This is a genomic window from Nocardia alni (genome assembly GCF_019038435.1).
GTDB lineage: Bacteria > Actinomycetota > Actinomycetes > Mycobacteriales > Mycobacteriaceae > Nocardia > Nocardia alni.
In genome coordinates, this window is the sequence record NZ_JAGPOX010000086.1 from 1 (window position 1) to 41,120 (window position 41,120).

Below are 41,120 nucleotides of genomic sequence, written 5' to 3' on the forward strand. Positions count from 1 at the left end.
GCGCAGCGGGGTCCCGCGTGCGTTTGATTGATTCATGGCGAAGGTATCGACTCGGCCCCGCAGCGCCGAGATCGTCGAAGAATGGGGTGGGGCGTGGCGGGTGTACGTGGTCGAGGCCATCGGCACCTTCTTTCTGGCGCTCACCGTCGTCGGAGCCGTGCTGACCGGCAGTATGTTCACGCCGCTGGCGGCGGGGATCATATTGATGACGATGATCTACGCCGGCGGCCACATATCGGGCGGACACTACAACCCAGCCGTCACGATGGCGGTCCTGGTTCGTGGACGGATCACTGTCGGCCGCGCCGTCGGGTACTGGATCGCTCAGGCGGTGGCCGGGGTGATCGCGGGCGCGCGGTTCAGGCCAGCGCCTCCTCGCGCAGGTGCACATAATCGAATTCGACCGGCTGGTCGTTGATTCCGGTCTTCGGCGGGGCGATCCAGGAGGCGAATTCGCCGGGGGCGTACTGGGGGATCATGAGGGCGGCTACCGCGGCTCGGTCTTCTGGGGTCGGGAGCCATTGTCCCGCATGGGAATTCCACTCGTCGGCAGTGATGATCTCGCCGGTGGGGGAGACGTGGTGTCCGGCGTAGGCGCCGACCCTGCGGTTGAAACCCTCGTGCGGCAGCGTGAGTCGCTCGGACAGGCCCGCCTCCTCGAGGGCCTGGTTCCAGCGGCGGACGCCGTTCTCGCAGTCGGCGACGTACTCGTCGCGCAGGTCCAGGTTGAGGGCGGTCAGGGCGGGGGCCTGCTCCTGGACGTGGTGGCCGTCGCGGATGGCGCGGACGGTGTAGGTGGCCTCGGTGAGGGTGTGGTCGTCCTTGCGGCGGGTCTCCTGCCAGCGGCCCTTGAGGCCACCGGTGTAGTAGGCGGCGGCGTTGGTGGAGCGTTCGGAGCCGAACAGGTCCAGCGATACCGAGAACTGGAAGTTCAAGTACCGCTGTATGATCGAGAGCGGTATGCCGCCGTGCGGGAGGATGTCCCCGGTGCCGTGCTCGGCCATCAGCTGGGCGGTGCGCTCCACCGTGCGCTGCACCCCGGTGGTGCCCACGAACATGTGGTGCGCCTCCTCCTTGAGCATGAACTCGCAGGTCCGCGCGAGCGGGTCGAACGCGGATTCCTTGAGCGTGCCGAGCTGGTACTTGCCGTCGCGGTCGGTGAAGTAGGTGAACATGAAGAACTGCAACCAGTCGGTCGTCTCCTCGTTGAACGCGCCCAGGATGCGCGGGGAGTTCAGATCACCGGAATTGCGCTTCAACAGCTGCTCGGCCTCCTCGCGGCCCTCCCGCCCGAAGTACGCCTGCAGCAGATACACCATCGCCCAGAGGTGCCGCCCCTCTTCCACGTTGACCTGGAAGAGGTTTCGCAGATCGTAGAGGCTCGGCGCGGAATTGCCGAGGATGCGCTGCTGTTCCACCGACGCCGGTTCGGTATCGCCCTGCACGGTGATCAGCCGCAGCAGTTCGGCGCGGTACTCGCCCGGCACCTCCTGCCAGGCGGGCTCACCCTTGTGCTTGCCGAAGGCGATGGTGCGCTCGGGATTCCGCTCGGCCAGGAAGATGCCCCACCGGTATTCTTCCATCGGCACGTGCGCGAAATGCGCCCAGCCGTCGCGGCCGACGGCGATCGCGGTGCGCAGGTAGACATCCTTGGTGGGCAGCGCGGGGCCGAGAGTCTTCCACCAGTCGAGGAATTTCGGCTGCCAGCTCTCCAGCGCGCGCTGCAGCCGGCGATTGTCGGCGAGGTCGACATTGTTCGGGATGCGCTCGCTGTAGTCGATCGGGCTCACCGGCCCGGTGGGCGTCGGCGCGGTTCCGGTCCGTTCCGGCTCAGTCACGGTGGTCTCCTGTCATGGGAAAATTCAAGCGGGTGAATATCTTTCGAGCGTTGCCCGCGAGCACACCGGTCAGCGTGTCCGGCGGCAGCCCCAGGCCGATGAGGGCCTGCACATTGCGTCGTACACCGGGGACGCCGGGCCAATCGGTGCCGAAGATCATCTTGCGGGCCAGCCGACCGAGATCGAATCGGGCGTAGTACTCGGGAAGTCGCTTCGGCGGCAGCCCGGCCAGATCCAGCCACACGGTCGGCTTCGCCTGTGCCAGAAAGGCCGCCGCGTCGTACCACCAGCCGCGCCCGCCGTGCGCGATGACGACGTTCAGCTCGGTGAAGTAGTCGATCACATCGAGCAGCAGCTCGGGGTTCCCGTAACTACTCTGCGCCCCAGGGAAACTCGACACCCCGGAGTGCACGATCATCGGCACGCCGAGTTCAGCGCACCGCTCGTACAGCGGATACAGTTCCTTGGCGCCCGGATCGAATCCGCCGTGCACAGGATGTATCTTCAGCGCGACCGCGCCGAGACCGAGTTGCCGATCCAGCTCCTCGAGCGGCGGAAAGTGCAGGTGCGGGTTGATATTCGCGACCAGGCTGCACCGCGCGGGGTCGAACCGGGCGACCGGCAGCACATCGTCGATGGACTGAATCCCGGTGGCGCGCGGGCTGTATTCGCAGAACAGCAGGGCGTGATCGACACCCTCGGCGGCAAGGTGGGCGCAGAACGCCGCCGGATCCGGGTGATCGCCGGAATACACCGCGCGCCAGTCGTTGTCGCGGGAGAACTCGTCGGCCCACGCCAGCCATGCCGGTTTCAGCGTGCTGCGCACCGGCAAATGCACGTGTGTGTCGATGACCGTGTACCCGTCGATCACGAGACCGTCCTTGCCTGGGCGCCGGGCGGGAGTGGCGGCGTCCGGGATTTATTCTACACAAATATGAAGTACTGACAATAAGTTGTAGAATAATTGTGCGGTGCGTCGTCGAATCGGTCCCTTGCCGGTCCGGATCTGCTCGAACGGGCCGTATGTTCTGATATGTGTGCGCGGCACAGGGGCTGTACGGGCCGCGCGCCGGCGTTCGACCGGGCTGTTCATCACAGCGGACGACGAGGAGGGCCGACATCGTGACGAACGGGCGCGTGCGCGACGACACACCCGACGCCGGTCGGGGCGCTGCCGTGCTGCCTGCCGGATCCCGCCGCCGCGAGGTGGGTTCGGAGAGCGCGCGCAGTCTGCTGCTGACGGTACTGGGCGAATTCGTCTATCCGCGCGGGGTCCCGGTGTGGACCGCGACGCTGGTCGCGGGCCTGTCGGCGCTGGATATCGAGGAGAAATCCGCCCGCCAGTCCATCGCGCGCTCGGCGGACGACGGTGTCCTGGAGTCCGAGCGGGAGGGGCGGCGGGTGCGCTGGCGGATCACCGGTCCCGGTACGCGGCTGCTGGCCGAGGGTACGGACCGTATCTACAGCTTCCTGGCCGACTCCGTGCCGTGGGACGGCCGCTGGCTGGTGCTGTCGGTGGCGATCCCGGAAACCCAGCGCCAGCTGCGGCACAAGCTGCGTACCAAGCTGACCTGGCTGGGCATGGGCTCGCCGGCCTCGGGCATCTGGATCCTGCCCGACGGCACCAGGGAGACCGAGGTGGCCGCGGTCATCGAGGAGTTGGGCCTGACCGGCCGCGCCTTCGGATGGACCGGAACCCTGGCGCGGATCGGCGATCCGGACGCGATGATTTCCGGCGCCTGGGATCTGGTCGAGGTTGAGCAGCGCTACGCCGAATTCCTCTCCGCCTTCGGCGATCTCGTGCCCCACACCCCCGAGGAGGCGTTCCGGGCGCAGGTGCGGCTGGTGCAGACCTGGCGGCGGTTCCCGTTCCTGGACCCTGCCCTGCCGCGCGAACTGCTCGACCACGACTGGCCGGGGCCGGAGGCCGCGCGGCTGTTCCATCGCCGTCACGACGAATGGCACGCCCGCGCCCAGGGCTTCTGGACCGATCTGGAGGGCAGCACCTCTTGAGACCGGCCGCCGATCAGCTCGAGGCCGCTCGGCGCGTGGTGCGGAAGGCGTCCAGGAGCTGGTTGACCAGCTCCGGGCGGGTGGCGAAGGCGAAGTGGTCGGCGCCGGGGAGTTCGGCCAGCAGGGCGTGCGGGATGGTCGTGCGCATGTGCAGCGCTGCGCCGGAGGGAGCCTTTCGGCCCAGGGTGCTGGTCATTACCAGGGTGGGCGCCTGAATATCGCGTAGCAGGGTCCAGTCGTCGTCCAGGGCGACGCTCTCGAAGAAGGCCAGCAGGGTGTCGACACCGGCGCTGCGGATCATCTCGCGGAAGCGGTCGCCGAGTTCGATCGCGCGCGCGGGGGAGACGTCGGTGAACACGGTGGCGGGGTCCAGCAGCAGATCCATGACCGGGTCGATGCCGCCGCGAGTGGCGGCATCGATGAAACGGGACATCTCGGCGCCGCTGAAGCCGTTCGGCCAGTCCGGCCTCCGCCGGAATTGCGGAGTTCCGTTGAGTAAGGCCAGCTTTCCGATCAGGTCGGGGTGTGTGGCGGCGAGCCGCAGTGCGATGTGGCCGGCCGAGGCGAACCCGACGAGCATCGGGCGCCGCAGCTCCAGCCGTGTGATCAAGGCGGCGAGGTCGGCGATGTAGAGCGTGCTGAGGTTGCCCGAGCGCAGCATGTCGGCGGGAATCTTGTCCGAGGCGCCGTAGCCGCGCAGGTCGAGGAAGATACTGCGGGCCCGGGTGTCGAAGAAATCGCGCTGGGCCGACCATGCCCGGGAATCGGTCGGGAGCCCGTGCACCCAGACGATGGTGTCCTCGCCGGACCCGGTGTCGTAGTAGGCGATTCGGCCGCCGTCGACGTCGAGATACCGCGGCGGGCTCAGGGGCGGGATAGACACTGTGCAATGTCCTTGCCGGTGGTGGGGTAAGTGCCGTATGACGGATCAACCAAGACCATCATGCCCGCGCGTCTTTTCCGGGCGAATCGGGCCCGGGTGGTGATCGAGCACTCAGCGCATAGGGGGCTGATCAGCGGTTATGACCCGCTGATGGGACCAGTCTCGGTCAGCGCTCGGCGACCATCGGTGTATCGATGCCGATCGGGCCCGTCTTCTGGCTGCCGCCGGGCGTGCCGAGGGGTTCGGTGCGGCCGGGAAGGACGTCGGTGAAGAACAGGCGGTTGTCGGCGACGAAGGCGGTGTCCTCCTCATCGACGCGACGGTCCTGGCTGATGGCCTCGACCGGGCAGACCGGTTCGCAGGCGCCGCAGTCGATGCATTCCCTCGGATTGATGTAGAGCTTGCGCGAGCCCTCGTAGATGCAGTCCACCGGGCATTCCTCGATGCACGATTTGTCGGTGACATCGATGCACGCGCTGGCGATCACATAGGGCATCGGGAACTCCTGATCGGTAGTAGGGCAGTGGGCTCACGCCGCCGCGGTGGCGGGCTGTTCGTCGGTGGAGTGGCCGGGGAACAGCGGGGTCGCCGGATCCAGGTGCACCGCGGCGTTGTTGATCGCGGTGGCGACCTCGCCGAAGCCCACCGAGATGAGCCGGACCTTGCCGTCGTAGTCCACGACGTCCCCGGCCGCGAACACCCCCGGCGTGGTGGTGCGCATCGCCGAATCCACGACGATGTGCCGGTTGTCGTGCAGTTCGAGACCCCAGTCGCGCAGCGGGCCGAGATTGGCCAGGAAGCCGAGCGCGGCGACCACCCGCTGACACGGGATGCGCTGAGGTGCTCGGCCTTTCGCGGTGATCTCGGCGTGAGTGACCGCTTGGCCCCCGTCCAGTGCGGTGACCTGGGCGTCGGTGATCACCTCGACACGCGAGGAGTGCAGGGCCGCGACGGTCGCCGCGTGGGCGCGGAAGGCGGTGCGACGGTGCACGAGAGTGACGCTCGCGGCAACGGGCTCGAGGGTGAGCGCCCAGTCCACCGCCGAATCGCCGCCGCCGACCACGACCACATCGGTTCCGGTGTAGGACAAGGGATCCGGGACGAAATACGCCAGCCCGCGGCCCAGATAGTCCTCGCCGGCGGGCAGTGCGCGCGGGGTGAAGGTGCCGATGCCGGCGGTGATGACGATGGCGCCGCAGTCGATTTCGGTACCGAGATTTGTCGTGACGAGCAGGCGGTCCGTGTCGTCGCGATGCAGCGACTCGGCGAACTGGCCCAGCAGATAGACCGGATCGGCGGTCGCGGCCTGCGCGGTGAGGGCGGTGACCAGCTCACGCCCCCGCACCTGCGGGAAGCCCGCGATATCGAAGATCAGTTTCTCCGGGTACATCGCGGTGACCTGCCCGCCGAGTTCGGGCAGCGAGTCGACGACCGCCGTGCGCAGCCCGCGCACGCCGGCGTAATAGGCGCCGTACAGTCCGACCGGCCCGGCGCCGATGATGAGCAGATCGACTGTCACGGTCCCGCCTTGCTCGGCTGGACGGCGACCGTTGGTGCTGTGCCCGTCGGTGTCTTCGCTGTGGCTGTTCATACTTTCGCCTCCGCCCCATCCATGAGCTGCTTGCGGACCCGGAACCGCTGCACCTTCCCGGTCGCGGTCTTGGGCAGCTCCGCCGCGAACAGCACCGCCCGAGGACATTTGAAATGTGCCAAACCGTCTCGGCACCAATCGATCAGGGCCTCCGGGGTGATGTCCTCGCGGCCGGGCGCCCGCACCACCAGCGCGACGGGTTTGTCCAGCCCCTCCGCGTCGGGCACCCCCACCACCGCGACCTCGGCGACCGCCTCGTGCCCCAGCAACCGATCCTCGACCTCGGCGGGGGATACCCAGATCCCGCCGGCCTTCAGCAGATCGTTGGTGCGGCCCATGCAGTGGTAGTAGCCGTCGTCGTCCATCACGTAGGTGTCGCCGGTGCGCAGCCAGTGGCCGTTGAACACCTCCCGGCTGGCCTCGGTGTGCCGCCAGTAGCCCAGGGCGATCGACTCGCCCCGGACGTACAGCTCACCGGGGACGCCGGGCCCGACCGGGAGGCCCTGTGGGTCACGGATTTCCAGCCGGTAGCCCGGCACGGCCCGGCCGGTGGTGCCCGGACGGATATCGCCGGGATGGTTCGACAGGAAGATGTGCAGTGCCTCGGTCGAGCCGATGCCGTCCAGGATCTCCAGACCGTACCGATCGAAGAACTTGCGCTGCAACGGTTCCGGCAGCGACTCGCCCGCCGAGACGCCCAGGCGTACCGAGGCGAACGTATCGGCGGGAAGCCCGGCGGTGAGCAGGGCGGAGTAGAAGGTCGGAACGCCGAAGAACAGCGTGGGTTTCGTGGTGGCGATGCGCGCGGCGATGGTGGCCGGGGTGGCCCGCGCGGGCTGCAGGACCGCGGTGGCCCCGGCGGCCAGGGGAAACAGCAGGCTGTTGCCGATGCCGTACGCGAAGAACATCTTGGCCACGGACAGGCAGATATCGCTGTCCCGAATGCCCAGCGTCCCTGTGGCATAGGTCTGATAGACATGCCCGATGTTCGCGTGGCGATGCATCGCCGCCTTCGGGTGACCGGTGGTGCCGGAGGTGTAGAGCCACAGCGCCCACGAGTCGGCCGAGGTGGCCACGGGTTCGACTGCGGGGCTGTGCAGGCTGGCCCACAGCGAAACCTCCGCCGCACCAACGTATGCCGGTTCGCTGGTGGGAGTCGATGTGCCCGGACCGGGATCGACGCCCGGTCCACCCGGCGGGATCAGCTCGCCGACCATCGAAATAGCCTCCGCCGCCGTCGTATCCGACCCGTCTGCGACGACGAGGTGCGTGACCTCCGGCGCATCGTGCACCGCCGGAACCACATTCGTCAGGAACTCCGGGGTCGCCACGACCGCCCGTGCTCCCGAATCGCGCAGGATCTTCGCCAGCTCGGCGCTGTTGAACATGGTCGACACCGGCACCGCGACGAATCCGGCGTGGAACGCCGCCAGAATCGACACCGCCATCTCGACGTCGTCGGCCATCACCAGTACGATCCGGTCGTCGCGATGCAGCCCGAGTCGCCGCAACCCGGCCGCGATTCGGGAAACCTCCTGGGAGAGTTCCGGATACGTCACACTGCCCCGGGAACCGATCAGGGCCGTCCGGGCGCCCGCGCCGGACCGCAGGTGCCGGTGCACCAGGAAGTCCGCGGCATTGGAGATCTCCATCGAACCTACACTCGCTTCGTCTCGAACTCGGCCCGCTGACCGGTACCGTACCTGCGCAGGGCGCCCTCGGGTCCGGCGGCGTTGGGGCGGATGAAGATCCAATTCTGCCAGGCGGTCAGCCGTCCGAATATCTTCGTCTCCAGCGTTTCCGGGCCGACGAAGCGGTGGTTGGCCTCCATACCGGTGAGCGCGTCGGGCGACAGGGCCGCGCGCTCCTCGAACACGATGCGCAACTCGTCGGCGAAGTCGATATCGTCCAGCGCCGAGGTGACCAGGCCCAGACGGTCCGCGTCGGCCGCGAGCAGTGGCGTGCCGATACTCTCGGCCACCGCCTCGAGCTGGCCGGCATGACCGTAGAAGCGAGATTGCAAGCGCGTCAGGCCGTTTCCCATGGGGTACCGGCCGAAGTTGGCGGCGGTGAGCTCCAGGGCGGCGGGCTCGGCGTCCGGATCGACATCCTCGAAGACGCCGTCGAGCATGTACTGCCGGTCGCATGCCAACGCCAGCTCCGCCAGCAGGCCCACGAACGCGCTGCCGGGCTCGATCACCGCGAACAGGGATCGGCTGGTGACGTCGAGGCGTTTGAGGGTGCGCTTATAGTACTGACGCACCTCGTTGACGAACCAGTGGTCGGCAAGTTCGGTGAGCTGACGGTCGTAGCCGCGCACGAGTTCCGGATCGCCCTCGGTGCGGAAAACCCAGACGCCCAGATCCTGCTCGTTCGTCCGCAGCCGCAGGATGAGGTCGTCCAGCTCGCGGGTTACCGCCAGCGGCCAGTAGTCCGCGCCTTGCGCGAGCACGGCATCGGCGCTCGCGGACGAGGCGGGGTTGATCGTGCGTGATAGGGCGTCGGTCGCGGGCGATGTGATGTCGGTTGTCTGCGATGCGATCTCGGTGCGCGAGGCTGTGCCGGTAGGCGCCGTGATGCTCGGCGCGGGCGAATCCGGCCCTGTGACAACGATATCCACGCGTCGTGCCGCACGGTGCACAGCGGCGCGCACATGCCGATAGGTGATCACATCGCCGTCGACCGTCCGCTCGAGTGGGGTCAGCGCGACGCCGCCCACGGCATCGGGCCGGGGCGATGCCGCCGCGGCCTGCTCGGCCAGCTCACGCACCCGCTGATCGAAACCGGCGCGCATCACCGCCTCGTCGACCAGCCCCCACGCCACGGCAGTCGCGCCGCGCACCCCCTCGGACTTGGTGGCGAAGACGTCGGCGCGATCCTTGCGGACCTTGCGCTTGTCGACCACGCGCGTCAGCCCGCCGGTGCCCGGCAGCACGCCCAGCAGTGGCACCTCCGGCAGCGACACCGCCGACGAACCGTCGTCCACCAGGACGATGGTCTCGCACGCCGCGGCCAGCTCGTATCCACCGCCGGCGGCCGTGCCGTTGACCGCGGCGATATAGGTCTGACCGGAATGCTCGGTCGCGTCCTCCATGCCGTTGCGGGTCTCGTTGGTGAACTTGCAGAAGTTCACCTTCCAGGCGTGCGGGGACTGCGCCAGCATGCGAATGTTGGCCCCGGCGCAGAACATCCGCTCCAGCCCACCGGTGACGACGACGGCCTTGACCTCGGGATGTTCGAACCGCAGGCGCTGCACCGCGTCGTACAGCTCGATATCCACGCCCAGGTCGTAGGAGTTCATCTTCAACTCGTAGCCGGAAACCAGCCCGCCCTGCGGGTCCACGGCGAGCGTGAGCGTCGCGACCGGTCCGTCGAAGGTCAGGCTCCAGTGCCGATAGACCGACGGATGCGTATCGAACTCGACGATGGGAGCGGCGGATGTCGAACCGATATCCGGGGCCTCGGTTGCCGTCATGGTGCACCTCTCGGAAGTCGTATGGCCGCGCGGCGTGGCGACGCTCACGCGACAGCCTCACTCTACTAGAACATGGCGATCCGTGGAAGAATTGTAGATAATTAGTGACGATGCGGCTCGGGCCTGGAGGTGCCGGCCCGAGCCCGCCCGGCTCGTGACCGCGCTGGATATGCCTGGCCGAGTGTGCCGCCGGTTCATCGGAGGCGAGGCCCGGCAACCCACTGTTCAGCGCTTGCCGTGGTGGGTGCGGGGAACTTATCCGGGAACATGGACCGGCTGCCCGGCGATGATGGTGGCCGCGATGAGGTCGGGTGATGTCGAAGCGGTAGGGAGTTCCTGCGGTGGGACGCGCAGCAGCGTGAGATCGGCGGCGTGACCCGGTGCGATCGGGCGGGGGACGGCCGGGCGGTCGGGATGGCCCAGGAACAGAGTCACGGCCTCGTGCGCGGAGATCCGTTCCTGTGTGCCGAACAGTGTGCGCTCGGTGGACGCACGCACCACTCGCCACGGATCCGCGTCGCCGAACGGGGCGTCGGTGCCGGCCGCGACGGGTACTCCGGCGGCCAGAAGTGATCCCAGTCGCCACAGGTCGGGATGGTCTTCGGCCGGGACGGCCCGGGCGTACTGCTCGGCGCGCTCGATCGGGAAATGCGGTTGGGTGACGACCGTGATGCCCTGCGTCCGTAGCCATTCCAGTGATTCGGACGGGATGATCGCACCGTGCTCGATCCGGTCGCCGTCGCGAATCCCGGCGTCCTGGAGGGCCGCGATGGTCACGATCAGCTGAATGCGGGTAACGCAATGTACGGCAACGGGTTTGCCCGCCTCGTGCACGACACGGAACCGGTCGGTGAGTTCGGGCAGCGTCGGGAGGGTCGGATCGTCGAGCAGAAACTTCGTCGGGCCCAGCGTGAATCGCGGCGACTCGGGACGGACGATGCCGGGTGGGGTCATGCAATGCACCCGCTGGAGGATCCGGCCCTGTGCCACGTCTTCGGCGAGCGCGTCGACCTCGTCCTGACGCAGATCCGGTGTGGCATCGGTGAATCCGGTCACTCCCAATGCCGCCGCCCAGGCGCTGAGCTCGGCCGGGTCGGGTTTGGCGGCGTTGAGGCGCTCACCGAGCCAGGCATCCATGCGCCAGAGGCGGCCGACGGCGCGGCCGGTGTGGTCGCGTTCGACGCCGGGCAGCGGGCAGTCGTCCAGTTCCAGCAGCCGGCAGGCCCGGGAATTGAGTGTCCACAGCGCACCCGATCGGTGCTGGACACGGACCGCGGGGGTTTCGAGCATGCGGTCCAGCGACCACCGATCCAGTTCCCCCGCAACGCTTTCATGATAGCCGACGCCACGCAGCCAGCCGTCGGGCGGCAGATCTCGTGCGGCCGTGCGCAGTCGGTCCGCGAACGCGTCGGCGTCGGGCGTCTCCGCCGGTCCGACAGGGATCGACCGCGCCCGCGCGGCGAGTGCGCGCAGGTGGATATGGTGATCGTGCAGGCCCGGTAGCAACCAGCCGCCGCGCGCATCGATATCGTCCTCACCGGAGATCGGGCGTAGACCTGTCCCGCATTCGGTGATATTTCCGTCGTCCCAGCGCACGTCGGTGGCGGTGCTCCGGAAGACTCTCGCATTGCGGATGAGCGTCATGATCTGCCCGCTCCAGGGACGTCGTCCGGAACCGACGGTGGCCGAACGGGTTCACTCTCCGCGTGGTGCGCGCACTCGACCGTCCATCTCTCCCCGGTTGAAATCACCTGGTGTGGGCCGTGATCCAGGGGAGGAGCGGCGGCGAAGGCCGCGGCCGCGGCGCGCATGGACAGATCGATCAGTATTCCGCCACCCGATCGGACGGCCGCGGTGACGGCCAGCGCCCCGCACAGTCCCGTCAGCGGATCGGCTACCGCGTCCGCACAGAACACCGGCTCGCCCGCATGCCAGCCGACCAGACCGCCCGCCACCGCCGCGTCGTCACCGAACGCCACCCGCATCGGGTCGCCGCGGCCGTAACCGGTGAGGCTCAACCAGATTCGCCCGGGCGGGTGCGGTCGCTCGTCGGGCCCGAGGCCGAGCTGGGCGAGCGCGCGGGGCCGCGACGCCTCGATGACGATATCGGCCGAGTCGATCAGCTCGGCGAGCTGTGCGCGCCCCGCCGCCGACCGAAAGTCGAACTCGCGGAACTCGTGTCCGGCATGCAACCACTCGAAGAACCGTCGATCCGCCCGCGCCCCATCGGGCCGGTGAGTACTCTCCACCTTGATCACCGCAGCGCCCGCCCGCCCCAGCAGATGCGCGCACAGTGGTCCGGCCCACATCGAGGACAGGTCCACGACGACACAATCCGACAGGGCGCGTCCCGTCAGCGCATCGGCGATCCGAAACGCCTGCCAGGGCACGTGGTCACCTGTCCCCGCAGAGGGCGTCTCGGCTGAATCGTACGGCGTGTCGGCCGAGCCCGGCCACGTCACGAGCGGATCGTGTGGAGGTTGGACGGCACCGTTTGGTGGTGCTGACGTGATCGGGGCTTGGGCTGTATCCGACTGTGCCACAACAGGAACAACCTGCACGGCAGCCGGATCGACCAACGCCGTGAGTGGATCGGGCGACGCCGGGGTCGGATGGAGTGGCGAGACAGTCGGTTCGTGGCGCGTTGTCGGCAGGTTGCGCCGGATCGCTGACGGATCGAGCGGCGCCATGAGCGGACCGGGCCGCGCGCCACATGGATCGAGCAGCGTGGCAGGCCGCGCGGGCAATGCGGCGGCCGGAACTCCCAGCAACTGGGCCCGATCCGCCAGTTCGGCGCTCGTGCCACGCCCGGCCGTACGTTCCAGCGCCTGCCACGGGTCTCCCGAGACCTCCTGCCCGACAATCGCGCTCACCATGTCCAGATCGTCCGGACGGCTCAGAGTCACCGCACACCAGCCATCCGCGGTACGTAACAGTCGACTCGCGCCACCGGCCGACCGCCGTCCACCCCGCTGATACCCGTTCAACGCGGCTCGTCCGGCCAGGATCGCTCCCGGCTCGACGTCCACCCGGACACCGACCTCGCCGGTGAGAATGGCCAGCGCAGAACATGTTTCGACCGCCAGCCCGAACGCCGGGGCAGGAGATAAGCAGGGCGGCCCACTCACCGGCCCGGTCAACTCCATCGCACCCGACGCAGCCCAGCCCAATGCCGCGCACCGCCCCTGCCCAAGAGACCGGAAGCCCGTCACCCCAAGGCTTCGTAGCCAGCCCTCCACCGACGCCGAGCGGCGGTTCTCATCGAATCCCCCGAGTGACAACGGATCAGGACGCATGGCACACCGGTCTGCTACTGCAACGGTGCACCACATCGAAACCCGCCATCCCGGCGTACTGATTACGTGAATCCAACGCGCTCAATCCAGAGCGGCCGTGTGTTTCACCGGAACGTGCGGCAGGAAAGGGTGATCGACACTGGACGGATAGGGTCGCAGTCGTGCTGTAGTGACGATGTGTACCGGTGCGTGCCGGGAGTCGTCGTGTTCGTCCGGCGAATATGGCCGAGTTGCGCGGTCGAGACTGGAGGGATGTGGTCGTAACCGTGCCGTAGTGACGATGTGTAGCGGTGTGCACCAGAAGTCGCCGTGTTCGCCCGGCAAGGGCGGCTGGGACTCGAGGGGATGTGATCGTAACTGTGCCGGAGTGATGAGGTGCAGCGGTGTGTGCCGGCAGTTGTCGTGTTGGTCCGGCAAGGGCGGCCGGGACGAGCGGTCGGCGGCGGGGGAATGCGGTCGCAACCGCACCCACATGACGACGTGTAGCGGCGGGTGTCATACGTTGCCGTGTTCGTCCTGGCCGGCCGGATGCACGTTCGGCGCGACGGTTGCGGGACCAGGTGGTGCGTCCGGATCAGGAACGATCCGGTCGACCAGCCCCCAGTCCAACGCGCCCCGAGCCGGTAGCGCGAGGCCGGTGAGCATCAGCCAGGCGGCTCGCCAGCGGCCGACGCGGCGGGGCACGCTCACCGTGCCGCCCGCACCGGGGATCAGGCCCATGTGGATTTCCGGGAATCGGAAGTAGGTGTCCGGTGCGGCGGTGACGGTTGCGGCGAAGGCCGCCAGTTCCACTCCCGCGCCGATGCACGCCCCGTGGGTGTGGATCCGCAGGCGGGTGGCGATGCGGTCGAAAACGGCCCAGGGCGCACGGTCCAGGCGAACCAGGTAGGCGGCGACCAGATCCGCGGCGGTGCCGAACTCGTCGAGGTCGCCGCCGCTGCAGAACGCCGGGCCGGCACCGCTCATATCGATCGATCCGATGCTCGGATCGGCCTCGGCGAGCAGCGCCGCGTCGAGTAATTGTTCGCGAAGCCTGGCGCCCAGTGCATTTCGGCGCTCGGGGTGGTCGAGCACGATCGACAGGTGCGAGTCGCGGCGCGTCAGCCGGACCAGGTCGCGCTCGGGCGGATGAACCGTGCGGGCGGGACCGCGCTCGGCGAGCCACGTGTGAAATTCGATGCCGCCCAACAGCATCGAGTACGCCGCCGCCTCGGCGGCCAGGGCCTGCGTGGTCTCCAGCCGGATCGTCTGCCGCAGCAGCTGCCCGCAGGCGATCGCCGCCCGGGGCGAGCGTGCGACGGCGGTGGTCAGCGTCACCAGGGCCTCATCGATATCGTCCACCTCGACCACCTGCCGCAGCAGGGGTGACACCCGCCGGTCGGTGACGGTCAGCGTGAGGGCGACCAGCAACGGCCCCAGATTCCCGACCGCCGTGCCACGCAGCACGCCGATCGTCAGCGGCAGTGCCCGGGCGGCCGCCTGCGCGGCGCGTTCCACCACCTCGTACGGTGCGTCGCGCAGCGGATCGAGTTCCAGCACGACCAGCGGCCGGTGGGGGAGTCCATCCGGTGCGATCGCCAGGTCCAGATCGGGCAGTGCGGTGTCGTCGATCGTCAGTCCGAGCTGTGGGCGGGCCCCGCTGATGGTGATCTCCGGGTGCGGGGCGTCATCGGCGATCGACCCTCGCGGTTCGCGGGGGCGCGAGCTGTCGCCGCCGCGCCCGTTGGCCTGCGATGCGGCCGATGGATCTGGACCGGGGGTATTCGTCATGCTGCCCCCTTTCTACCTGGTTCGGTGCGCAGGGGCCTCGGAAACCGGTGCATCGGAGGCTTCATCACACGCCATGATGGCAGGATGCCCTCTTTTCGTCTGGCCGAGCCACCACTGTTCACCCGCCTGCGTGATGCCGGCACGGTTTTGATCGCCGGGGCGGGAGGGGGTTTCGACGTGTACGGCGGCATTCCGCTCGCCGTCGCGCTGGCGGATATGGGCAAGTCGGTGCACCTGGCGAACCTGTCGTTCACCGATCTGCGCAGGGTAGCCATGGAAGACTGGCTCGCGCCCGGTGTCGCCGCCATCCATCCCGACAGCGCCGGTCCGGACGAGTACTTCCCCGAACGCACCCTGGCCCGGTGGCTGGACCGTACCGGTCGTGAGCCGACCGTCTACGCATTCCACAAATCCGGTGTGCGGCCGCTGCGGTCGGCCTATCGCGAGGTGATCGATCACCTCGGCGCGGACGCGATCGTGCTGGTCGACGGCGGTACGGACATCCTGCTGCGCGGGGACGAAGCGGGTTTGGGCACCCCGCAGGAGGATATGACGAGCCTCGGCGCGGTGGCGGGCCTGGAGGACATCGTCCGCGTCGTGGTATCGGTCGGTTTCGGCATCGACGCCTATCACGGCGTCTGTCACGCCCATGTCCTGGAGAATCTGGCGGCGCTGCAACGGGATGACGCCTTTCTCGGGGCGCTGTCCATCCTGCCCGGCAGTCCGGAGGGCGCCGCCTACCTCGATGCGGTCGAACACGCGATAGCCGAGACGCCGCTGCGCCCCAGCATCGTGCACTCCCAGATCGCCGACGCCGTCCGCGGCGGGTTCGGCGACCTCCACACCACCGACCGCACCACCGGCACGACCCTGTTCGTGAACCCGCTCATGGCCATGTACCTGGCGGTCGACCTACCGGCCCTGGCTCGCACGGTCGAGTACCTGCCGTTCCTGGAGCCCACCGACCATGCCTACCAGGTAGCGCAGATAATCGAGGCCCACATGACCTCCCGCCCGACGCCCCGCCCGCCCGGCCGCATTCCGCACTGACCGCGGCCAGGCCATCGCACCGTAAGATGACCGCCAACTCCTCCTCGCGCGGGACGAATGACACCCCACGCCGGGAAAACTGTGGTCGCAGACCGCTGGCCCGGGCGACGAGCAGCCCGACCCCCAGGGCCGCGATCGCGCACACCGCACCGCAGGCGAACAGGCCGACACGCGGGCCATAGCGTTCGGTGATCCAGCCGACGACCGGCCCGCCGATGGGGGTGCCGCCGGTGAACACCATCATGTAGATGGACATCACCCGCCCGCGCATCTGCGGTTCGGTGGCAAGCTGCACCATCGAATTGGCCGAGGTGTTGAAGGTCAGCCCGATCAGGCCCACCACCGTGAGCATCGCCGCGAACAGCCAATAGTCGGGGGCGAACGCGGTGACCGCCTCGAGGATGCCGAACCCGGTGGCGGCCAGCACGATCATGCGCAGGCGCACCTTGGTGCGGCGCGTGGCAAGAAGGGCGCCTACCAGGGAGCCGGCGGCGAGCGCGGTGTTCAGCAGCCCGTATTTACCGGCGTCGATGTGGAAGACGTGATAGGCGAATCCGGACAGCACGGTCGGGAAGTTGAACCCGAAGGTACCGACGAATCCGACCAGGACGATCGGCCAGATCACCTGCGGATGCGCGCGCACATACCGCAGCCCCTCCCGCAACTGCCCCTTCTCCCGAGGCACTCGTGGCACGGGCCGCAGCTGCGAGGTCCGCATCATCAGCAGTCCGCCGATCACCGCCACGAACGAGGCGGCGTTGATCGCGAACGCCCAGCCGGACCCCACCGCGGCGATCACCGCACCGGCCACCGCCGGTCCGACCAGCCGTGCGGCCTGGAAGTTCGCCGCGTTGAGACTGACCGCGTTGCGCAGTTGGCGCTGGCCGACCATCTCGGTGACGAAGGTCTGCCGGGTCGGGTTGTCCACCACGGTGATCACGCCCAGCAGCAGCGCCAGCAGATACACGTGCCACACCCGCACCGTTCCGGTGAGCGTGAGCACCGCCAGCACCGTGGCGAGCAGACCCATGCCGGCCTGGGTGACGATCAGCAGTTTGCGTTTGCCGAAGCGGTCGACGATGACTCCGCCGTACAGGCCCAGCAGCAGCATCGGCAGGAACTGCATGGCCGTGGTGATACCGACCGCGAAGGAGCTGCCGGTGAGGCTGAGCACGAGCCAGTCCTGGGCGATCCGCTGCATCCAGGTGCCGGTGTTGGAGACCACCTGGCCGATGAAGAAATAGCGGTAGTTGGGTATCGCGAGCGAGGCGAACATGCCCGCCGGGCGTTCGGACGGCCGCACCCCCGGGGCGGCCGTGTGGTGGGTGGTGGTGTGGTCGTCTGTGGCGTGATCCTCGTCGTTGTCGTTTCTGGTCAGCACTGTCACTTCTCGGTTCCCCTGTTATCTCCTCGCGCGTGGGGCGCACGACGCGATGCGCTCCAGCACCGGGACGGCGGCGCGTACCGCAGCCCACTCCTCCTCGGTAACTTCCTCGATCAACCCGGCCAGCCAGGCGTCACGCATGCGACGGCTTTCGGCCAGGATCTGTGCGGCGGGCTCGGTGGCCGTGACCACGACCTGCCGCCTGTCCTGCGGATGCGGCTCTCGCCGTACCAGGCCCTTGTCTTCCAGCATCGCGATGATCCTGGTCATCGACGGCGGCTGCACATCCTCGGCGCGCGCCAGCTCGGTCGGCGTCGCATGACCGGCCCGCTCGAGCCTGCCGAGCACCTGGATCTCCGCCGAACTGAGCGAATGTTCCACCTGCTGGTGGCGCAGCCGCCGGGCCAGGCGCATCACCGACGCGCGCAGTGTGGACACGGCGGCGAGGTCGTCCTCGGCAATTAGTTCGGGCATACTGTTTAGTCTACCTTATTAAGTTACCTAAGCACATTGTGCTTCACCCCGTTCAGGGGATGTTTCGGTGCATCGGATTGCGGCTGTACCTATTAGTATGTACAGTGGCGGCATGGACACGAGAGACCGGCTCATCGAGGCGACTCGGGAATTGCTCTGGGACCGTGGTTATGTCGGCACCAGCCCGAAGGCGATTCAGCAGTCGTCCGGCGCCGGGCAGGGCAGCATGTACCACCACTTCGCCGGTAAATCGGATCTCGCGTACGCCGCCATCGACCGCACGGTCGGCGATCGGCTCGCTACGACCGCGAGTGCCCTGGACGGGCCCGGTACGGCGGTCGAGCGGATCGCCGCGTACCTGCGCGCCGAACGTGAGGCGACACGAGGGTGTCCCGTTGGCCGGCTGATCTACGACCCGGACATCATGGCCGACGAGCACCTGCGCGGGCCCGCGGTCGAGATGTTCGCCCAGGTGCGTGCCCGCCTCGCCGACCTGATCGCCGAGGCGCAGGCCTCCGGCGAGCTGCGGGCCGGGCTCGATCCGCGGGCCACCGCCGCCTCACTGCTGGCGATCGTGCAGGGCGGCTACGTGCTGGCCCGCGCCGCCGGATCCCCGGAACCATTCACCAGCGCCGTCGAGGGCGCGCTCGCCCTGCTTCACAGTTGAAAGGTTGACATTCATGCCATTCATTCGTATCGACGCCCTGCACGCGGACTCCGAACGCCTCGAGGCGCTCGGCCGGGCGGTACACGAGGCCATGATCGCGACGATCGGAATCCCCGTCGACGACCGATTCCAGGTCTTGACCAGCCACGACGGATCCCGCAGCACCCTGCGCCACGACCCGAGCTTCCTGGGTATCGACCACGACGACATGGTGTTCGTGGCCATCACCCTGCGCGGCGGCCGCACCCCGGAGCAGAAGAAGGCGCTGTACCGCAGGATCGCCGACCTGGCTCACCAGTACGCCGGCGTCGAGCCCCGCAACGTTCTGATCACCCTGACCGAGAACGAGCCCCTGGACTGGTCCTTCGGCAACGGCGTCGCCCAGTACGCGGAGCAGGAGCCCGTCCGATGATCGTGACCACCGCCCGCACCGCCGCGTGGCAGCCGGCCCCCGCCGCCCGCTTCGCCGGAGACGCGAGATCCCGAATGTTCGACATCCCCGCCGACCAAACCCCCCTGACCGGAATGACGGTCGAATTGACCGCCGGCTCCCGCACCGCCTGGCACTCGCACCCCCGCGGCCAGATCCTCATCGCGATCTCCGGCCACGGCCAGGTCCAAACCGAAGGCGGCCCGATCATCACCCTGGCCCCCGGCGACTCCATCTGGGCAGAACCCGGCGAACGTCACTGGCACGGAGCAACACCCGACAGCGATTTCGTCTACACCTCCATCCAGCCGACCGACCCGGAAACCGGCACCTACGCCGACTGGTGAGCGCCCCGCGGCATTCATCGGCGAAAGATGCAGCGGGAAGCCGGATCCTGCGGCGAGAATGATCGCCATGACGAGCATGTCTGCCAGTGCGGCACGCGCGAATCTGTATCGGCTGATCGAACAGGTCAACGACGATGCCGTGGCCATCCACATCGCCGGCAGTAATGGCAACGCGGTCCTGATCTCGGAGGATGAGTACAACTCGTTTCGTGAGACGGTGTACCTGCTTCGTTCCCCTGCCAATGCGGCACGGCTCGCCGAGGGCATCGCGCAGCTCGAACGGTGACACCGGCCGCCGGCCCGGCTCCAGCCTGCGATCGTCGATCATGGGCGACCAGGGGCCGCCGGGGTGGGTAAGTCAGAGCCGACGAGCATACGACGCTAGATCGGGGGTGGGGTGAATAGTACGTCGGGGTCGTTGAATTGGCCCTTGGCTATGAGTTCGGTGAAGGGGTCTGCGGTGCCCCATTGGTCTTGGATTTCGGGGTTTTCGGCGTCGTGGACTCGGGGGTGCCAGTGGTCCTGGTCGAGAATGGCCAGGGCCGTGGTGAATTCGACGGTGTTGCCGTGGGGGTCGTGGAAGTAGGAGAAGGTGTTGTCGCCGGCCAGGTGGCGGCCGGGGCCCCAGCACAGGGGGGTGCCCGCGCGCAGGGCGCGGCCGGTGCCGCGGAGGTATTCGTCCAGGCCGCGCATTTCGAAGGAGACGTGGTGCAGGGACGGGTGGGGGCCGCGGGCTATGGCGAAGGAGTGGTGCTGGGGGTTGCAGCGCAGGAAGTACATCAGGTCGCCCATGCGCTCGGACCAGAGGGTGTCCGAGAGGCGGAAGTCCAAGACGGTTTCGTAGAAGGTACGCAGGCGGGCAGGGTCGGGAGAGTTGACCACGCAGTGGGAGATTCGGACGGGGATGCCCTCGCGTTCCTCGATGCGGCGGTGCGTCCGGTCGACGACGTCACAGGAGACCTCGACGACGCGGCCGTCCGGATCGAAAAAGCGCACACCGTAACCCCCGCCGAGGGTGCGCAGGGTGGCCGGTTCGCCGACCAGGGGGATGTTCGCGGCGATGAGCCGTTCGGTGAGGGCGTCCACCGCGGCGCGGTCGGGTGCACCGAAGGCCACCAGGTCCATACGTTTGGCCGCGTCCCGGCGCACCCGCATCACGTAGCGTTCCGGACTGCCCTCGGCGGCGAAGAAGACCAGGTCTCCGTCGTCGGCCACCTCGGTCAGGCCCCAGACCTCGCGCAGGAAGCGGCGCTGTGCTGCCAGGTCGGGCACGGCGAGGGCGACGTGGCGCAGGTGGGTGACGAGCGGGGCGGGCTGTGCGTCGGCCATACCTCGGACGCTAAATCGACTGCGCGGTAAGCGGAAATGCCGATCGGTGATGGTTGGCATCGGCGCGGGCGCCATCGTCCCGGCGAATGCCAGACGTGCGGTTCACCGATGACCGATTCGTTGACGCCGAGATCCCGGCCCGGGCAAGGTCGGGGCAACGGCCGTATCGCTGTGGCCTGCCGGTGTTCTCGAAAACGGAGGGAGTGTGCCGATGGCCGCGGACCGCATCCGGCAGACCACAACGGGTCCCGTGGACGACCCGGCGAAAGCGATTGCGGCATACTCCAATCGGGGGCGCTGGGGCGATGACGACCTGCTCGGCACACTGAACCACCTCGACGCGGCGGCCCGCGCGCATGCCGCCGGCCTGGTGCGCCGCGGCACGACGGTCTCGCTGGACTCCGGCGTCGGGACACCGCTGCGGGCGGGCACGCGGTGGGAAGGGCCGGGCCACCTCTACGATGACGAGCGAGCATGGACCGGGCGCCCCCGCAGGATCCTCGACCGCATCGCGCGGACGGCCGACGTCTTCGCCGGGCGCGGGGTGCTGCTGGACGTCGGGCGGTGGTGTGGTGACGAGAACGGTGAACTGGCCGACGGTTTCGCGATCCACGAGGATCATCTGCGCGCGGCGGCCGAGGCACAGGGCGCGACCGCCGAGGTGCGGCGCGGCGACATCGTGCTGGTGCGGACCGGACAGCTGGCCCGGGCGAGACGCGTCGGCGAGTGGGGCGCCTACGATACGGGCGCCGCTCCGGGCCTGTCGCTCACCACTGTCGACTGGTTGTACCGCACTCAGATCGCCGCGATAGCCATGGATACCGGGGGCGTGCAGGTGCGTCCTCCCGAACTCGCCGAACCGCCGCTGCGTCGGATCGCCATCACGACCATCGGCATGCCGCTGGGGCAGATGTGGGATCTGGAGACTCTGGCCGCGGACTGCGCCGGTGATGGCGTGTACGAATTCCTGCTCGTCGCCGCGCCTTTGCCGATTACCGGCGCGGTGAACGCGCCGGTGAACCCGATCGCGATGAAATGAGAATGTCCGATTCGACCGGCGCGCTGTATCTTCCGGGCGATCCCGGATTCGCCGAGGCGGTGCACGGCCGAATCTTCAACGGCCGCCGCCCGAGTGATCGCAGCCCGGCCGCGGTGCTGTACGCCGCGACGCAGGACGACGTCGTCGCGGGTGTGCGCCTGGCGGCCCAGCGCGGCTGGCAGGTGGCGGTGCGGTCGGGTGGGCACAGCTGGGCGGCGTGGTCGGTGCGCTCCGGGTCATTGCTGATCGATCTGGGCGGCCTGCGCGAGATGTCGTACGACCCGGCGACCGGAATCGCCACCGCCGCACCGGCGATCACCGGCGGCGACGAGTTGAACCCGTATCTGAGCCGGTTCGGCCGGTTCTTCGGCGGCGGCCACTGCCCCTCGGTCGGCCTGGGCGGCTTCCTGTTACAGGGCGGGCAGGGGTGGAACGCGCGCGGCTGGGGCTGGGCCGCCGAACAGGTCGCGGCGCTGGACATCGTCACCGCGGACGGTGAGCTGGTCCGGGCCGACGCGGAGAACAACACCGATCTGTATTGGGCTGCACGGGGTTCCGGCCCCGGGTTCTGCGGTGTGGTGACCCGCTTCCACTTGCGTACCCGCCCACTGCCCGGACATCTCGCTCATACAGTGCACATCTATCCGCTGGCACGGTTCGACGAGGTGATGACCTGGCTGCACGGCATGCACCACACCGTGCCGGATTCGGTGGAGATCGTGGCCCTCACCCGAACCGTGCCCGAATACGCCGAGCCGGTGCTGCTGGTGACCGGCCTCGCGTTCACCGACAACCCGGAGCAGGCCGCCGCGGCACTGGCGCCGTTGCACGCCAACCCCTTCGCGTCACGCGCGCTGTCCCGTAAGGAGTCCGCACCGACGACCTTCGCCGAGCAGATGCAGGACCAGCGCCTGGCGAATCCCCGCGGCCACCGGTATTTCGTGGACAACTGCTGGCTCAGCGGTTCGGCCGGGGACGTCGTGCCCGCCATGCGCGCGGCGTTCACCACGTTGCCGACCCGCGACAGCTTCACCATCTGGTTCTCCATGGCCCCGCTGCGCCCGCTGCCCGACGATATGGCGTTCTCGCTGCAGAGCGAGATCTACTGCGCGGCATATGTGGTGAGCGACGACGCCGCCCGCGACGCCGAACTGCGCGGCTGGCTCGGCGGTGCGATGGCCGCCATGCGCCCGGTGACCGTCGGTCAGTATCTCGGAGACAGTGATTTCACGGTGCGGCGCTTACCGTTTCTGGGCGACGCCCAGTGGGGGCGACTGCGCCGAGTGACGGCCGAACGAGATCCGTTGGGCCGGTTCGCGGGATATCTGTCGTCGGGACCGGTGACGAATTCGAATGAATAGGTGAAGGCCGACGAAGTCTCGGGCCCTGGATTCCGGTTGGTTTGCACGCCTTTACAGAAAGGAAAGCCGTGATCACGCGGGTGTGGGCGGCAGCATCGGTCGGCCGATACGTGGCATAGCGGATCGGGATGTCTGTGATTCACGCCTCTTTTCGCGGGGGCGGTCGGTTAGCCTCGAGACGTCGGCACAGCGGTGTGATGGAAAGTAGTGGAAGGACAGACGCGATGGCCCTGGGCGCAATTGATCTGAATCTGCTCGTCGCGCTGGAGGCCCTGCTGGAGGAGCGCAACGTCACCCATGCGGGTCACCGGTTGTGCACCACCCAGTCCGCGATGAGCGGCTCGCTGGCCCGGCTGCGGCGACATTTCAATGATGAGCTGCTCGTTCGGGTCGGGCGCGAATACGACCTGACCCCGCTGGCCGAGCGACTACTGCCGCTGGTGCGCGAATCGCTGGTCAAGGCCGAGGAAGTGCTCGCCTTGACCCGCACCTTCGATCCGGCGCGCAGCGGGCACCGATTCTCGGTCGTGATGAGCGACTACATGATGAGCGTCTTCGCGGCGCCGCTGCTGCGGGCCATCGCGCAGGAGGCGCCCGGCGTGCGGCTGGACGTGCATCCGATCGTGGACGGCGCGCCCGAACAGGAGGAGCACGTGCGCATGCACGACCTGAGCGTGCTGCCCTTGGGATTTCAGCTGCCCGGCGTCTCGGAGACGGTGCTGTCGGACCGTTTCGTCTGCATCGTCGACCGGCACAATCCCCGGCTGCGCGAGGGGCGGCTGACCGCCCAGGATCTGGGCGAGATGTCGCACGCCGCCGCGGGTTTCGGCAAGAGCGTCACCCCCATCGAGCGGCAGCTCGAGACCCTGGGCATCCGGCCGCGGGTGCAGGCCAGCGCGCCCGGCTTCGGCACGCTGCCGTTCCTGGTGTGCGGCACGGAACTGGTGGCATTCGTGCCCGAGCGCCTCGGCCGGTGGTACGAGCGCAACACCGACTGCGTCGTGGTGAGCACGCCCTTCCCGGATGTGCCTCTGGTGGAGGCGATGTACTGGCATCATCACCGGCACGGCGACCTGGCGCACCGCTGGCTGCGCACGATCGTGCGGCGGGTGGGCCGGGAGCTGGAGGGGGATCAGCGGTCCTTCTCGATCAATTCGATGAGGTTGCCCTCGGGATCGGCCACCCAGGCCATGCGGATGCCGGGCTCAGGGGAAGGGCCGGGCGCGCGAATCTCGGCCGCGCCCTCGGCCAGCAGCCGCGCGTAGGCGGGGTCCAGTTCGGCGACGGTGACCGCGAAATGGCCGTAACCCTCGGTGAGGACGGCGTCGATGGGATCCGCCGCGCGCAGTCCCGGGGCGGATCCGTTGCGCGCCAGCAATTCCAGTCGCCACCCGCGAGCGTGTTCGAGTACGACCGCGGACATGCCGACCTGCTCGAGTGTGAACTCGAATACCGGAAGGAGTTCGAAAACCCGCTGATACCAGTCGGTCTGGGCCTGGAGATCACGAACGTTGATGCCGACGTGGTCGAGCCTCGGGTGCATCTGCCTATTCCCTTCCGTCTCCATCCGACAAGGTCATCCCGCTGCGTGTCCCCCGTCAGGTCGCGTGCACCTTCGTCATCCCGGCGCGCCTTTGGCCGGGATCCACCGTAACCCGCTGCACACCAGTATGTTCCCGCCAAAGCACATGGAAACGACGGATACGCCATGCTGCTACGCCGGTGCACACAGCGCGTCCATGGTCTGCGCCATGAGCCGGGCAGAATCCGCCCCTTGTGCGTCCGGGCGGATCTCCCACTCGGCCAGCAGCAATGAATTGTCCAGCACCATCCGTACCCGGTCGAGGCGGCGAGCCATGAAGGCCGCCAGCGCATCATCGATGGAAGGCGCGGCGGCGAGCAGTTCGGCCAGCACGATGCCGTCCTCCGCGCTCATCGCCGCGCCCTGGGCGATGGTGGGCGGGCAGGCGTGCGCGGCGTCGCCGATGAGCAGCACTCGGTCGCGATACCACGGCTCGTTCAGCACCACCGACTCGATCCAACGGTAGTCCACCAGCGTATCGTCGCGCAGCTCTTCGCGAATGCGTCCCCACAGCCCCCCGTACCCGGCCGAGCGTTCGCGCAGCAGCGCTCCGGCGGGACGTTCGCCGATCATCGACGAATCCAGTGGCACATCGAGCAGATAGGCATAACAGCGATCCTCGGAGATCGGACAGTATCCGGCCTTGTAGCGCGGGCCGCCGAAATACAATTCCGCGCAATCCATCTCGGCGGGACGCTCGGCGACCACCCGCCAGATGCCCATCCCGGTCGGCTTCGGCTCGATATCGATGCCGATCGATCGCCGTATGGTCGAACGGATTCCGTCCGCCCCGACGACCAGCGCGAACCGTCCCCGTTCGCCGGTGCCGAGAGTGACCTCGACCCCTCCGGGCCGCTGGTCGAGTGCGGTCACGCCGGTGCCGAGCGTCACCGGAATGTCCTTCTCGCGCACCGCATCCGACAGTGCCGCCTGGAGATCCGAACGCAGCGCACCGACCGTGGCGGGCAGATCCGGCCCGCCGGTGCGCGGGGTAACGAGCTCTTCGAGCAGTGTCCCGTCGACGTGACGCATGCGCAGCGTGTCGAACGGCACCGCCCGAGCCAGCACCCGATCGAGGACCCCTACCGTGCGCAGGGCGTGCAAGGCGTTGCCCTGCACGGTGATTCCGTGCCCCGCGCCGGTCCAGGGCGACCGGATCTCCACGATCCGCACGCCGATCCCGCGCTGGTGCATCGCCAGGGCCGCCACGCATCCGGCGATGCCGCCGCCGACCACGAGCACATCGTTACCCTCCACAGCCCCGATCCCGCTCGCTCACCAGACCCCATCCCGCCCGGCGCACACCATTGCGCCCGGCGTACGGGATCCGACTTGGCACCTGACTGCTGACGCTGAGTTCGAGTTCGGCACGGCGGAAACACCTTCTGCCGATCCCGGCATGCCCAGCGGCGATACTGCGCGGCCTCATACCGCGACCAGCTCCGGATGGGCAGGCCGGATCACGACGACGCTGATCACCGCACCCACCAGCGAGGCGATCCCGCAGACCACGATGCCGATCGTGAGCCCGTGCTGCATGGCCAGCAGACTCGCCGAATGGACGTGATCGCCGAAGTCGCCCGTGACCACCGCCAGCGGGCCTCCGCCGTGGTTCGCGCCGAGCGCCGCATGCAACTGCCCGCCGGACACCCCGGCGTGCTCGAGTTGGCCCGCCATGGCCGAGCCCGCCTGGCCGAGCATGATCGCACTGATCACCGCGGGCCCCAGCACCTGACCGAACTCTCGCACCAGACTCGTTGCCGCGCTGGCCATTCCTGCCAGCCCCACCGGTACAGAGTTCACCGCCGCGGCAGTCAGCGAGGACACCACCAGAATGAATCCGATGCCGAGCAGCAGGGCCGGCGGTACCAAGGCGAGCATGGAGCTGTTCGAGATCGGAAGGGCCGCGAACCAGAACTGCCCGACCGCGAGCGGAAGCAGCCCGCCGGCCAGCAGCCAGCGCGGATTCACCTGGCGCAGCAGGCGGCTGAGCACCGGGGCCAGAAGCAGCGGAATCGCCTGCACCAGAACGAACGGAAAGGCCGTGTGCAGGCTGTCCCTGTGCTGCACCACCCCGACCCGGATGCTCACCGAGTAGGCGGTGCCGATGAAGCCGAGCATGCCGACCAGCGCGACACCGGCCGCACCGGCGAATGCCGGTATCTTCAACAGATCTAGTTTGAACATCGGTGCGCCCGAACATAATTCGACGAAAACGAACAGGACGAGGAAGACGACCGCCAGAACATAGACGATGATCACCGCGGGCGCGCCCCAACCGGCTGCCGACCCTTGCAGAGTCGCCCACAGCAGACCGAACAGCGCCAGTGCCACGGTGATCTGGCCGGGCCAGTCCAGCTTGCGGCCCTCGGGCGCGCGGGAGTCGGTCACCGCGAACACGTTGACCACGCCCACGATCACCCCGAATATCAGCGGTACCACGAACACCCACTGGTAGACGGTGAGCTCGGCGATCACCCCGGCGATGAGCGGCCCGAGCGCCGAGGCTATCGATAGGCTCAGCGCCCACCGGGCGAGTGCCTTCGCGCGGTCGCCGGGATCGGGTGTACCCGCGGCGATTACGGCGAGGGAGGACGGGAACAGCATGGCCGCACCGATTCCCGACAGGGCCTGGCCGACCCACATGAGGTGGATGGTCGGCGCCACCACATCGACGAGATTGCCGACGGCGAGCAGGAATCCGCCGTACACGAGCAGTGCCTTGCGACCGAACATATCGCCCAGCAGTCCGAAGTTGAGCTCGAGGATCGCCGTCGGCAAGATGAACGCCGAGGTGACCCAGGCCAGCTGGGAGCCCGTCGAGTGGAAGTGCGCCTGGATATTGCCGTTGATCGCCGACGGCAATGTCAGGCACAGCTGTGCCGCGGCGACCGATAGGCACGCGGCGACCAGCGTTGTCCTGGTCAGCGTCGCGGTCGGGGCGGGGGCGCGATCATCGGCGACCGCGGGTTGTTCCACCATGAGATGCTCCTGGAGATCCGGCCCGGTGGAACGCCGTCACATCCCACCGTGCTGCATCGTCGCAATGAACACAGCACGGGCGGAAGAACTTTCATGGTATGCGTGGTATCGCCCGCGGCGATGCTAGTCGGCGCTGTGCGGTGTCCTCGGCCGCCCGCGCAGCAGCGAGGCGACCGCGCCGATCACGGCCATGACCGCGGCGGTGCCGAAGACGATGACCAGCCCGTGGTGGAACGGTCCGGACACCAGCTCCGGGAAGAAGCGGGTGCCGGTCAGCGTGGCCGAATCGGCGGCGGGCAGGCTCTTCAGGACATCGGGCCCGAGCAGATGCGAGATGGGATTGTTGCCCAGGAATGCGGCGAACAGGCTGCTGACCGGCGGCAGTGAGGCGAGGTGGTTCGCCGTCGCGGCGGGCACGCCGTGAGCGGTGAGCCCGGAGGAGAGGGTCTTGGGCAGCGTGGAGGCCAGCCCGGCGATCATCAGTGAGAAGAACACCCCGATCGACAGCGACGTCCCCGAATTCTGCAGTGTCGCACGCATTCCCGAGGCGACGCCGCGCCGCCCGGCGGGCACGCTGCTCATGATCGCCGAGGTGTTCGGCGCGGAGAACATGCCCTGACCGATGCCGCTGACGAACAGCAATATGGCGAACAGCGGATAGGAGAACAACACGGGCAGCGCCACAAGCCCGACGAACGACGCGGCCACCAGCAGCAGCCCGGTGGTCGAGAACAATCGTGCCCCGAACCGGTCGGACAGATATCCCGACAGCGGCCCCGCGATCAGGAATCCGCCGGTCAGCGGAAGCATGTAGACCCCGGCCCACAGCGGCGTGGACTCGAAGCTGTAGCCGTGCACCGGCAGCCAGATGCCCTGCAACCAGATGATCAGCATGAACTGCAACCCGCCGCGGGCGATCGCGACCAGCAGCGCGGCAAGGTTTCCGGCGGCGAACGCGCGTATTCGGAACAGCCCGAGCTGGAACATGGGCTGACGTACCCGGGTCTCGATGATGCAGAACAGCACCAGCAGCAGCGCCCCGCCGACCAGCGCGCCCAGCACCTTCGGATTCAACCAGCCGGTGGGGTGGTTGGCGTAGGGCTGGATGCCGTAGGTGATGGCGGCGAGGATGACGCTGGTGCCGATGGTGAACGTGGCGGTGCCCGCCCAGTCCACCCGCGCGGGCTGGCGCGCGCCGATCTCCCGCAGGCTGCGATACGACCAGATGGTGCCGATGAAGCCGACCGGCACGCTGACCCAGAACACCGCATGCCAGTCGATCGCGGCCAGTACCCCGCCGACGAGCAGCCCGAGGAACTGGCCCGCCAGCGCGGTGATCTGATTGATGCCCAGCGCCATGCCGCGCTGGTGCGCCGGGAAGGCGTCGGTGAGGATCGCCGCGGAGTTGCCGGTGAGCATGGCGCCACCGAATGCCTGCACCATTCGCCAGGCGATCAGCCAGATCGCCCCGCCCTGCGCGTGCAGCGGATCCACCGACAGCGCCAGCGAGGCGAAGGAGAAGACCACGAATCCGGCGTTGTACATCCGTACCCGGCCGAACATGTCGCCGAATCGCCCGAGGGTGACCACCATGACCGCGGACACCAGCAGATAGCCGAGCATCATCCACAGCAGATAGCCGATATTGCTCGGCGCCAGCGGATCCAGGCCGATACCCCGGAAGATGGCGGGCATGGAGACGATCACGATCGAGGCGTCCACCATCGCCATGAACACGCCCAACGTGGTGTTGGACAGCGCCACCCACTTGTAGCGCTCGCTGACCGCCGGAGACTGAATTGTGGTGCTGCTCATAGTCGCCCGGCCAACCTATCCAACGGGGGTAGTGCCACCTGCATGATATAGACAATAGACTGAACAGTCCGGACTGACGAATCCAGACCCACCCGGCCTCGTGCGCCCGCGCCCGCTACGTCCCGCGATCCACGCGGCCGGGTGATCGGCACCCGCGGTGACCGGTAGGTCGGGCGTCTGTCTTGACGGCGCTGTCGGGGCGGATCTTCGGATTCGGCGCATGGTTCCGGCGCGGCGTGCCGGGATCACCGGTCCAGGAGTATCGCCGGGTCGCCCTGCTGGCGCTGCGCCCGGGTGATGAGGCGATCCGTCCTCGAACGACGCGGCACCGGCTGGTCCGGATCGGTGCCCTGGGGCGCCGGGGCGCGGTCGCGCAGGTAGCCCCACGTGGTTCTCGTCGCGGGCAGGTCGCGGTGCGGGCACGCTTCGTCCAGCGTGCTCCCCGGGCCCTCGGAACCCAGGAGCACCACGTGGTCGGCGTGCGCGCTTGGCGCGGGCGCGCCATCGCTCTCGACGTCACGGCAGTATCGGCGTCCACTGGTGTCGCGTCGACTGGCTGATCCCGGGTGCCCACCTCGAGCTCGGAAAGTCCAGCCGGCTCGGTACAGCCAGCGGGCAGCCGGCCGCACCGGACAGGGCGGGGCACACTGGGCTGGAATTTCCGGAGAGCGATTTGCCTCGCGATGTGCGGTCCTCGAGCGTGCGGTGATTTCGGTTAGTGGCCGTCGGTGTGCAGGGCGCGTGTCAATGCTTGCAGGCCCGGGATCGCGGCGATCATGCGTTCGATGTCGGCCTCGTCGACCGTCTCCAACGCGTCCAGCACCAGTTGCGTGCGTACCGCCTCGATGCGTCCGGTGTCCTCGATCGCCTTGTCGGTGGGCAGGATGCGGGTGCTGCGGCGGTCGGTGGCGTCGGTCTCGCGGCGGACGAGCCCGAGTTCGGTCAGGAAACGCAGGGTTGCGCTGACGTTGCTCGGCTGCATTCCGGTGACCGTGGCGACCCGGCCGGGCGCCATCCCGGGTGCGTGCACGATCAGTCGCAGCACCTCGGCCTGGGTCTGGGTCAGCGGTTCGAGTTTGGCCCTGTGCACACTCGCCCGCTGTACCGCCCGGGACAGCTCCCGCAGCGCGGTGTCGAGCTTGCGCAGCTCCGACTTGCGGCTCATGGGCACCATGGTAGCTTATTTATTAATAAATAAGTATCTGGAGGTGGTGTCATGCGGAAGTCGGCCGATCCGGGGGTGGCCGGGCTGCTGCTGGTGGTGTTGGGGCTGTTGTCGGCGGTGGCGCCGTTCGCCACCGACATGTACCTGCCGTCCTTCACCGGAATGGCGGCGAATCTGCACACCGGCGCGTCCAGCGTGCAGCTCACGCTCACCACCTTCCTGGTAGGTCTGGCGGCCGGGCAGTTGGTGATCGGCCCGCTGTCCGACCGATTCGGCCGTCGCCGCCCCCTGCTGCTGGCCACCGCGATCGCGACAGTGGCCACGGTCGCGATCGCCATTGCCCCGACGATCTGGGTGCTGATCGTGCTGCGCTTCGTACAGGGCTTCGCCGGCGCGGCGGGCATCGTGATCGCGCGGGCGGTGGCCGCGGACCGGGTCGGCGGCGTGGCCGCGGCCCGCATCTTCACCCTGTTCGCCAGCATCACCGGCATCGCGCCTGTCATCGCGCCCCTGCTGGGCGGGGTGCTGGCGAAGGTCGGCTGGCGCGCGGAATTCTGGGTGCTGAGCGGAATCTTCCTGGTGATGTTCCTCGGCTCGCTGGCGATCGTGCCCGAATCGCTCCCGCCCGAGCGCCGCCACGGCGGCGGCCTGGCCGCGACCGGCCGTACCCTCTGGGGCCTGCTGCGCGATCGCGGATACGTCGGCTACATCCTGGCCTTCGCCTTCGGTTTCGCCGCGCTGATGAGTTACATCTCGGCCTCACCGTTCGTCCTGCAGGACGTGCTCGGCCTGACCACCACCGAGTACACGGTGGATTTCGCTGTCAACGCCTTCGGCATGGTCACCCTCGGTCTGATCGTCTCCCGCCTGGTCAAACGCGTTCGCCCGCAGACGATCCTGACGATCGGACAGGCAGTCGTGCTGATATTCGGCGCGATCCTGCTGAGCCTGCTCGCCGCGCACGCCCCCGTCTGGGCGGTGCTGCCGGTGCTGTTCGTCATGGTCAGCTCGGTCACGATGATCATGGGTACGGCCAGCGCCCTGGCCGTGGGCCGCGCCCGTCAGTCCGCGGGAAGCGCCTCGGCCCTGCTGGGCGCGCTGCAATTCGTTCTGGGCGCACTGGTTTCACCGATGGTCGGTCTGGGCGGCAGCGATACCGGCATCCCGATGGGCATGCTCATCGTGGTCAGCGCCGTGCTCGGATTGTCCGCCCGGCTCTTGACCCGAGGCGCGGATGACGCGGCAGGCCAGCCTGAACATACCGCTGCCGCAGCGTGATCCGGAGTCCGGTTCCGGACCTGCCCATCGTGGATTCGCGATCAGCGCGACGGCCGGGTCGGATGCCGCCGATAAAAGTCCACGTGCGCGAGTGCGGCTCGTTCCCAGGTGAATTCGGCAGCCAGGGCTCGACCGCGGTCGATGCGGCCGGAATCGGGGCGCAGCGCCCGCGCCATACCCGCGGCCATCTGCTCGTGGGTCGCGGCGTAATCGACGGTGTCCCGAAAGATTTCACGCAATACCGGTAGCTCGCGGGCGACGACCGGGACCCCGGCGGCCAGGGCCTCCATCGCGGCGAGACCGAAACCCTCCTTGATGGACAGGAATGGGAGTACGTCGGCCGCCGCCACCAGGGAGGGGAGCTGATGGTGGGCGACCGGGCCGAGCACCTCCGGGCCGATGCCGAGCTTCGCCGCCCGTTCGTCGAATCGACGACGGTAGTCGTGGTAGTCGAAAAGCGTTTCCCCACCGGCGAAGACGAGATTCAGATCGGGATGTTCCCGGCGCAGCAGTGCGAAGGCCTCGAGCAGGTCGGTACTGCCCTTACGCGGCTCGATGCCGCCGACCGCAAGCACATACCGCCCGAGTCGCCGACGCCATTCATCGCGCGCGCCGACGATTTCGGGATCATCGCCCGCGGCGTCGGCGAAGCGATCGTATTGCACGCCGTTGGGTATCACGGTGGGCCGCAGCCCCCATCCGGCGCACACCTCCCGCGCCACGGCTGCGGACACGCAGATCCGCGCATAGGGCGTGATCACCGCGCGCTCGTGACAGCGGGCGAGTTCGGGCGTGGTGAAGGCGTCGAGGTGGTGGATGGTGCGGATGCAGCGGTCGACGGCATTGGCGCTGATGCAGTCCTGCGCGTGTACGATGTCGTACTCATCAGGGGTGAATGCCGCGCGTAATGCACTGATGGAACGCATGATTCGCGGTCCGACGGGTTCGCCGTCGAACGTTGCGAACGGCACTATCCGCAGGTGAACCGCGGGATCGACGGGACGGAAGAATCCGGTGTCGCCGCCGCGACCCAGGGTCCACACGGTGACCCGTGCGCCGAGCCGGGCCAGGGCCTCGGCCAGATCCAGGGTGTGCACCACCCCGCCGCGCGGTTTGGTCGAATAGGTGAGCAGTGCGACGCGCATCAGTGGCTCTTGTCCCGCAACAGCGTCGGATACGCCTCGACGCGCCGTTCCTCGAGATGCCGCAGCACCCGCCGCGCCCGCTCGACCTCGGCGTCGATATCCACATCGGCGACTGCGAGGCCGCCCTTGGACCACGTCTTGGCCAGGATGTCCCCGCCGGGGCCGACGATCTTGGCCTGCCCCAGAAAGCGCAGGTTGCCGGTGATCCCGGTCTGATTCGAGGAGGCCAGTACCACCTGGTTCTCCGCGGCGCGGGCCTGATCATAGAGGTCGAACAGGCGCGACTGGCGATCGTTGGGCATCCGGGACGCGCGGTCGGTGACGCTGGCCGGCCAGGCCGACAGCGCGGCGATCGTCCGCGCGCCGTCCAGGGCGAGCACCCGCGCCGATTCGGGGAAGGTCTTGTCGTAGTCGATGAGCATGCCGAGCCGGCCGACAGGAGTGTCGAAGGCGGCGAAGCGATCTCCGGCAGCGTAGGCCAGATGCTCGCCGGCGGGCTGATGCACCTTGCGGTGGCGGCCGAGCACACCGTCGCCGGTCAGGCAGACCGCGGCGTTGTAGCGGATATCGGCGGCCCGCTCGGCATAGCCGACGCAGACGGTCATATTCCGGGCCATGCGGCACAGCAGGCGGATCTCGGGTCCGTCCGGGTCGATGGCCTCGGGCCCGGTCGCGGGGTCCGGGTTGCGCAGATCCCCGATATATCCGCCCAGGGTGGCGTCGGGCAGCACGAGCAGATCGACGCCGTCGTCGGTCAGACGCTCGACGATGCCGCCGATTTTATCGAGCGCGCGCGAGATGCCCGCGCCGAAATGCGCTGCTACGGCTGCGATCCGGGTGGCCGTCACCGGGACACCATCCTCTGCGCGGGTTCCGGGTCGTGGCTCATGGATAGGAGTCGGTCGCCGGTCATGCGAATCCGGCGCGCGCCGTGACGGTTTCGGGGACGGTGACGGTGATCCGGTCGGCCAGATATTTCGCGTCACGGGCTATCGCGGCGAAGCGGCCCGAACCCCACGTATGCAGCCACGGCAGCCCGAGAAAGTAGAGTCCCGGCGTTCCCGTGACCCCGCGGTTGTGGCACGGATGGCCCTCGCCGTCGAAGACGCCCACCCGCAGCCAGCGATAATCGGTGCGGAACCCGGTCGACCAGATCACCGACGTGATGCCCTGGGCGGCGACGTCGATCTCGGTGACCTCACGCTCGGGCCGCCACACCGGCCTATAGCGCGACTGCACTGGCGCGTCGATTCCCGCACGGGCGATGTACGCGTCGATGGAATCCTTGATGCTCTCGGCCACGGCGTCGGCGGCATCGAGGGACTTCTCCAGCGACGGCTCGAAATAACCCGTGCCGCTGGAGAAACCGATCATTCGCCCATACAGTGCCATACCCTCGCAGGCGAATCGGCGAAGATCGATGTCGCGTCCGCCGTCGCGGCCGGTGACGTAGTGGTTGGTGTTCTCCCGCTTACCCAGTCCGCCGGGCTGATCCTCGATGGGAATGTCGTAATGACCCATATCCTGTAGCCACGCCACACAATCCCGGCCCCGATAGAAGCGTGCCACCCGCGGTGCGCTGCCGACCGCCAGATGCACTCTGCGGCCGGAGAGATGTAGATCTTCCGCGATCTGAGCCCCGGACTGCCCGGTGCCGACGACCAGCACGTCGCCCTCGGGAAGTGCGGCGGCGCTGCGGTATTCGGCAGAGGTGAGCTGCCGGATCCGGGCCGGAAGCCGCTCGGCGAAGCGGGGGAGCGCGGGCGTGTGGTAGCCGCCGACGGCTACCACCGCCCGATCACAGTGCAGCGGGCCGCAGGTGGTGTCGAGATCGAAACCGCCGGAGGGCGATACGGCAAGACCTGTCACGGCGACATGTTCGCGCACCGGCGGCGCGAACGTGTCCGCGTAGCCGCGAACCCAGGCGTATACCTCGTCGCGGGGCATGAAGCCGTGCGGGTCCGGGCCGGTGTAACGGTAGCCGGGCAGTACGCACTGCCAGTTCGGGGTGACGAGAGTGAAGTTGTCCCAGCGGGTGTCGCGCCATTCGTGGGCGATCGTATCGCGCTCGAGCACCAGGTGATCGATGCCGCGACCGGTCAGATGCCAGCTCATCGACAGTCCGGCCTGACCGCCGCCGATCACCACGACATCGTGATGTTCAGGCATGGGTGGCCGCCAATTCCCCCGGTATCGCGGGCTGCCCGACCACGCCGTGCCGTGCCACGACGCTGCCGTAGAGCTCGGGCCGCCGGTCGCGCAGGTTGTACATGCCGCCGCCGCGGGCGAGCTCGAGCGCGTGGTCGACATCCACTGTGGCACTGGCCAATCCCGGCGCAGCGCCGGTGGTGGCCAGGATGTCGCCGCCGGGGCCGACGATCTTGGCGTTGCAGACGAACCGCAGCGAACCGAAGGTGCCCGCCTGATTGGAGGCGATCCACACCACCTGGTTCTCCACCGCGCGTGCGCGGTCGAAGATGTCGAAACGCTGGGTCCAGCGGTCGTCCTCGAGTCGTTCGGTGGTGGCGGTGCGGGCGGTCGGCCAGGCCGACAGCGATGTGATGATCTCCGCGCCGTCCAGCGCCAGGGCCCGGGCGGCTTCCGGAAATGCCTTGTCGTAGCAGATCTGCATGCCCATCCGGCCGATCGGTGTGTCGAAGGCGTGATATTCGGATCCGGCTTCGTAGCAGAGGTTTTCGCCCAGCGGTTGATGCACCTTGCGGTAGGAGGCAAGGATGCCGTCGCCGGTGAGGGTGACCGCGGCGTTGTAGCGGGCCTCGCCGTCGGCCTCGCAGAATCCCAGCGTCACCACCAGATCACCGGCCATGGCCGCGACGCGCCGAAGTTCGGGGCCGTCCAGTTCGAGCGCGGGCGGCAGGCTGCGCAGGCGACGCTGCCTGTCCTCCGCGGTCTCCGAATCGCCGCCGAGGCTGGGCAGATAGCCGCCCAAGCAGGCCTCGGGCAGGACCAGCAGCGCGGAGCCGCGGTCGCGGGCCCGCTCGATGAGGGCGGCGATGGTGCGATAGCACTGCTCCATGTCGCGACCGAATTCGGCCGCGGCCACGGAGAGGGTGAGGTCGTTCATGAGTGTCCCAATCCGGTGACGGTGCTGTGCACCGCTGTGGTGATGGTTCCGTCCGGCCAGCGCAGGCGCACGCCGGGGCTCGAGGTGAGTACGCCGCATACCGCGGAGGTGGCCGGGCCGGGATCGGCGATCGCCGCGCCGGGCCGGTCGGCGGTCAGCATGGCGTAGCCGGGGAAGCAGGTGATCCATTGCGCGAGAGTGGCGTTCGCCGGACGCGGCAGGCTGGTCAGGTCGAGTTCGACGCCGACCCCGGACGCCTCCGCGAGCATGCCCGCGGTTCCGGCGATACCGGCCATGCTGACATCCTTCGCGGCGGCCGGCGCGGTGGCGGCGACGAACCGGCCCAGTGCGCGGAGTTCCTCGCCGGTTCGGTGCGAGGACGAATCCCATTGGCGGCCACGGTATCCGCTGCGCCATCTGCCGCCCAGGTCGGCGGTGAGGCGCAGCTGGTCGCCGATGCGGCCGCCGCCTCCGGGCACCGGGCGCGCGGCGTGGCCCAACGCTGTCACCGACAGCGCGGGTGGACCGATCTGGGTATGCCCGCCGAGGATGGGTACCCCCCACATGTCACTCGCCCGGGCCAGCCCGCGCAGGATCCGGGTCAGCAGCGAGCGGGTGGGCGCGGCGACCGCGTCCAGCAGTCCGGCGGGATGCGCGCCCATGGCGGCCAGGTCGTTGAGATTCACCAGCGCCGAACACCATCCGGCCCATTCCGGATCGCGTTCGACCATGGCGGGAATGATCGCGTCGCAGGCGGCCACCAGATCGCTGCCCGGAACCGGCGCGCCATCGTCGCCCCGAAAACCCGGTCCGCCCAAGGTCATCGGCTGGCTGCCGAGCCCGTCGAGCAATATGCCCAACATGGCCTTGGTCTCCCCGACCAGGCGTTCGATCCGATCGATCGGCCAACGCATCCGCGCATGGGGCATTCCGCCGATCTCTGTGTCGCCCAAGTGAATCCAGCCCAGCTGACCGAACAGCGGCGCATGCCGGGCCTGAACCGTGGCCTCGAAGCGCAGGACGTCGTTGCTCTCGGCGAAGGCACACGCCGCCCGCACCAGTGCGTTACCGACGCCCTTGGTACGCGCGGCACGATCCACGACCAACCGGCTACCGGTCCACCAGCCCATATCTTCGGCGGTAGCCGGCGCCAAGCGCACACCCCCGAGCACGGTCCCGTCCGGACTTACTGCGACCAGCACCGTGGTGCGCGGATCATCGTCCAGATCGTCGGCGTCGCTGCCGGAGAACAGCCCCTGTTCGGCGACGAAGCTGTTCCGCCGCAGCGCGCGGTAAGCGGACACCTGCGTGGCTGCGGCAGGATGGATCAAGAACCCGTCCCCGACCGCATGCGGATTGCCCGACAAAACGCACCGGTCCAGCCCCGGCGAAATGCCGACGGACGACAGGTGATCCAGCCAGAAGCGCTGCCCGCCAGAGAGTTCCGTGGCGATAGTCATAACACCCCGCCTTTCGACGTGCCCCGGACGTGCCCGTCCGGCGCAACACCGCGGCCATGTGCGGCTCCATGACCTCGAGCCACTGCGCTGACCGTCATCCCACGCCGCCACCTGCAACACGCCGCATGCGGCGGAGCCCACTCTCTGGCCGATCCTTGACCGCCCGGCTCAGCGCGGCGGCGAGGCACGTCGTCATGTTCGCGAGCGTCGGCGGTGGCCGTCATGTGCTGCCCCGCCGTCGGCCGCGCGCCGCGCAGCCCACCTCTCACCTGGCGCTCGTCATACCAGCCTGGTGTAGCGCGGCGACCATGCGTGACATCATGTTCTCCAGCGTTTGCGATGACTGTCATGTCGCGCTTCCGCCGCTTTCGGCGCGCTTCACGCCGCACATGTTGTGTAGCCCAGTCTTCAGCCCGGCCGTGGTCGGTGCATCGGCCGTGGGCAGCGCCAGGGTCTCGGGTATTCGCGGTGGTCCTCATGTCATGCTCCGGCTGCTTGCAGCACGCTGCATGCGCCGCATGCGGCGCAGCCTGCCTTCTGGCCGGTTCCGGTCATGCCCGCGCGGCGTAGTGCGGCGGCAACTCGCAGCGTCACGTCCTGCAGGACCTGCGGTTCGGGTGCGGGGGCATGATCGACGTCGACGGCCAGGGTGCCCGCCAGCGGTCGGAACGGGACGACGAATGGGTACACGCCCATGGTGATCAGTTCTTCTGCGCCCGCGACCAATTCGTCCGGGTCCTCGCCGAGGCCCACGAGTAGGTAGGTGGAGACCTGGTTGCGGCCGAACAGTTCGACTGCCTGTGCCCAGGCGGCGCGGTATTCGCTCAGTGGGACGGTGGATTTGCCGGGCATCCAGCGGGCGCGTACCCGGTCGTCGAGTGATTCGACGTGGATTCCGATGGAATCCGCACCGGCACTGTGCAATTCGCGCAGGGCGTCCGGATCGGCGGGCTCGCACTGTGCCTGGATCGGCAGTGCGGGTACCGCGTGTTTGACCGCCCGTACGCATCGGGCCAGATGTCTCGCGCCACGGTCTTTCCCGGCCGAGGTGCCGGTTGTCATCACCATCTGGCGCACGCCGTCGAGCCGGACCGCGGCCTCGGCGACCTCGGCCAATTGGGCGGGGCGCTTGACCGCGATCGTGTGGCCCGCGTCCAGCGAGGCCTCGACGGCGCAGAAGCGGCAGCGTTGGTCCTCGGCGTAGCGGACGCACGTCTGCACCACGGTGGTGGCCAGTACGTCGGCCCCGTGCAGCCTGGCGATCTGTTCGTAGGCCACGCCGTCGGCGGTGCGCAGATCGTAGAAGCGGGGGCGGCGCACCGGCTCGACCGTGATCCCCAGGTCGGCGCCGTCCAGGAGCAGGCGATCCCCGCGCAGCGAATAGGGACTGTCGGCGCGCAGGGGTATGGCGGCGCCGGCGCCCCCGAGCAGCATATGACCGTCATCGCTCGGCCCGGCCCCGGCGCGGCGCTGTACGGGCACATCCGAATGCCGCTCGGAACCTCCGGCCCGGATGCCGAGTAGTGCGAGATCCACCCGTGTCGATATCTCGGTCATCGCGGCCGTCCTACACCTGATAGGTGGAATTGATGATCGCGCCCTTGCGCGCGTAATAGATCAGCGCGTCCTGCACATCCAGCGGATGCGCGGGAATGACGCCCTCGATGAGGTCCTCCTCGCGGGCGCCGTGCAGCGCCAGGCCGAACCGGCACGCGAACACCTTGCCGCCCTCCTTGATGAAGGTACCCACGGCATCGTTGATGTTCTGCTCACCCGGGAATCCGCTGTCTCCGGTGGTCGGAAAGCCGCGGTTGGCGATGCAGTTGATCGCACCGGGTCCGTAGAAGTAGATCGCGGATTCGAACCCCTTGCGCAGCGCCCGGGTCGCCTGCAACACCGCGACGAAGCTCACCGACGACTCGTGCGCGATACCGTGCACCAGCGTGAAATAGGTTTCCCCCGCCTCGGCTCGATAGTCCGGGAAGATCTTCGTCGACCCGTAGATATTGGTCCCCGCCGGCAGCGCGGGATGCGGAATCTCGGACAGCGACTTGGCGATGTTCTCCGCGATGGCCTTGTCGATATCGTCGGTGGTGGGTGCGGACATGATTCATCTCCTGCGAATACTGAAGGTGAGACGGCCCATTCGCCGGCTCGTGCGATGAATCAAGTGGACTCCGGAACTGTTTCCGATTGGTCACATCCGGAAGAAGACGGGGTTGCCGGACCTTCACCATGATTCCGATCTCTGCTGGCAGTCGAATACGTTGTACGGCAATGTGATCCGACTCTTCGAGTGAACTTTCCGCGGATGCCGACCGTGTGTTCGATAGCGTCGACGTAATCGACGTCCAGGGCATTTCGAAACACGGTTAACATGAGCCCGGCCTGTCGCACGACGATCGGTAACGTGGACGAAATCGAATCGGCGCACGATCATCGCCATGGTCGGTCTGGAACCGAATCACCGCCAAGAATGTAGCGGGAGGCCGGTTCTCATCTCAGCGGGCAGTGTCGGGCGGCTTCGGTGCGCCGCCGATGGATTCGGCGGCGGATTCGGCGATGAGGTCGCGTAGCCAGCGGTGGCCGGGGTCCTGGTCGAGGCGGGCGTGCCAGGACAGGATCGCGCGGATCGGGGGGAGCGCGAAAGGGAGTGTGTGAGTCGCGATTGCGGGGTGCTGGGCCAGGCGGGTCACGCATGCGGCGGGGGCGACGGTGACGAGGTCGCCGGTGATCACCGCGCGCAGCGCTACGTCCAGGGTGGGGGCGGACAGGACTACGCGGCGCGTGAGGCCGTGGGTGTCCAGGATGTCGTCGATCGGGCCGCGTACCCTGCCGCGACGGGACACCACCACGTGGTCGAAGGCGGCGAAATCGGCCATGGTGATCGTGGTGGCCGGATCCAGCCGGGAGATCAGGGCGAGGCGGTCGCCGGCGACGACGCGGGCGCGCAGATCGGGGGCCTCGGGTTCGTCGGCGGACAGGCGCGCATCCGCCCGGCCCTCGCGCAGATCGTCCACGGTTGTGCCGGATTCGGCCAGCAGGCGCAGGTGCACGCCCGGCGCCGTGCGCCGGATCCGGGCGGTCAGATCGGCGACGAGTGCGTTGGCGATGACGTCGTTGCATTGCAGGGTGAACGTGCGTTTCACTGTGGACGCATCGAAATCGGTTGGGGGAGTGAGGATCGTGTGCGCCTGCTCGACCAGGGCGTGCAGCTGGTCGCGGATCTGCTCGGCGTACGGCGTCGGCAGCATGGCGCGGCCGGAGCGGACCAGGATCGGATCCCCTGTCACCGTGCGCAGGCGGGCGAGCGTGCGGCTCATCGCGGGCTGCGAAAGGTTCATCCGTTCGGCGGCCACGCCCACGCTGCGCTCGGCCAGCAGCACGTCGAGGGCGGTGAGCAGGTTCAGATCCACATGCATGGCACGCATATTATCAATCAGAACTATGCATTTGTAATCATATGGTAGCCGTCGTTGAATTGTTTCGGACGTCGACAGGGCGCGGGACAAGGGAGAACATCATGCGAGTCGTGGTAGCGGGTGGCGGACTGGTCGGGCTGACGGCGGCGGGTGCGCTCGGGCGGATGGGTCACGAGGTGACCGTCGTCGAGGGTGCGCCGGAGATCCGGGCGGCGGGGGCGGGAATCGGGCTGTGGGAG

At 68.3% G+C, this 41,120-nt stretch carries 38 protein-coding genes and 2 pseudogenes; 13 read left to right on the forward strand and 27 right to left on the reverse strand.

Annotation, left to right across the window (positions count from 1 at the left end):
- A partial coding sequence (locus JZ791_RS45315; protein ID WP_254206432.1) for a hypothetical protein occupies positions 1–201 on the reverse strand: 201 nt, incomplete at its 3' end.
- On the opposite strand from JZ791_RS45315, the gene JZ791_RS27910 reads away from it, so the two are divergent.
- Positions 107–418 (forward strand): aquaporin, encoded by a 312-nt coding sequence (locus JZ791_RS27910; RefSeq protein ID WP_308163130.1) that lies wholly within the window; start codon positions 107–109, stop codon positions 416–418. The genes JZ791_RS45315 and JZ791_RS27910 overlap by 95 nt on opposite strands.
- On the opposite strand, the gene boxB is transcribed toward JZ791_RS27910, so the two are convergent.
- Positions 360–1,838, reverse strand: coding sequence for a benzoyl-CoA 2,3-epoxidase subunit BoxB (gene boxB, locus JZ791_RS27915; RefSeq protein WP_216898311.1), 1,479 nt, complete (start codon positions 1,836–1,838; stop codon positions 360–362). The genes JZ791_RS27910 and boxB overlap by 59 nt on opposite strands.
- The gene (locus tag JZ791_RS27920) at positions 1,831–2,709 is read right to left on the reverse strand and encodes an amidohydrolase family protein (protein WP_216898313.1); all 879 of its coding nucleotides are present in this window, start codon (positions 2,707–2,709) and stop codon (positions 1,831–1,833) included. Before JZ791_RS27920 ends, boxB begins: the two co-directional genes overlap by 8 nt.
- 251 nt (positions 2,710–2,960) lie before the next feature.
- On the opposite strand from JZ791_RS27920, the gene JZ791_RS27925 reads away from it, so the two are divergent.
- Positions 2,961–3,851 carry a PaaX family transcriptional regulator gene (locus tag JZ791_RS27925; protein ID WP_308163131.1) on the forward strand — a complete coding sequence of 297 codons (891 nt, stop codon included), beginning with the start codon at positions 2,961–2,963 and terminating at the stop codon, positions 3,849–3,851.
- A 13-nt stretch (positions 3,852–3,864) separates the two neighbouring features.
- Here the strand turns inward: JZ791_RS27925 and JZ791_RS27930 are convergent, their stop codons facing one another.
- From JZ791_RS27930 to JZ791_RS27965, 8 genes are all read right to left on the reverse strand, one after another.
- Positions 3,865–4,734, reverse strand: coding sequence for an alpha/beta fold hydrolase (locus tag JZ791_RS27930; RefSeq protein ID WP_216898315.1), 870 nt, complete (start codon positions 4,732–4,734; stop codon positions 3,865–3,867).
- Positions 4,735–4,900: 166 nt separating this feature from the next.
- Positions 4,901–5,230 (reverse strand): ferredoxin, encoded by a 330-nt coding sequence (gene fdxA, locus JZ791_RS27935; protein WP_216898317.1) that lies wholly within the window; start codon positions 5,228–5,230, stop codon positions 4,901–4,903.
- 33 nt (positions 5,231–5,263) lie between these two features.
- A complete protein-coding gene (locus tag JZ791_RS27940) occupies positions 5,264–6,325 on the reverse strand; it encodes an NAD(P)/FAD-dependent oxidoreductase (RefSeq protein WP_216898319.1) in 1,062 nt (353 codons plus the stop codon).
- Complete coding sequence (locus JZ791_RS27945; RefSeq protein ID WP_216898320.1) at positions 6,322–7,977, reverse strand: benzoate-CoA ligase family protein; 1,656 nt, start codon at positions 7,975–7,977, stop codon at positions 6,322–6,324. The genes JZ791_RS27940 and JZ791_RS27945 overlap by 4 nt, the downstream gene beginning before the upstream one ends.
- 5 nt (positions 7,978–7,982) lie before the next feature.
- Positions 7,983–9,800, reverse strand: a complete 1,818-nt coding sequence (locus JZ791_RS27950; RefSeq protein ID WP_216898322.1) for an enoyl-CoA hydratase-related protein — start codon at positions 9,798–9,800, stop codon at positions 7,983–7,985.
- A 255-nt stretch (positions 9,801–10,055) separates the two neighbouring features.
- A complete protein-coding gene (locus JZ791_RS27955) occupies positions 10,056–11,444 on the reverse strand; it encodes an amidohydrolase family protein (RefSeq protein WP_216898324.1) in 1,389 nt (462 codons plus the stop codon).
- Positions 11,441–12,928, reverse strand: a complete 1,488-nt coding sequence (locus tag JZ791_RS27960) for a CoA transferase (RefSeq protein WP_308163132.1) — start codon at positions 12,926–12,928, stop codon at positions 11,441–11,443. The genes JZ791_RS27955 and JZ791_RS27960 overlap by 4 nt, the downstream gene beginning before the upstream one ends.
- Positions 12,929–13,591: 663 nt before the next feature.
- The gene (locus JZ791_RS27965; protein WP_216898325.1) at positions 13,592–14,866 is read right to left on the reverse strand and encodes an enoyl-CoA hydratase/isomerase family protein; all 1,275 of its coding nucleotides are present in this window, start codon (positions 14,864–14,866) and stop codon (positions 13,592–13,594) included.
- An 84-nt stretch (positions 14,867–14,950) separates the two neighbouring features.
- On the opposite strand from JZ791_RS27965, the gene JZ791_RS45320 reads away from it, so the two are divergent.
- Positions 14,951–15,916 carry a DUF1152 domain-containing protein gene (locus JZ791_RS45320; protein WP_254206421.1) on the forward strand — a complete coding sequence of 322 codons (966 nt, stop codon included), beginning with the start codon at positions 14,951–14,953 and terminating at the stop codon, positions 15,914–15,916.
- A 103-nt stretch (positions 15,917–16,019) separates the two neighbouring features.
- Here JZ791_RS45320 and JZ791_RS27970 read toward each other — a convergent pair.
- Together JZ791_RS27970 and JZ791_RS27975 are read right to left on the reverse strand one after the other, a co-directional pair.
- A pseudogene (locus JZ791_RS27970) lies at positions 16,020–17,192 on the reverse strand (MFS transporter); the annotation flags it as partial.
- 126 nt (positions 17,193–17,318) lie between these two features.
- On the reverse strand, positions 17,319–17,774 hold the full coding sequence (locus JZ791_RS27975) for a MarR family winged helix-turn-helix transcriptional regulator (RefSeq protein ID WP_216898328.1): 456 nt from the start codon (positions 17,772–17,774) through the stop codon (positions 17,319–17,321).
- Between the two features lie 112 nt (positions 17,775–17,886).
- Here JZ791_RS27975 and JZ791_RS27980 point away from each other — a divergent pair, with 112 nt between their 5' ends.
- From JZ791_RS27980 to JZ791_RS27995, 4 genes are all read left to right on the forward strand, one after another.
- The gene (locus JZ791_RS27980; protein ID WP_216898329.1) at positions 17,887–18,441 is read left to right on the forward strand and encodes a TetR/AcrR family transcriptional regulator; all 555 of its coding nucleotides are present in this window, start codon (positions 17,887–17,889) and stop codon (positions 18,439–18,441) included.
- Positions 18,442–18,454: 13 nt separating this feature from the next.
- Positions 18,455–18,853: a tautomerase family protein gene (locus tag JZ791_RS27985; RefSeq protein ID WP_216898330.1), complete on the forward strand. Its 399-nt coding sequence runs from the start codon at positions 18,455–18,457 to the stop codon at positions 18,851–18,853.
- Positions 18,850–19,218 carry a cupin domain-containing protein gene (locus tag JZ791_RS27990; protein WP_216898331.1) on the forward strand — a complete coding sequence of 123 codons (369 nt, stop codon included), beginning with the start codon at positions 18,850–18,852 and terminating at the stop codon, positions 19,216–19,218. The genes JZ791_RS27985 and JZ791_RS27990 overlap by 4 nt, the downstream gene beginning before the upstream one ends.
- A 67-nt stretch (positions 19,219–19,285) precedes the next feature.
- Positions 19,286–19,504 carry a type II toxin-antitoxin system Phd/YefM family antitoxin gene (locus tag JZ791_RS27995; RefSeq protein ID WP_216898332.1) on the forward strand — a complete coding sequence of 73 codons (219 nt, stop codon included), beginning with the start codon at positions 19,286–19,288 and terminating at the stop codon, positions 19,502–19,504.
- Between the two features lie 95 nt (positions 19,505–19,599).
- Here JZ791_RS27995 and JZ791_RS28000 read toward each other — a convergent pair whose 3' ends face one another.
- A complete protein-coding gene (locus tag JZ791_RS28000) occupies positions 19,600–20,547 on the reverse strand; it encodes a VOC family protein (protein WP_216898333.1) in 948 nt (315 codons plus the stop codon).
- A 211-nt stretch (positions 20,548–20,758) separates the two neighbouring features.
- On the opposite strand from JZ791_RS28000, the gene JZ791_RS28005 reads away from it, so the two are divergent.
- The 3 genes and pseudogenes from JZ791_RS28005 to JZ791_RS28015 form a co-directional block, all read left to right on the forward strand.
- Positions 20,759–21,586 carry a cyclase family protein gene (locus JZ791_RS28005; RefSeq protein WP_216898334.1) on the forward strand — a complete coding sequence of 276 codons (828 nt, stop codon included), beginning with the start codon at positions 20,759–20,761 and terminating at the stop codon, positions 21,584–21,586.
- 2 nt (positions 21,587–21,588) lie between these two features.
- Positions 21,589–22,947, forward strand: a complete 1,359-nt coding sequence (locus tag JZ791_RS28010; RefSeq protein ID WP_216898335.1) for an FAD-binding oxidoreductase — start codon at positions 21,589–21,591, stop codon at positions 22,945–22,947.
- Positions 22,948–23,171: 224 nt separating this feature from the next.
- Positions 23,172–24,047: pseudogene (locus JZ791_RS28015) on the forward strand (LysR family transcriptional regulator); the annotation flags it as partial.
- 32 nt (positions 24,048–24,079) lie between these two features.
- Here the strand turns inward: JZ791_RS28015 and JZ791_RS45325 are convergent.
- The 4 genes from JZ791_RS45325 to JZ791_RS28030 all read right to left on the reverse strand — a co-directional run bounded on the left by JZ791_RS45325 (position 24,080) and on the right by JZ791_RS28030 (position 29,326).
- The gene (locus JZ791_RS45325) at positions 24,080–24,490 is read right to left on the reverse strand and encodes a VOC family protein (RefSeq protein ID WP_254206422.1); all 411 of its coding nucleotides are present in this window, start codon (positions 24,488–24,490) and stop codon (positions 24,080–24,082) included.
- A gap of 171 nt (positions 24,491–24,661) precedes the next feature.
- Positions 24,662–25,786 (reverse strand): FAD-dependent monooxygenase, encoded by a 1,125-nt coding sequence (locus JZ791_RS28020; protein ID WP_216898337.1) that lies wholly within the window; start codon positions 25,784–25,786, stop codon positions 24,662–24,664.
- Between the two features lie 168 nt (positions 25,787–25,954).
- On the reverse strand, positions 25,955–27,511 hold the full coding sequence (locus JZ791_RS28025; RefSeq protein ID WP_216898338.1) for an MFS transporter: 1,557 nt from the start codon (positions 27,509–27,511) through the stop codon (positions 25,955–25,957).
- Between the two features lie 123 nt (positions 27,512–27,634).
- A complete protein-coding gene (locus JZ791_RS28030) occupies positions 27,635–29,326 on the reverse strand; it encodes an MFS transporter (protein WP_216898339.1) in 1,692 nt (563 codons plus the stop codon).
- A gap of 182 nt (positions 29,327–29,508) precedes the next feature.
- Between JZ791_RS28030 and JZ791_RS28035 the strand changes: the two genes are divergently transcribed.
- Positions 29,509–29,886, forward strand: a complete 378-nt coding sequence (locus tag JZ791_RS28035; RefSeq protein WP_216898340.1) for a hypothetical protein — start codon at positions 29,509–29,511, stop codon at positions 29,884–29,886.
- Between the two features lie 155 nt (positions 29,887–30,041).
- On the opposite strand, the gene JZ791_RS28040 is transcribed toward JZ791_RS28035, so the two are convergent.
- Positions 30,042–30,491 (reverse strand): MarR family winged helix-turn-helix transcriptional regulator, encoded by a 450-nt coding sequence (locus JZ791_RS28040; protein WP_216898341.1) that lies wholly within the window; start codon positions 30,489–30,491, stop codon positions 30,042–30,044.
- A gap of 51 nt (positions 30,492–30,542) precedes the next feature.
- On the opposite strand from JZ791_RS28040, the gene JZ791_RS28045 reads away from it, so the two are divergent.
- Positions 30,543–31,769, forward strand: a complete 1,227-nt coding sequence (locus JZ791_RS28045; protein ID WP_216898342.1) for a multidrug effflux MFS transporter — start codon at positions 30,543–30,545, stop codon at positions 31,767–31,769.
- 41 nt (positions 31,770–31,810) lie between these two features.
- Here the strand turns inward: JZ791_RS28045 and JZ791_RS28050 are convergent, their stop codons facing one another.
- From JZ791_RS28050 to JZ791_RS28085, 8 genes are all read right to left on the reverse strand, one after another.
- On the reverse strand, positions 31,811–32,914 hold the full coding sequence (locus JZ791_RS28050; protein WP_216898343.1) for an MSMEG_0565 family glycosyltransferase: 1,104 nt from the start codon (positions 32,912–32,914) through the stop codon (positions 31,811–31,813).
- A complete protein-coding gene (locus JZ791_RS28055) occupies positions 32,914–33,762 on the reverse strand; it encodes a carbon-nitrogen hydrolase family protein (protein ID WP_216898344.1) in 849 nt (282 codons plus the stop codon). Before JZ791_RS28055 ends, JZ791_RS28050 begins: the two co-directional genes overlap by 1 nt.
- A 61-nt stretch (positions 33,763–33,823) precedes the next feature.
- A complete protein-coding gene (locus tag JZ791_RS28060; protein WP_216898345.1) occupies positions 33,824–35,083 on the reverse strand; it encodes an MSMEG_0569 family flavin-dependent oxidoreductase in 1,260 nt (419 codons plus the stop codon).
- Positions 35,076–35,999, reverse strand: coding sequence for a carbon-nitrogen hydrolase family protein (locus tag JZ791_RS28065; RefSeq protein ID WP_216898346.1), 924 nt, complete (start codon positions 35,997–35,999; stop codon positions 35,076–35,078). Before JZ791_RS28065 ends, JZ791_RS28060 begins: the two co-directional genes overlap by 8 nt.
- Positions 35,996–37,459, reverse strand: a complete 1,464-nt coding sequence (locus JZ791_RS28070) for an MSMEG_0567/sll0787 family protein (protein ID WP_216898347.1) — start codon at positions 37,457–37,459, stop codon at positions 35,996–35,998. The genes JZ791_RS28065 and JZ791_RS28070 overlap by 4 nt, the downstream gene beginning before the upstream one ends.
- 480 nt (positions 37,460–37,939) lie before the next feature.
- The gene (locus JZ791_RS28075) at positions 37,940–39,016 is read right to left on the reverse strand and encodes an MSMEG_0568 family radical SAM protein (RefSeq protein ID WP_216898348.1); all 1,077 of its coding nucleotides are present in this window, start codon (positions 39,014–39,016) and stop codon (positions 37,940–37,942) included.
- 10 nt (positions 39,017–39,026) lie between these two features.
- Complete coding sequence (locus JZ791_RS28080) at positions 39,027–39,566, reverse strand: MSMEG_0572/Sll0783 family nitrogen starvation response protein (protein ID WP_216898349.1); 540 nt, start codon at positions 39,564–39,566, stop codon at positions 39,027–39,029.
- Between the two features lie 394 nt (positions 39,567–39,960).
- Positions 39,961–40,881 (reverse strand): LysR family transcriptional regulator, encoded by a 921-nt coding sequence (locus JZ791_RS28085; RefSeq protein WP_254206423.1) that lies wholly within the window; start codon positions 40,879–40,881, stop codon positions 39,961–39,963.
- Positions 40,882–40,922: 41 nt separating this feature from the next.
- Here JZ791_RS28085 and JZ791_RS28090 point away from each other — a divergent pair.
- Positions 40,923–41,120 (forward strand): NAD-binding protein (locus tag JZ791_RS28090; protein WP_216898350.1); only part of this gene is annotated, 198 nt, incomplete at its 3' end.

Excerpts from the sequence above, each read along its gene's own strand:
- JZ791_RS27965 (WP_216898325.1), bottom strand. The coding sequence starts at position 14,866 with ATGACGAATACCCCCGGTCCAGATCCATCGGCCGCATCGCAGGCCAAC.
- JZ791_RS27940 (WP_216898319.1), bottom strand. The coding sequence starts at position 6,325 with ATGAACAGCCACAGCGAAGACACCGACGGGCACAGCACCAACGGTCGC.
- JZ791_RS27955 (WP_216898324.1), bottom strand. The coding sequence starts at position 11,444 with ATGACGCTCATCCGCAATGCGAGAGTCTTCCGGAGCACCGCCACCGAC.
- JZ791_RS28050 (WP_216898343.1), bottom strand. The coding sequence starts at position 32,914 with ATGCGCGTCGCACTGCTCACCTATTCGACCAAACCGCGCGGCGGGGTG.
- JZ791_RS27980 (WP_216898329.1), top strand. The coding sequence starts at position 17,887 with ATGGACACGAGAGACCGGCTCATCGAGGCGACTCGGGAATTGCTCTGG.
- JZ791_RS28040 (WP_216898341.1), bottom strand. The coding sequence starts at position 30,491 with ATGAGCCGCAAGTCGGAGCTGCGCAAGCTCGACACCGCGCTGCGGGAG.
- JZ791_RS28025 (WP_216898338.1), bottom strand. The coding sequence starts at position 27,511 with ATGGTGGAACAACCCGCGGTCGCCGATGATCGCGCCCCCGCCCCGACC.
- JZ791_RS28030 (WP_216898339.1), bottom strand. The coding sequence starts at position 29,326 with ATGAGCAGCACCACAATTCAGTCTCCGGCGGTCAGCGAGCGCTACAAG.
- JZ791_RS28085 (WP_254206423.1), bottom strand. The coding sequence starts at position 40,881 with ATGCATGTGGATCTGAACCTGCTCACCGCCCTCGACGTGCTGCTGGCC.
- JZ791_RS28080 (WP_216898349.1), bottom strand. The coding sequence starts at position 39,566 with ATGTCCGCACCCACCACCGACGATATCGACAAGGCCATCGCGGAGAAC.
- JZ791_RS27975 (WP_216898328.1), bottom strand. The coding sequence starts at position 17,774 with ATGCCCGAACTAATTGCCGAGGACGACCTCGCCGCCGTGTCCACACTG.
- JZ791_RS28010 (WP_216898335.1), top strand. The coding sequence starts at position 21,589 with ATGTCCGATTCGACCGGCGCGCTGTATCTTCCGGGCGATCCCGGATTC.
- JZ791_RS28065 (WP_216898346.1), bottom strand. The coding sequence starts at position 35,999 with ATGAACGACCTCACCCTCTCCGTGGCCGCGGCCGAATTCGGTCGCGAC.
- JZ791_RS28075 (WP_216898348.1), bottom strand. The coding sequence starts at position 39,016 with ATGACCGAGATATCGACACGGGTGGATCTCGCACTACTCGGCATCCGG.
- JZ791_RS28005 (WP_216898334.1), top strand. The coding sequence starts at position 20,759 with ATGGCCGCGGACCGCATCCGGCAGACCACAACGGGTCCCGTGGACGAC.
- JZ791_RS28000 (WP_216898333.1), bottom strand. The coding sequence starts at position 20,547 with ATGGCCGACGCACAGCCCGCCCCGCTCGTCACCCACCTGCGCCACGTC.
- JZ791_RS27990 (WP_216898331.1), top strand. The coding sequence starts at position 18,850 with ATGATCGTGACCACCGCCCGCACCGCCGCGTGGCAGCCGGCCCCCGCC.
- JZ791_RS27985 (WP_216898330.1), top strand. The coding sequence starts at position 18,455 with ATGCCATTCATTCGTATCGACGCCCTGCACGCGGACTCCGAACGCCTC.
- JZ791_RS27995 (WP_216898332.1), top strand. The coding sequence starts at position 19,286 with ATGACGAGCATGTCTGCCAGTGCGGCACGCGCGAATCTGTATCGGCTG.
- JZ791_RS27945 (WP_216898320.1), bottom strand. The coding sequence starts at position 7,977 with ATGGAGATCTCCAATGCCGCGGACTTCCTGGTGCACCGGCACCTGCGG.
- JZ791_RS28045 (WP_216898342.1), top strand. The coding sequence starts at position 30,543 with ATGCGGAAGTCGGCCGATCCGGGGGTGGCCGGGCTGCTGCTGGTGGTG.
- JZ791_RS45320 (WP_254206421.1), top strand. The coding sequence starts at position 14,951 with ATGCCCTCTTTTCGTCTGGCCGAGCCACCACTGTTCACCCGCCTGCGT.
- JZ791_RS45325 (WP_254206422.1), bottom strand. The coding sequence starts at position 24,490 with ATGCACCCGAGGCTCGACCACGTCGGCATCAACGTTCGTGATCTCCAG.
- JZ791_RS28070 (WP_216898347.1), bottom strand. The coding sequence starts at position 37,459 with ATGACTATCGCCACGGAACTCTCTGGCGGGCAGCGCTTCTGGCTGGAT.
- fdxA (WP_216898317.1), bottom strand. The coding sequence starts at position 5,230 with ATGCCCTATGTGATCGCCAGCGCGTGCATCGATGTCACCGACAAATCG.
- JZ791_RS28060 (WP_216898345.1), bottom strand. The coding sequence starts at position 35,083 with ATGCCTGAACATCACGATGTCGTGGTGATCGGCGGCGGTCAGGCCGGA.
- JZ791_RS27950 (WP_216898322.1), bottom strand. The coding sequence starts at position 9,800 with ATGACGGCAACCGAGGCCCCGGATATCGGTTCGACATCCGCCGCTCCC.